The 57,671-nt window shown below is 40.7% G+C and carries 59 protein-coding genes (1 of these 59 running past the window's edge); 24 read left to right on the forward strand and 35 right to left on the reverse strand.

Annotated features, from left to right (window positions below):
• Positions 1-117 precede the first annotated feature (117 nt).
• The 3 genes from J4E06_RS00790 to J4E06_RS00800 form a co-directional block, all read right to left on the reverse strand.
• The gene (locus J4E06_RS00790; RefSeq protein ID WP_349522143.1) at positions 118-453 is read right to left on the reverse strand and encodes a hypothetical protein; all 336 of its coding nucleotides are present in this window, start codon (positions 451-453) and stop codon (positions 118-120) included.
• Positions 454-801: 348 nt separating this feature from the next.
• A complete protein-coding gene (sucC, locus tag J4E06_RS00795; protein WP_349522144.1) occupies positions 802-1,995 on the reverse strand; it encodes an ADP-forming succinate--CoA ligase subunit beta in 1,194 nt (397 codons plus the stop codon).
• 119 nt (positions 1,996-2,114) lie between these two features.
• Complete coding sequence (locus tag J4E06_RS00800) at positions 2,115-2,753, reverse strand: LON peptidase substrate-binding domain-containing protein (protein WP_349522145.1); 639 nt, start codon at positions 2,751-2,753, stop codon at positions 2,115-2,117.
• Between the two features lie 162 nt (positions 2,754-2,915).
• Here J4E06_RS00800 and lysA point away from each other — a divergent pair, with 162 nt between their 5' ends.
• Both lysA and J4E06_RS00810 read left to right on the forward strand, forming a co-directional pair.
• Positions 2,916-4,154: a diaminopimelate decarboxylase gene (gene lysA, locus J4E06_RS00805; RefSeq protein WP_349522146.1), complete on the forward strand. Its 1,239-nt coding sequence runs from the start codon at positions 2,916-2,918 to the stop codon at positions 4,152-4,154.
• Between the two features lie 99 nt (positions 4,155-4,253).
• Positions 4,254-4,769, forward strand: a complete 516-nt coding sequence (locus tag J4E06_RS00810; protein ID WP_349522147.1) for a thioredoxin family protein — start codon at positions 4,254-4,256, stop codon at positions 4,767-4,769.
• Positions 4,770-4,796: 27 nt separating this feature from the next.
• On the opposite strand, the gene guaB is transcribed toward J4E06_RS00810, so the two are convergent.
• Positions 4,797-6,269, reverse strand: a complete 1,473-nt coding sequence (gene guaB / locus J4E06_RS00815; protein WP_349522148.1) for an IMP dehydrogenase — start codon at positions 6,267-6,269, stop codon at positions 4,797-4,799.
• A gap of 151 nt (positions 6,270-6,420) precedes the next feature.
• On the opposite strand from guaB, the gene J4E06_RS00820 reads away from it, so the two are divergent.
• Together J4E06_RS00820 and J4E06_RS00825 are read left to right on the forward strand one after the other, a co-directional pair.
• Positions 6,421-6,771 carry a DUF6686 family protein gene (locus J4E06_RS00820; RefSeq protein ID WP_349522602.1) on the forward strand — a complete coding sequence of 117 codons (351 nt, stop codon included), beginning with the start codon at positions 6,421-6,423 and terminating at the stop codon, positions 6,769-6,771.
• A 287-nt stretch (positions 6,772-7,058) separates the two neighbouring features.
• Positions 7,059-9,281: a TonB-dependent receptor family protein gene (locus tag J4E06_RS00825; RefSeq protein WP_349522149.1), complete on the forward strand. Its 2,223-nt coding sequence runs from the start codon at positions 7,059-7,061 to the stop codon at positions 9,279-9,281.
• A gap of 154 nt (positions 9,282-9,435) precedes the next feature.
• Here J4E06_RS00825 and J4E06_RS00830 read toward each other — a convergent pair whose 3' ends face one another.
• From J4E06_RS00830 to J4E06_RS00845, 4 genes are read right to left on the reverse strand one after another with little or no spacing between them, the layout of a single operon-like run.
• The gene (locus J4E06_RS00830; RefSeq protein WP_349522150.1) at positions 9,436-10,299 is read right to left on the reverse strand and encodes a hydroxymethylglutaryl-CoA lyase; all 864 of its coding nucleotides are present in this window, start codon (positions 10,297-10,299) and stop codon (positions 9,436-9,438) included.
• Between the two features lie 20 nt (positions 10,300-10,319).
• Positions 10,320-10,976: a LysE family translocator gene (locus J4E06_RS00835; protein ID WP_349522151.1), complete on the reverse strand. Its 657-nt coding sequence runs from the start codon at positions 10,974-10,976 to the stop codon at positions 10,320-10,322.
• Between the two features lie 6 nt (positions 10,977-10,982).
• Entirely contained in the window at positions 10,983-12,023 is a 1,041-nt protein-coding gene (locus J4E06_RS00840) for a quinone-dependent dihydroorotate dehydrogenase (protein ID WP_349522152.1), read from the reverse strand.
• A gap of 56 nt (positions 12,024-12,079) precedes the next feature.
• Positions 12,080-12,499 carry a hypothetical protein gene (locus J4E06_RS00845; protein WP_349522153.1) on the reverse strand — a complete coding sequence of 140 codons (420 nt, stop codon included), beginning with the start codon at positions 12,497-12,499 and terminating at the stop codon, positions 12,080-12,082.
• A gap of 103 nt (positions 12,500-12,602) precedes the next feature.
• Between J4E06_RS00845 and pepT the strand changes: the two genes are divergently transcribed.
• The 6 genes from pepT to J4E06_RS00875 all read left to right on the forward strand — a co-directional run bounded on the left by pepT (position 12,603) and on the right by J4E06_RS00875 (position 16,987).
• The gene (pepT, locus tag J4E06_RS00850) at positions 12,603-13,832 is read left to right on the forward strand and encodes a peptidase T (protein WP_349522154.1); all 1,230 of its coding nucleotides are present in this window, start codon (positions 12,603-12,605) and stop codon (positions 13,830-13,832) included.
• A gap of 2 nt (positions 13,833-13,834) precedes the next feature.
• Positions 13,835-14,425, forward strand: coding sequence for a YdeI/OmpD-associated family protein (locus J4E06_RS00855; RefSeq protein WP_349522155.1), 591 nt, complete (start codon positions 13,835-13,837; stop codon positions 14,423-14,425).
• 214 nt (positions 14,426-14,639) lie between these two features.
• Positions 14,640-15,227 carry an SRPBCC domain-containing protein gene (locus tag J4E06_RS00860; RefSeq protein ID WP_349522156.1) on the forward strand — a complete coding sequence of 196 codons (588 nt, stop codon included), beginning with the start codon at positions 14,640-14,642 and terminating at the stop codon, positions 15,225-15,227.
• Between the two features lies 1 nt (position 15,228).
• Positions 15,229-15,771 (forward strand): DUF4287 domain-containing protein, encoded by a 543-nt coding sequence (locus J4E06_RS00865; RefSeq protein WP_349522157.1) that lies wholly within the window; start codon positions 15,229-15,231, stop codon positions 15,769-15,771.
• A gap of 220 nt (positions 15,772-15,991) precedes the next feature.
• Entirely contained in the window at positions 15,992-16,279 is a 288-nt protein-coding gene (locus tag J4E06_RS00870) for a hypothetical protein (RefSeq protein WP_349522158.1), read from the forward strand.
• A gap of 144 nt (positions 16,280-16,423) precedes the next feature.
• The gene (locus J4E06_RS00875; RefSeq protein ID WP_349522159.1) at positions 16,424-16,987 is read left to right on the forward strand and encodes a PepSY domain-containing protein; all 564 of its coding nucleotides are present in this window, start codon (positions 16,424-16,426) and stop codon (positions 16,985-16,987) included.
• Between the two features lie 161 nt (positions 16,988-17,148).
• Here the strand turns inward: J4E06_RS00875 and J4E06_RS00880 are convergent, their stop codons facing one another.
• Both J4E06_RS00880 and J4E06_RS00885 read right to left on the reverse strand, forming a co-directional pair.
• Complete coding sequence (locus tag J4E06_RS00880; RefSeq protein ID WP_349522160.1) at positions 17,149-18,546, reverse strand: M20/M25/M40 family metallo-hydrolase; 1,398 nt, start codon at positions 18,544-18,546, stop codon at positions 17,149-17,151.
• Positions 18,543-19,427 (reverse strand): PPK2 family polyphosphate kinase, encoded by an 885-nt coding sequence (locus J4E06_RS00885; protein ID WP_349522161.1) that lies wholly within the window; start codon positions 19,425-19,427, stop codon positions 18,543-18,545. The genes J4E06_RS00880 and J4E06_RS00885 overlap by 4 nt, the downstream gene beginning before the upstream one ends.
• Positions 19,428-19,609: 182 nt before the next feature.
• On the opposite strand from J4E06_RS00885, the gene J4E06_RS00890 reads away from it, so the two are divergent.
• On the forward strand, positions 19,610-20,320 hold the full coding sequence (locus J4E06_RS00890) for a hypothetical protein (RefSeq protein WP_349522162.1): 711 nt from the start codon (positions 19,610-19,612) through the stop codon (positions 20,318-20,320).
• 1 nt (position 20,321) lies between these two features.
• On the opposite strand, the gene J4E06_RS00895 is transcribed toward J4E06_RS00890, so the two are convergent.
• The 10 genes from J4E06_RS00895 to J4E06_RS00940 all read right to left on the reverse strand — a co-directional run bounded on the left by J4E06_RS00895 (position 20,322) and on the right by J4E06_RS00940 (position 29,796).
• Positions 20,322-21,485, reverse strand: a complete 1,164-nt coding sequence (locus J4E06_RS00895) for a sigma-54-dependent transcriptional regulator (protein ID WP_349522163.1) — start codon at positions 21,483-21,485, stop codon at positions 20,322-20,324.
• A gap of 10 nt (positions 21,486-21,495) precedes the next feature.
• A complete protein-coding gene (locus J4E06_RS00900; protein ID WP_349522164.1) occupies positions 21,496-22,338 on the reverse strand; it encodes a DUF6268 family outer membrane beta-barrel protein in 843 nt (280 codons plus the stop codon).
• 60 nt (positions 22,339-22,398) lie between these two features.
• Positions 22,399-23,286 carry a mechanosensitive ion channel family protein gene (locus tag J4E06_RS00905; protein WP_349522165.1) on the reverse strand — a complete coding sequence of 296 codons (888 nt, stop codon included), beginning with the start codon at positions 23,284-23,286 and terminating at the stop codon, positions 22,399-22,401.
• Between the two features lie 4 nt (positions 23,287-23,290).
• Positions 23,291-24,631: an ABC transporter permease gene (locus J4E06_RS00910; protein WP_349522166.1), complete on the reverse strand. Its 1,341-nt coding sequence runs from the start codon at positions 24,629-24,631 to the stop codon at positions 23,291-23,293.
• Positions 24,621-25,559 (reverse strand): ABC transporter ATP-binding protein, encoded by a 939-nt coding sequence (locus tag J4E06_RS00915; protein WP_349522167.1) that lies wholly within the window; start codon positions 25,557-25,559, stop codon positions 24,621-24,623. Before J4E06_RS00915 ends, J4E06_RS00910 begins: the two co-directional genes overlap by 11 nt.
• Before the next feature lie 180 nt (positions 25,560-25,739).
• Entirely contained in the window at positions 25,740-26,861 is a 1,122-nt protein-coding gene (dnaJ, locus tag J4E06_RS00920; RefSeq protein WP_349522168.1) for a molecular chaperone DnaJ, read from the reverse strand.
• A 6-nt stretch (positions 26,862-26,867) separates the two neighbouring features.
• Positions 26,868-27,443 carry a nucleotide exchange factor GrpE gene (locus tag J4E06_RS00925; protein WP_349522169.1) on the reverse strand — a complete coding sequence of 192 codons (576 nt, stop codon included), beginning with the start codon at positions 27,441-27,443 and terminating at the stop codon, positions 26,868-26,870.
• Positions 27,444-27,581: 138 nt separating this feature from the next.
• Positions 27,582-28,526, reverse strand: coding sequence for a TIGR01777 family oxidoreductase (locus J4E06_RS00930; RefSeq protein ID WP_349522170.1), 945 nt, complete (start codon positions 28,524-28,526; stop codon positions 27,582-27,584).
• A gap of 131 nt (positions 28,527-28,657) precedes the next feature.
• Positions 28,658-29,323 (reverse strand): tRNA (5-methylaminomethyl-2-thiouridine)(34)-methyltransferase MnmC2, encoded by a 666-nt coding sequence (gene mnmC2, locus J4E06_RS00935; RefSeq protein ID WP_349522171.1) that lies wholly within the window; start codon positions 29,321-29,323, stop codon positions 28,658-28,660.
• Positions 29,320-29,796 carry a DUF4920 domain-containing protein gene (locus tag J4E06_RS00940; protein WP_349522172.1) on the reverse strand — a complete coding sequence of 159 codons (477 nt, stop codon included), beginning with the start codon at positions 29,794-29,796 and terminating at the stop codon, positions 29,320-29,322. The genes mnmC2 and J4E06_RS00940 overlap by 4 nt, the downstream gene beginning before the upstream one ends.
• 106 nt (positions 29,797-29,902) lie before the next feature.
• Between J4E06_RS00940 and J4E06_RS00945 the strand changes: the two genes are divergently transcribed.
• A complete protein-coding gene (locus J4E06_RS00945; RefSeq protein WP_349522173.1) occupies positions 29,903-30,973 on the forward strand; it encodes a branched-chain amino acid aminotransferase in 1,071 nt (356 codons plus the stop codon).
• Positions 30,974-31,109: 136 nt separating this feature from the next.
• Here the strand turns inward: J4E06_RS00945 and J4E06_RS00950 are convergent, their stop codons facing one another.
• On the reverse strand, positions 31,110-31,496 hold the full coding sequence (locus J4E06_RS00950) for a pyrophosphohydrolase domain-containing protein (protein WP_349522174.1): 387 nt from the start codon (positions 31,494-31,496) through the stop codon (positions 31,110-31,112).
• 344 nt (positions 31,497-31,840) lie between these two features.
• On the opposite strand from J4E06_RS00950, the gene J4E06_RS00960 reads away from it, so the two are divergent.
• From J4E06_RS00960 to J4E06_RS00980, 5 genes are all read left to right on the forward strand, one after another.
• The gene (locus J4E06_RS00960) at positions 31,841-32,020 is read left to right on the forward strand and encodes a hypothetical protein (protein ID WP_349522176.1); all 180 of its coding nucleotides are present in this window, start codon (positions 31,841-31,843) and stop codon (positions 32,018-32,020) included.
• A 16-nt stretch (positions 32,021-32,036) separates the two neighbouring features.
• Positions 32,037-32,408: a fluoride efflux transporter CrcB gene (gene crcB / locus J4E06_RS00965; RefSeq protein ID WP_349522177.1), complete on the forward strand. Its 372-nt coding sequence runs from the start codon at positions 32,037-32,039 to the stop codon at positions 32,406-32,408.
• A gap of 271 nt (positions 32,409-32,679) precedes the next feature.
• Positions 32,680-33,018, forward strand: a complete 339-nt coding sequence (locus J4E06_RS00970; protein ID WP_349522178.1) for a P-II family nitrogen regulator — start codon at positions 32,680-32,682, stop codon at positions 33,016-33,018.
• Positions 33,019-33,052: 34 nt separating this feature from the next.
• On the forward strand, positions 33,053-34,333 hold the full coding sequence (locus J4E06_RS00975) for an ammonium transporter (RefSeq protein ID WP_349522179.1): 1,281 nt from the start codon (positions 33,053-33,055) through the stop codon (positions 34,331-34,333).
• A gap of 154 nt (positions 34,334-34,487) precedes the next feature.
• Complete coding sequence (locus tag J4E06_RS00980) at positions 34,488-35,525, forward strand: outer membrane beta-barrel protein (protein ID WP_349522180.1); 1,038 nt, start codon at positions 34,488-34,490, stop codon at positions 35,523-35,525.
• Positions 35,526-35,579: 54 nt separating this feature from the next.
• On the opposite strand, the gene J4E06_RS00985 is transcribed toward J4E06_RS00980, so the two are convergent.
• The 3 genes from J4E06_RS00985 to J4E06_RS00995 form a co-directional block, all read right to left on the reverse strand.
• Entirely contained in the window at positions 35,580-36,218 is a 639-nt protein-coding gene (locus tag J4E06_RS00985) for a DUF1684 domain-containing protein (protein WP_349522181.1), read from the reverse strand.
• Positions 36,219-36,275: 57 nt separating this feature from the next.
• Complete coding sequence (locus J4E06_RS00990; RefSeq protein ID WP_349522182.1) at positions 36,276-37,703, reverse strand: alpha/beta hydrolase; 1,428 nt, start codon at positions 37,701-37,703, stop codon at positions 36,276-36,278.
• A 62-nt stretch (positions 37,704-37,765) separates the two neighbouring features.
• Complete coding sequence (locus tag J4E06_RS00995) at positions 37,766-38,218, reverse strand: Lrp/AsnC family transcriptional regulator (protein WP_349522183.1); 453 nt, start codon at positions 38,216-38,218, stop codon at positions 37,766-37,768.
• A 122-nt stretch (positions 38,219-38,340) separates the two neighbouring features.
• Here J4E06_RS00995 and J4E06_RS01000 point away from each other — a divergent pair, with 122 nt between their 5' ends.
• On the forward strand, positions 38,341-38,742 hold the full coding sequence (locus tag J4E06_RS01000; RefSeq protein WP_349522184.1) for a hypothetical protein: 402 nt from the start codon (positions 38,341-38,343) through the stop codon (positions 38,740-38,742).
• A gap of 8 nt (positions 38,743-38,750) precedes the next feature.
• On the opposite strand, the gene J4E06_RS01005 is transcribed toward J4E06_RS01000, so the two are convergent.
• Complete coding sequence (locus tag J4E06_RS01005) at positions 38,751-42,209, reverse strand: methylmalonyl-CoA mutase family protein (protein WP_349522185.1); 3,459 nt, start codon at positions 42,207-42,209, stop codon at positions 38,751-38,753.
• Positions 42,210-42,351: 142 nt separating this feature from the next.
• Here J4E06_RS01005 and purU point away from each other — a divergent pair, with 142 nt between their 5' ends.
• From purU to J4E06_RS01020, 3 genes are read left to right on the forward strand one after another with little or no spacing between them, the layout of a single operon-like run.
• Positions 42,352-43,200 (forward strand): formyltetrahydrofolate deformylase, encoded by an 849-nt coding sequence (gene purU, locus J4E06_RS01010; protein ID WP_349522186.1) that lies wholly within the window; start codon positions 42,352-42,354, stop codon positions 43,198-43,200.
• 58 nt (positions 43,201-43,258) lie between these two features.
• Entirely contained in the window at positions 43,259-45,544 is a 2,286-nt protein-coding gene (gene mdxK / locus J4E06_RS01015; RefSeq protein WP_349522187.1) for a maltose phosphorylase MdxK, read from the forward strand.
• Positions 45,545-45,599: 55 nt separating this feature from the next.
• Positions 45,600-46,310 carry a DUF4197 domain-containing protein gene (locus J4E06_RS01020; protein ID WP_349522188.1) on the forward strand — a complete coding sequence of 237 codons (711 nt, stop codon included), beginning with the start codon at positions 45,600-45,602 and terminating at the stop codon, positions 46,308-46,310.
• A gap of 178 nt (positions 46,311-46,488) precedes the next feature.
• On the opposite strand, the gene J4E06_RS01025 is transcribed toward J4E06_RS01020, so the two are convergent.
• Complete coding sequence (locus J4E06_RS01025) at positions 46,489-47,013, reverse strand: hypothetical protein (RefSeq protein WP_349522189.1); 525 nt, start codon at positions 47,011-47,013, stop codon at positions 46,489-46,491.
• A gap of 201 nt (positions 47,014-47,214) precedes the next feature.
• Here J4E06_RS01025 and J4E06_RS01030 point away from each other — a divergent pair, with 201 nt between their 5' ends.
• The gene (locus J4E06_RS01030) at positions 47,215-47,406 is read left to right on the forward strand and encodes a hypothetical protein (protein ID WP_349522190.1); all 192 of its coding nucleotides are present in this window, start codon (positions 47,215-47,217) and stop codon (positions 47,404-47,406) included.
• 8 nt (positions 47,407-47,414) lie between these two features.
• On the opposite strand, the gene pyrF is transcribed toward J4E06_RS01030, so the two are convergent.
• Together pyrF and prfA are read right to left on the reverse strand one after the other, a co-directional pair.
• Complete coding sequence (pyrF, locus tag J4E06_RS01035) at positions 47,415-48,236, reverse strand: orotidine-5'-phosphate decarboxylase (RefSeq protein ID WP_349522191.1); 822 nt, start codon at positions 48,234-48,236, stop codon at positions 47,415-47,417.
• Between the two features lie 41 nt (positions 48,237-48,277).
• Positions 48,278-49,354, reverse strand: coding sequence for a peptide chain release factor 1 (prfA, locus tag J4E06_RS01040; RefSeq protein ID WP_119608641.1), 1,077 nt, complete (start codon positions 49,352-49,354; stop codon positions 48,278-48,280).
• Positions 49,355-49,710: 356 nt separating this feature from the next.
• On the opposite strand from prfA, the gene J4E06_RS01045 reads away from it, so the two are divergent.
• Positions 49,711-50,370, forward strand: a complete 660-nt coding sequence (locus J4E06_RS01045) for an ATP-binding cassette domain-containing protein (RefSeq protein WP_349522192.1) — start codon at positions 49,711-49,713, stop codon at positions 50,368-50,370.
• Here J4E06_RS01045 and J4E06_RS01050 read toward each other — a convergent pair.
• The 7 genes from J4E06_RS01050 to J4E06_RS01080 all read right to left on the reverse strand — a co-directional run bounded on the left by J4E06_RS01050 (position 50,357) and on the right by J4E06_RS01080 (position 57,414).
• Positions 50,357-51,652, reverse strand: a complete 1,296-nt coding sequence (locus tag J4E06_RS01050) for a DUF3570 domain-containing protein (RefSeq protein ID WP_349522193.1) — start codon at positions 51,650-51,652, stop codon at positions 50,357-50,359. The two genes, J4E06_RS01045 and J4E06_RS01050, sit on opposite strands and share 14 nt — an antisense overlap.
• 163 nt (positions 51,653-51,815) lie before the next feature.
• Positions 51,816-52,025: a DUF4266 domain-containing protein gene (locus tag J4E06_RS01055; RefSeq protein ID WP_349522194.1), complete on the reverse strand. Its 210-nt coding sequence runs from the start codon at positions 52,023-52,025 to the stop codon at positions 51,816-51,818.
• A 12-nt stretch (positions 52,026-52,037) separates the two neighbouring features.
• A complete protein-coding gene (locus tag J4E06_RS01060; protein WP_349522195.1) occupies positions 52,038-53,033 on the reverse strand; it encodes an FAD:protein FMN transferase in 996 nt (331 codons plus the stop codon).
• Positions 53,030-53,464, reverse strand: a complete 435-nt coding sequence (locus tag J4E06_RS01065) for a thioredoxin family protein (protein ID WP_349522196.1) — start codon at positions 53,462-53,464, stop codon at positions 53,030-53,032. The genes J4E06_RS01060 and J4E06_RS01065 overlap by 4 nt, the downstream gene beginning before the upstream one ends.
• Before the next feature lie 19 nt (positions 53,465-53,483).
• Entirely contained in the window at positions 53,484-53,924 is a 441-nt protein-coding gene (locus J4E06_RS01070) for a QcrA and Rieske domain-containing protein (protein WP_349522198.1), read from the reverse strand.
• A gap of 46 nt (positions 53,925-53,970) precedes the next feature.
• The gene (locus J4E06_RS01075; protein ID WP_349522199.1) at positions 53,971-55,149 is read right to left on the reverse strand and encodes an AIR synthase related protein; all 1,179 of its coding nucleotides are present in this window, start codon (positions 55,147-55,149) and stop codon (positions 53,971-53,973) included.
• A gap of 78 nt (positions 55,150-55,227) precedes the next feature.
• Entirely contained in the window at positions 55,228-57,414 is a 2,187-nt protein-coding gene (locus J4E06_RS01080) for a glutamine synthetase III family protein (RefSeq protein WP_349522200.1), read from the reverse strand.
• Between the two features lie 211 nt (positions 57,415-57,625).
• Here J4E06_RS01080 and J4E06_RS01085 point away from each other — a divergent pair, with 211 nt between their 5' ends.
• Positions 57,626-57,671: the start of a glutamine synthetase beta-grasp domain-containing protein gene (locus J4E06_RS01085; RefSeq protein ID WP_349522201.1), read on the forward strand. Its footprint extends 965 nt past the window's final position; the window shows 46 of its 1,011 coding nt (coding positions 1-46); the start codon lies at positions 57,626-57,628; the stop codon falls past the right edge of the window.

A 57,671-nucleotide genomic window follows, 5' to 3' on the forward strand; every position in this document is an offset into this window, starting at 1 on the left:
GACGTCTGGTTCAGGTTCGCAATCCTAACTAGATAACTCCAAAACACCTTGTTTTAGTACATAAAAAAGCCCTGAATTTCAGGGCTTTTTTCCAACTAACTCAAACAATTCCCGTTTTTAAGCGGTAATCCGTACCGGAAGTTTGTAAACTCTACCTGGGGCTACATTGTCCAATTCCACCTTTTGGTAGTTCAAACGAGTTTTTACAAAACCTTCCAAAATTTCATCTTTCGTTTCTACGGAAAGTACTACCAATTCACCTTTTTCACTTACAATGAAACGAACTTCGGCGGTCATTTCCTTGTAATCCGCATTGAATTGATTTTCTTTCAACATTTCATAAATCTGACCGGAAAGATTGTTTTCTTTGGTCCCTTTTTTTCCTTCGATTGCAAAGGCGCTCATAGTAGCAAATAATGCGAACGCCACTGAAACAGTTTTGAATTTTCTCATGATTTTGTTTTTTGATTAAAAATTGATGATTAACGATATGCCAATATTTAGACTTGATTAACGGTCCTTTTTAATGACACTACAAAAATAAGACGATTAAAAAGTTAAATTGTTACACTTTGAGTCGATTTAACAAATGTTTAAAGTCCTTAACCTTGGGCTAATAATACTATTTTCATCAGGATAAAAACTTTACATTAAGGATTTAAAGAAGAAGCATCTCATAATGAAAGAAGTAGGGAAATCCATGAAATAAACATAATAAAATATGCTTTTGAAGCTGGCACAATAAAAAAAGGCAACACTTTTACGTATTGCCCTTTGAATATTTATTATGGTAAATTGAGCTTAGCTCAAAACTTCTTCCACTTTATCCGCAGCTTCTTTAAACTGTACAGCTGAGTGTACCGCCAAACCTGAGTTGTCGATAATTTCTTTAGCCAACTCCGCGTTGGTTCCTTGCAACCTTACGATAATTGGCACCTGTATGGCATCCCCCATATTTTTATAGGCATCCACAACACCTTGAGCGACACGGTCGCAACGTACGATACCCCCAAAAATATTGATAAGTATCGCCTTTACGTTTGAATCTTTGAGGATGATACGAAAAGCCTCTTCCACCCTTTTGGCATCGGCTGTACCACCAACGTCCAAAAAGTTTGCGGGTTCACCGCCCGCCATTTTAATCAAGTCCATGGTGGCCATTGCCAATCCGGCTCCGTTTACCATACAACCCACGTTACCGTCCAAATCAACATAGTTTAATCCAACTTCGCGAGCTTCAACCTCAATTGGGTTCTCTTCGCGCAAATCACGCATTTCCGCATATGCTTTTCGTCTGTAAAGGGCATTGTCATCAATGGACACTTTGGCATCAACTGCCATAATTTTATCATCTGAAGTCTTTAAGACCGGATTGATCTCAAAAAGACTGGAATCGCTTTCAACGTAAGCTTTGTACAAAGACATTACGAACTTTACCATTTCTTTGAACGCAGTACCGGAAAGACCCAAGTTAAAGGCAATCCTTCTTGCCTGAAAAGGCAATAGACCTAATCCAGGGTCTACTTCTTCGGTAAATATCAAATGTGGGGTTTTCTCCGCCACTTCTTCGATATCCATACCGCCTTCGGTAGAATACATGATCATATTTTTAGCCGTTCCCCTGTTCAAAAGAACAGACATATAAAATTCGCTGGTCTCACTGTCACCGGGATAGTAAACATCTTCGGCCACTAAGACTTGGTGTACTCTTTTACCTTCGGCGGATGTTTGCGGGGTAACAAGGTTCATACCTATAATGTTACCTGCTATTTCTTCAACTTCTTTCAAGTTTTTAGCCAATTTTACACCACCGCCCTTACCACGGCCACCTGCATGTACCTGTGCTTTGATGACGTGCCATCCGGTTCCGGTTTCTTCTGTAAGTTGTTTTGCGGCATCTACCGCTTCCTTGGCGTTGTGGGCAACAATTCCCCTTTGGATTCTAACACCAAAACTGGCTAAAATCTCTTTTCCTTGATATTCGTGAAGATTCATCTGTGAATTTTACTTTTGTTTGCAGACAAAAATAGAAAACACCGCTGACAAATTGAAGGTGTTAAATGATTAATTAGCGATAAGTGCGAAGAAAATGGCTCTTTCACTTAAATGAAACGCTACAATTTGAAATCTTGAAAGTCCAAGGGATCAAAATTTTTAAAATGACCGTTCATTTCAATGACTTCCTTAGTACGGTTTACCTCGCTAAGGACATTGGTGGTTGCTTCCAAATGCTTTTTGATAAAATGTAAACGGTCGGTTTCTTTGGTCATCAGTAATAATTCATATTCTTGTTCAAAGGAAAGTCCCATTTTATGTGCCAAGGAATAACTATTGAACTGTTTGGGCGATGTTTTGGTGAAGGGGACATCCATAATATCGTACAGAGTTTCCAACCGTTGAAGCACCTCTTCCCTTAAACTTTCATCAGCATCGTTTTCCATCTCCAAAAATTCAACTTTTCCACCTGCATACAACTTGCCTTCCATTTGGTGCTCAAAATGCAGCACCTTAAAAACTTGACGTGCCACGCATACTACGTCCATCTCCCCAGATTCGTAGGTATTCACCACTTCTACCAATTGCACCTCCGTCCCATGCGAAATTGTATTGTTAATAAATACAGGTATGCCAAAGGTCAACGCCTCCTTTCTACAATCTTTTATGAGCTGTTTATAACGGTCTTCAAAAATATGTAAAGGAACCGTTTCACCTGGGTAAAACACCGACTGCAATGGGAATAATGGTAGCTTCATTATTGCATTTTTTCTAAAAATACATATCAAAACCTAAAGTCACAACCTTTACTTTTAAATCAATGTTGCAAATAAAACAACTTGTTATATTTTGATAAAAAATTTAGATTTCTTGTCTGTATGTCCAACAAAACCTAGTTTTGCTTAAAATATTGGTTTCATATGAATTCTAAGGACTTACTTCAGCTTACAGAACAATTTGACGCACCACTTTATGTATATGATGCAGATAAAATCACTTCGCAATATAAAAAATTGACCAGTGCTTTTAAAGGTGTTCCCAATCTTAAGTTGAACTATGCGGCCAAAGCATTGTCCAATGTAAGCATTCTTAGATTGTTGAACAGTTTGGGCAGTGGGTTGGATACCGTATCCATTCAAGAAGTAAAACTTGGGCTTTTGGCTGGTTTTAAGCCGGAGTCCATCATTTTTACGCCCAACGGTGTTTCTTTGGAAGAAATTGAGGAAGCTGCCGCACTAGGTGTACAGGTAAATATTGACAACCTATCCATTTTGGAGCAGTTTGGGAGCAAGCATCCCGATATTCCCGTTTGTATCCGTATTAATCCGCACGTGATGGCTGGAGGAAACTCCAATATTTCTGTGGGGCATATCGATTCCAAGTTCGGTATCAGTGTTCATCAAATTCCGCATTTGTTACGTATCGTGGACTTGACCAATATGAACATCAACGGAATCCATATGCACACCGGTAGTGATATTTTGGATATTGATGTGTTCCTATACGCTTCGGAAATACTTTTTGAAACAGCAAAAAACTTCAAAGATTTGGAGTTTATAGATTTTGGAAGCGGGTTTAAAGTACCTTATAAAGAAGGGGACATCCAAACCAACGTGGACGAATTGGGTAAAAAACTGACCAAAAGATTTAACGAATTCTGCAAAGAATATGGTAGGGAACTTACATTGGCTTTTGAGCCCGGTAAGTTTTTGGTAAGTGAAGCTGGACACTTTTTGGCCAAAGTAAACGTGGTGAAGCAAACTACTTCCACGGTTTTTGCAAGTATCGATTCCGGTTTCAACCATTTGATAAGACCTATGTTGTATGGTTCCAACCATCAAATCATCAATATATCAAATCCCAAAGGAAAAGAACGCTATTACTCTGTTGTTGGCTATATCTGCGAAACGGATACCTTTGGAAGTAACCGCAGAATCAACGAAATATCCGAAGGTGATGTATTGTGCTTTCAAAATGCAGGAGCCTATTGCTTTACCATGGCCAGCAACTATAATTCCAGATACAGACCGGCCGAGGTGCTTTGGTACCAAGGAAAAGCCCATTTAATAAGAAAAAGGGAAACCTTTGATGACATCCTGCACAACCAAGTAGACGTAAAAGAGCTTTTTGAATCACCAAAAAAACAGACCGTTAAGTAACCACAAAGCCCTATCAGACTGTTAAAGTCAATACTTTTTTGGTGCAATTTTCGTTAGTTTTGTAGAAATAGGACGACAATTGTCCTAAAAATCGGAACTATGCGCTCAATTTATACCCAAATCAGCTTGCTTTTTCTTTTATTGGTTGGTGCTACTGCCCACGCTCAAGACATTCAATGGATCTCTTGGGAAAAAGCCGTTGAACTCTCCCAAACCGATGCACAGCCCAAAAAAATATTTGTGGACGTCTATACCGATTGGTGCGGATGGTGCAAAAAAATGGATAAAAACACCTTTCAAAATCCAGAAGTATCCAAATACATGCAGGATAATTTCTACATGGTAAAAATGGATGCTGAAGGTAAAGACCCGATTGAATACCAAGGTAAAACATTCAAGTTTGTTCCCTCGGGACGAAGAGGTTACCACGAATTGGCAGCCGCTTTACTACAGGGCAAAATGAGCTATCCTACGGTAGTTTTCTTGGATGAACAGTTGAATATGCTATCTCCTGTTCCCGGATACCAGCAAGTAGAGCCTTTTATGCAAATCGCCAAATATTTTGGTGATAACATCTACAAGGACAAAGATTGGCAGACGTATGCTGGGAAGTAAATTAATTTCCCAGAGCCTTACCTTATTTTATCTACTATAATTCGGACTTTCTTTGGTAATGGTCACATTGTGCGGGTGACTTTCGTGGATTCCGCTGGATGTAATTTTTACAAACCGTGCATTGTTTTTTAAAGTTTCAATATCGCCGGCGCCACAATAGCCCATACCTGCACGTAGTCCACCAATAAATTGGTGCATGCTTTCCACCAATTCTCCTTTGTAGGGTACACGACCCACAATGCCTTCGGGAACCAATTTTTTGATATCATCCTCAACATCTTGGAAGTAACGGTCCTTGCTACCTTTTTTCATGGCCTCAACTGAGCCCATTCCACGGTACGATTTAAACTTACGCCCTTCGTAAATAATGGTCTCTCCCGGAGATTCTTTGGTACCGGCCAACAAAGAGCCCAACATCACTGTATCGGCACCTGCGGCCAATGCTTTGGGGATATCGCCGGTATAACGGATACCACCATCAGCAATTACGGGAATACCTGTTCCCTTTAATGCGGCAGAAACCTCCAATACTGCGGAAAACTGGGGGAAACCAACACCTGCTACAACACGAGTGGTACAAATGGAACCAGGTCCGATTCCAACCTTAACGGCATCGGCACCCGCATCTACCAAATATTTTGCAGCTTCGGCGGTCGCAATGTTACCTACAACCACCTCCAATTCCGGAAATGACTTTTTAACTTCTTTTAAAATACTGACCACACCTTTGGTGTGCCCGTGGGCCGTATCGATAATAATGGCATCCACACCAGCTTTTACCAATGCTTCGGCCCTATCCACGGCATCGCCGGTAACCCCAATGGCAGCAGCTACGCGCAAACGCCCGTACTGATCTTTATTGGCGATGGGTTTTTGGGTGAGTTTGGTAATGTCTCTAAAAGTGATCAAACCAATAAGCTCATTCTTATCATTGACCACGGGTAATTTTTCAATTTTGTTCTCCTGTAGGATCACTTCAGCCTGTTGCAGCGAGGTACCTTCCGCTACCGTTACCAAATTTTCGGAAGTCATTACATCTGCTATGGGCCTATCTTCATTTTTTTCAAAACGTAGGTCGCGGTTGGTAACAATCCCTATTAATTTATTATTCGCATCCACAATTGGGATTCCGCCAATACTATGTTCTTTCATATTGGCCTTGGCGTCACGCACCACAGATTCCAAAGGAAGCGTAACAGGGTCCATGATCATTCCACTTTCTGCACGCTTTACCTTTCTAACCTTGATTGCCTGCTCCTCAATCGTCATATTTTTGTGAAGAACACCGATTCCACCCTCCCGAGCCATGGCAATGGCCATGCGGGATTCTGTAACCGTATCCATGGCCGCAGAAACGATGGGCACATTAATGGTAATGTTCTTTGTAAATTTTGACTGGATATTGACTTCTCTGGGAAGTACTTCGGAGTATGCCGGCACAAGAAGAACGTCATCGTAGGTTAGTCCTTCTCCAACAATTTTGTTTTGGTGAGCTTCCATTGCAATTACGGATTAATTGCGTGCAAATATACCATTAATTTATTTGAATACCTCGTTATGCCGATAGTACATTTTTTTAGTAATCGGAATTCCATTTATTTATTTAGAATCATTCTATATAATTGTTATCTTTATGACTCAATTCTTATGTATGTGCAATTATTTCAATATAATGAATCGGTCCAAAAATGGAGTGCTGACATTTTGTAACCGCTCCAAACTGTTTCAATTGACCTACAACAATCTCTGTTTTGAACTCTACGAATGGGAACTGGAAGCTTTGAAGGAATATATAGAACAATTGGATATATCGTACTGGGAAAAACAGCTGAAAAACTGGAATCAACAGCGCAAAATCCCAATTTCGGTCGGAAAAAAGCATTTTATCATTTTGGTGAATAAAGAAGAGGTTGATGAATTATTGAGCTTACTGCGTTTAGAAAAACAAAAGATGAAATTACTATCCTATCAGGAAATTGAATATCAATTTATTGAAAACTAAAACTTATTGTACTTTCTGCAACTTCTTAGGAAAAATACATTGACATAGTACAAAATAGGCCTGGCCTCGATAGTAAAAACAAAGGTTTTCAATATCAAATATGGAATAGTCTTCGCATTTAGCTTGCATCCCATCACAGTTTTCCACAAAGATTTCTTTTTAATTGTATCGGACAGAAAACCCATCTTTATATTTATTTATTCTAAATAACCTTTGTTTTATTCCCAGAAGCACATATTTTTGCCTCGCAAAAATCATCTTATTTAAAATAAGTCTTAATTAACCTTATGTATAGATTATTCTCAGCTATTGCTCTTTTCAGTTGTTTGGTTCTTTCAGCACAACAAAACCCTATGACTACCGACTCCTCTACCATTAAGTTGAATGAGATTGTTTTGTCCGCCAAAGTAATTTTTGGAAGCAAGTTTGCCGCCAAGAACAGGACAGGTTCCTCTTACTACCTTTCTCCTGAGGAAATTAAGAAGTTCAATTATACCGATATCAACCGCACACTGCGTTCCGTTCCCGGGGTCAATATCTACGAAGAAGATGGTTTTGGCCTCAGACCGAACATCAGTTTAAGAGGCACATCCCCAGAAAGAAGTTCCAAGATTACTTTAATGGAGGACGGTGTCCTTATAGCCCCTGCGCCATACAGCGCACCGTCTGCATATTATTTCCCCACCATAGCCCGTATGCAGGCCGTTGAAATATTGAAGGGCAGCAGCCAAGTACAATATGGGCCATACACTACGGGCGGTGCCATCAACATGGTTTCTACAGAAGTCCCGGATAACTTCGGCATTTTCTTAAACAGTAGCTATGGTAGTTTTCAAAGCGGCCGTATTCACACCCAACTTGGAGATAGTCGTAAAAACTTCGGGTATTCCGTAGAATACCTCAACTATAATTCCAATGGCTTCAAAAATCTTGAAAATGGGGACAACACAGGTTTTGACAAGAATGACCTCGTTGCCAAATTTAAAGTCAACACCAACCCCGAGGCCGCTTTGGGGCAGGAATTCGAGGTGAAATTCCAGTATTCTGATGAAACCTCCAACGAAACCTATCTAGGGCTTACCCAAGAGGATTTCGATGCAGACCCCTTTCGTAGATATGCAGGATCTCAAAACGACCAAATGAACACCGAGCATTTTCAGATAATGGGAACACACGCCTTAAAGTTCAGTGACCAATTTAGGATTACAACTGTTGGCTACTACAATGATTTTAGCAGAAACTGGTACAAAGTCGATTACGTTACCATTAACGGTGAACGCCAAGGTATCGGGAACATATTTGGAGATCCTACCACGTATGGATCCTACATTGATTTGGTTACCGGTGCCGCCAATAGTGGGGATGATGATTCCCTAAATGCCAGAAATAACAATCGAGCCTATTTATCCTCAGGAGTACAAACAAAATTGGACTATCATTGGAGCGGTGAGAACACCTATCACGACCTAGAAATAGGACTGCGTTACCATTATGATGAAGAAGACCGTTTTCAATGGATAGATGATTATGCCATGGTGAACGGAAACATGCAATTGATCAACGAAGGCATTCCCGGAACAAATGCCAACCGCATTAGCAGTGCAAAGGCCTTTGCCTCGTATGCCATGTACAAGTTAAAAATCAACGAATTGACCTTGACCCCTGGCTTACGCTATGAAAACATGACCTTGGAGCGATTGGACTATGGCACCAATGACGTGGATAGAACAGGCACCGATATTTCGGGGCGACAGAACAAAGTGGATGTTTTTATTCCTGGAATTGGATTCAATTACAATTTCAATACCCTTTCTATTTTCGGAGGGGTCCACAAAGGGTTTTCACCCCCTAGCAACCAACCTGGGGAAAATCCAGAAGAGAGTGTCAACTACGAACTGGGAAGCCGCTTCTCGTTCGCTGGGATTTCCGGGGAGTTTGTTGGTTTTTACAACGATTATAGCAACCTATTGGGCAGCGATCTTGCTGCAACTGGTGGCACAGGCACTTTAGATCAGTTCAATGCAGGAGAAGTGCGGGTGCAGGGCATTGAGTTGTTGCTCAATTATAACTTTTTGGAAAACAACGAAAACCTTCAATTGCCCTTTACTTTTGGTTACACCCTTACCGATACGGAGTTTTTGAACAGTTTTGGCAGTGAGAACGATATTTGGGGAGAAGTTAATTCAGGCGATGAGATGCCCTATATTGCCAAGCACCAGTTCAATGCCGCCCTTTCCCTTGAGCATCAAAATTTTGAAGTAAACCTTAGCGGAAGATACAATGGCGCATTTAGGACCATGGCCGGTAGCGGCACCATACCCACTAACGAAAGAGTTGACTCTAATTTTATCGTAGATCTTGGTGGCCGATACAGATTCAACCAGCATGTAGCGCTAACAACCAATATAATCAACCTGTTGGACCAAAAATATGCTGTTGCCAGGGTACCTGCCGGATTACGACCTGGACATCCATTTGGTATTTATGCTGGAGTTGAGCTTCGCTATTGATTTTTGATTTTGAAGAAATTCCAAAAGAGGTCTAAAAGGTATTGAAACACGTCATTCTGAATTTATTTCAGAATCTCATTATACTGATAAACAAATTATTATGAGAACCTGAATCAAGTTCAGGTTGACGAAAATTGCCTTTTTAGACCTCTTTTTAATGGTACACCGAAAATAGCTCCGTAGCCTTGTTAAATGCTGCTTCAAAAACCATCCAATTAACACCGGTATCGGCTTTTTCTGCAGTAAAATAGGACAGCATTTTTTCCGTAGGCATATTGCCCGTAAGCTCATCTTTGGCCATAGGGCAACCCCCAAAACCTTGTACGGCACCATCAAAACGGCGACACCCGGCCTTGTAAGCCGCATCCACTTTTTCGTGCCATTTAGTAGGCGTGGTATGTAAATGGGCACCGAACTCAATCTCTGGGTATTTTGGAATCAAGTTGGAGAACAGATACTGGATTACCTCTGGTGTAGAAGTACCGATAGTGTCCGATAACGAAAGAATACTGGTACCCATATCGGCCAGTTTCTCTGTCCACTCCCCCACTATTTCAACATTCCAAGGGTCTCCATACGGATTCCCAAACCCCATGGAAATGTATGTCACCACTTTCTTGTCATTGGCATTGGCCAACTCCAAGATTCCTTTTAGGGTTTCCACAGATTGGTCAATGGTCTTGTGCGTATTCCGCATCTGAAAGTTCTCGGAAATAGAGAAAGGAAAGCCTAAATAATCAATCGAGTCGTAATTGCAGGCGTCTCGAGCACCTCTAACGTTTGCCACAATGGCCAAAAGCTTACTTTGGGTGCGCGATAAATCCAATTCCCCCAAAACTTCTGCCGTGTCCTGCATCTGCGGAATGGCCTTGGGCGACACAAAACTTCCAAAGTCGATGGTGTCAAAACCGCAGCCCAACAAGGATTGGATATATTTAACCTTCTCTTGTGTAGGGATAAAAGTTTTGATACCCTGCATCGCATCCCGTGGACATTCTATAAGTTTTACTTTTGACATAGCTTCCGTAAAAATAGCACTTATTTATCCGATAAAAATAGATAAACCGCAATCCCTACAAAAACAATAATTTGTACCCATTTGAGGTAAACGCCCGCGTTTTGATGACGGGTCAGGTACTTGGAAATTTTACCTGCCAAGACTGCAATTGTACCGAAAACCAAAAGTGCGGATACCATAAAAAGCAATCCCAAAACATAAAATTGAATTACAGCATTGATCTCATCACTGAACAAAAATCCTGGAAAAAAGGCCAAAAAGAAGATAGTTACCTTTGGGTTGAGCACATTCATGGTAAAGCCTTTCCAAAAAAGCTTCGAGGATGTTTTGGCAGGTTTATTTTCTTTATCCAGTAGAATCGCAGCATCACTTCGATAAACTTGATACGCCAAATACAACAAATAGATTGCCCCAAACAATTTAATGGCAAAAAACAAGGTGTCACTTCGTTTAATGATTTCCGAAACCCCAAAAGCCAGCAAAGTGGTATGCACCAAACAGCCCGAAACCAAACCAAAAACCGTCGCCAAACCTGATTTTGTTCCGTTACTGATGCTTTGGGTAAGTACAAAAATATTGTCCGGCCCCGGTGAAATGGCCAAGGCCAAGGAGGACACCAAAAACCCTATCAAAATGGGATAATTGATGGTTTCCAGGGATAAAATTAAACTGTGCATATCCTCTTAGTCCATTTTTTCCAAAATGGCTTTGTTGATTTTTTTTATAAGTGCAGGGCCTTCATAAATAAAACCCGTGTAGAGTTGCACCAAATCGGCGCCCGCCTCCAATTTTTCCAAAGCATCTTCCGCTGAGTGGATACCCCCCACCCCAATAATCGGAAATGCCTTTCTGCTATTATCGGATAAGAAACGAATTACCTCAGTGCTCCTTTTACTCAACGGTTTTCCACTTAGACCACCCTTTTCCTCGGATAAAATTAAATGCGACTTCAAACCCTTTCTTTCAATGGTGGTATTGGTAGCGATTACTCCATCAATTTTGGTTTCAGCAACAATTTCAATAATGTCCAACAATTGATCATCTGTTAAATCCGGGGCAATTTTCAATAAAATCGGCTTTTCTCGATTCGCTGTACTCTTGGCCAGCTTTTTATTCTGACTTTTCAGCTTTTTCAGCAATTTGGTCAAAGGTTCTTTATCCTGTAACTCTCTTAGTCCGGGCGTATTGGGCGAACTCACGTTGACCACAAAATAATCCACATGTTCGAACAAAGCTTCAAAACAAATCAAGTAATCCTTAATGGCAGCCTCGTTTGGCGTTACTTTGTTTTTGCCAATGTTTCCCCCAATAATCACACGGTGCTTCTTCTTCAACTGTTCCACAGCTTCAAAAACTCCCTTATTGTTAAAACCCATACGGTTGATAATGGCTTTATCTTCACGCAGGCGAAACAATCGTTTTTTAGGGTTGCCCGGTTGTGGCTTGGGAGTTACCGTACCAATTTCGACAAAACCGAAACCAAAGTCCGAGAACTCATTGTAAAGCTTCGCATTTTTATCAAATCCAGCGGCAAGTCCTACGGGGTTCTTAAATTTTACACCGAAAACCTCGCGTTCCAATTTTGGGTCTTTTACCTCAAAAATCTTCCTGAAAAGACCGCTAAAACCCAATTTTGAAAATAGCTTAATGGCCCAAAACGAAAAATGATGCACGGCCTCTGGATCAAACAAAAAAAGTACCGGGCGAATAAGGAATTTATACATTCAAAATGGATTTTGGACAAAAATAAAAACTCTTAAAACAGTTCTTCTCAATTCGGTCAATTTTCGTCAACAGACCTATTAATGTGGATAGGGCGCAGGCTTAACTGACTACATAATTTTAAATACCTTTCATATTGTGTTTCATTAAAACCGGTAAGCAAACGCTTATCGATCATTCGCACATTTTTAGCCATACTATCAATGTACGATTGATACTTTTTAGACACCTCCATCAACACTTCAGGCGAGCTTTCCTGATGCTGTTTCATCAAGTAGGCAGCCTTATCCTTAAAAATATCGTTTCGGATTTTTAGCTCGGCACTCCAGTTTTTCAGGTTTTCTTGTTGCTCTTCTGTCAACTCAAAAACTTTGGCAATTGTTTCGTTGTCCCGTCCGCCGACTCCTAAAATACAGTCCAATTGGGCAAACCCGGAATATCCAAAAATCAAAAAAAGAAAAAATACTACCGCTTTCAATTGAGGTTACTATTAATGGTTGCCGAAAGATACTTATTAATGCCTTTGATTTTTAAAATTGCGCTTGAATAAGCATTATTTTTGATGAAACTCAACACCGACCATGGAAAAATTACTTCCTCGATTTTTGGAATACGTGACCACGGATACGCAAAGCGACCCTTATTCCAAAACCACACCGAGCACCGAAAAGCAATGGGATCTGGCCAAGAAATTGGTGATGGAACTGCATCAGATTGGCATGCAAGAGGTCTCCATAGATGAGAACGCCTACATTATGGCCACTTTGCCCGGTAACTTGGACAAAAAGGTGCCCACAATCGGTTTTATTTCCCATTTTGATACCTCCCCTGATTTTTCGGGCAAGAATGTAAAGCCCCAGATTGTTGAGAATTATGATGGGAAAGACATTGTGCTGAACAAGTTGAAAAACATTGTGCTGTCTCCCGATTATTTTGAAGATTTAAAAGCGTATGAAGGCCAAACTTTGATCACTACGGATGGCACTACCTTGTTGGGCGCGGATGACAAGGCTGGGATTGCGGAAATCATCACGGCCATGGAACACCTGATCAATCACCCCGAGATCAAACACGGTAAAATACGTATTGCCTTTACCCCGGACGAAGAAATTGGTCGCGGCGCACACAAATTTGATGTAGAAAAATTCGGTGCGGAATGGGCCTACACTATGGATGGTAGCCAAGTTGGCGAACTGGAATTTGAAAACTTTAATGCAGCAAAGGCAAAAATCACTGTAACGGGTAAAAGTGTTCACCCGGGCTATGCCAAAAACAAAATGGTCAACGCCATCGGCATTGCCAACGATTTTTTAACCCACCTGCCCCCTAGCGAAGTTCCCGAGCACACCACGGGAAGAGAAGGTTTTTTTCATGTACATAAAATAAAGGGAGAAATTGAAAAAGCGGAGATAGAACTCATTATCCGCGATCACGATGCAGTACATTTTCAAGCGAGGAAAGACTTATTGAACGACATCAAGGAAAAGCTCAATAAAAAATATGGGGAATACATCAACTTGGCCATTGAGGACCAATACAAAAATATGCGGGAGAAGGTAGAGCCGATGTATCATATTGTGGAGATAGCCGAAGAGGCGATGAAATCCTTGCAAATAGAGCCCATTATCAAACCTATTCGAGGTGGAACGGATGGTTCGCAACTGAGTTTTATGGGTTTGCCCTGCCCCAATATTTTTGCTGGCGGACATAATTTTCATGGTAAATATGAGTATGTTCCTTTGGAAAGCATGGAGAAAGCGGTGATGGTTATCGTTAAAATTTGCGAACTTACCGCTAGTCAAATCAGGTAGTTATGGTTAAATCCAAAAAACTGGAGGCGTATTATGCAAAAGAGCATCCGTTTAAGGACGGCATTGGATTTCTACGCGACATTGCATTAAAAACGGAGGCGACGGAGGATTTTAAATGGAGTATTCCCGTATACACTTGGAACAACAAGAATGTTTTTGGCGTTTGTAAGTTCAAAAGCCATTTTGGGATTTGGTTTTTTAACGGCGTGTTTTTAAAAGACTCCAAAAACGTGCTGGAAAATGCACAGGAAGGCAAAACCAAGGGCATGCGGCATTGGAAATTCCAAAGTTTGGACGAAGTGGACGAAAAAGCAGTGCTTGGCTATATGAAAGAAGCATTGGACAACCAGAAAAAAGGGTTGGAAACAAAAGCGGAGAAAACCAAGAAAGTTGAAATTCCAGAGTTACTAAAATTAAAACTGGCGAAGGATGCTGCTTTAAAAACCGCTTTTGAAAAATTTACGCCTTACAAACAAAATGAGTTCTGTGAATATATTGCGGAGGCCAAACAGGAAAAAACCAAACTGCGAAGATTGGACAAAATATTGCCCATGATTAAAGAAGGTATTGGGTTGCATGATAGGTATCGGTAGGTTGGTGAAATCCATCAATTCATCAACCCCGTTCATCAATTGGCGGTGGAATTTTAACTGGGTAAATACTAACTTCACTTGCTTGTGCCGAACTGGTTTCGGTATCGTATGCTAAAAATCACTTTGTGCTGAGCGTAGCCGAAGTATTGAAACGATGTTTAGCTAATCGTTATGCCACAAATAAACCAACACTAACCTAAATTGTTAAATGGACATGAGAAAATTAACTATCATACTGATTCTAATTTCTTCGGCATCAAACTCTTTTGGTCAAATAGATGAGAATTCAGATGAAAAAAGAGTTTTGTCTACAATTGACTCAACCAAAACACCAGAATTAGTATTAATCCAAGAATTTATAGTTAATTCCCCAATTGATTCTGTTTGGAATGCTTACACAACAAAAAAAGGTTGGGAAAGTTGGGCGGTTCCTCTCGCAGAAGTTGATTTAAAAGTTGGTGGATATATAAAAACAAATTATAACAAAGCTGGAAAAATTGGCGACAGCACAACTATCGTAACACATATTATTAACTATGCTCCCAAAACACTGATTACGCTTCAAGCAGAGATAACTGACAACTTCCCAGAATTTATGAAAAAAGAAGCGAAGGACTTTTACAACATCATTTACTTTAACGAAATCGAAAAAGGGAAAACAAGCGTGAAATCATACGGAATTGGATATAAAAACAATCCGAAATATCTTTCGCTGTTGAAATATTTCATTCCTGCAAACGAAAAGTTGTTAATGAACTTAATTTTGTATTTGGAAGCAGATACAAAGACAAAAAAAGAATAATATGGACAAAGCACTTCAAACAATGATAGACAATATGCCCGAAAAAACGGGTAAATCTTTAAGTGAATGGAAAAAGGTGCTTAAAACAAAGTCTTTTTCTAAACATTCTGAAGCGGTAAACTTTCTTAAAAAAGAACACAACGTAACTCACGGTTTTGCTAATACAATAGTAGTATTATCAAAAGAGGAAAATGAATCGCCAACGGACCTTGTTAAAAACCAATACGAAGGAAAGGAAAATTTACTTCCGATTTACGAAAGTTTATTAGCTGTGGTCAAAGAATTTGGTAAAGATGTTACAATCACACCAAAGAAGTCAAGTGTAAGCATAATCAGAAAAAAACAGTTCGCGCTAATAAAACCTGCAACTAAAACCAGAATTGATTTAGGATTAAAATTTAAGGACAAACCCACAACAGATAGACTTGAAAATTCAGGTCCTTTTGGAACAATGTGCACTCATAGAGTCAAATTATCAGAAGCCAACCAAGTTGATAGTGAATTGAAAAAATGGCTGAAAGAAGCCTATGAAAATGCGGATTAAAAACTGTGGGCAACACTGTACAAAAAAAATGCTCAAATCTGTCTCAACTCCCGCTATTTTTTATACGGGACGATAAGTGCAACCCATAAAATTTCATACTTGTTTTGCTCCAATCATAACGGCATTTCTTGCAATAGCTATGGGTTTCCATTAATTTTCTCCTAAATATTTACCAATAAGTCATTTAAAGTATAATTTAGCCGTATAAATGTATGTACCCATGACCATCAGTAAAAGACCTCTCGTAATTCTGACATCCGTTTTGGTATTGCTTTTGATACCATTTGTTGCCATGCAGTTCTCGTACGAAGTAAACTGGTCTCCTTTTGATTTTTTGGTAGCTGGTGGCTTGCTGTTGGCCCTGGGACTCTCTATTGATTTTGCAGCTCATAAAGCCAAATCTTTCAATAAGAAATTAATTGCGATTGCCGCTGTTGTAATTTTGTTTCTACTCATTTGGGCAGAATTGGCCGTTGGTATTTTCGGTTCTCCCATAGCAGGCAATTGATCATATTTTTCGTTAGTTGTAACAGCCAATTTTCTTTCACATTCTAAAATTTATGTTAAATACTAACTTGACGATAAATTCAAGGGTAAAGGCTTCATATTCTTCCATAAAATTTGATGATATTTAGGGTTTTTAACAGGACGAATGGGCAAAAGGAAGAAGCAAGCCAAAGTATTACGCATATTTAGAAAAATACACAGAACCACAGGAGCATTATTATTTATATTTTTCTTTTTCATTTCCATATCCGGTCTCATCTTGGGCTGGAAAAAGAACTCCAATGGATATATTCTACCAAAAACAGAACAAGGGACCACGGCAGACCTAAAAAAATGGTTGCCGGTTGACAGCTTGCACACAATTGCCTGTAATACGCTTCATCATAAAGTCTCTCCAGATATGTCCCTGGAAATTGACCGTATAGATATTAGAAAAGAAAAAGGGTCCGTTAAATTTATCTTTGTGGATTCCTTTTATGAGGTGCAGTTGGATGGTGCAACGGGCCGTGTACTTTCCATTGGCAAACGAAGGTCCGATTTTATGGAAAATATTCACGATGGTTCCATAGTGGATGATTACCTTGGAACAAACGGCTACATCAAACTGGTGTACACCAACGTAATGGGTATTTCCCTTTTAATTTTCACCATCACCGGATTTTGGCTCTGGTACGGGCCCAAAAGAATGCGAAAAGCAAACAAAACTTAAAACTTCAAAAAGAAAGCCGTCAATTCGAGTGAAATTTCTTGTGGAAATTTTATATCGAGAATACGCTTTTCAAATGAAAAACTGTTCTCGATACTCATTTTCTACACTTCGTTGCGAAAATGAACTCGAACTGACTCATTTTCGTTCAAAATCTACACTGTTTATCCTTTGATTTTTTTGGTAGGGATGGTTCCGTATTTATCTATGAGGTACACCAAACTAGCCATAGTGGCGGCTCCCAACTCCAGCTCACGCTTGTTTACATGCTCAAAGGTATCGGTTTCGGCATGGTGATGATCAAAATAACGCTGGGTATCGGGTCGTAATCCTGCCAATACCATGCCCTCTTCTTTTAACGGACCAATGTCTGCACCACTTCCCCCTTCATAAAACATATGGATCAAGTACGGTTCAAATAAATCCCTCCAACCCTGAATCTGTTTTACATTCTCTGGGGAAGCATCTATAGAGAAGCCTCTAGGGGTAAATCCTCCGGAATCACTTTCCAGGGCAAATACGTGTTGCTCATTTTTATTACGTGCGACTTCCGCATATTTATTTCCGCCGCGCATTCCGTTTTCCTCGTTCATAAAAAGGACAACGCGCAATGTTCGTTTTGGTTGATACCCCGTTTCTTTTAGCAGACGTAGCACATCCATACTCTGCACGCAACCTGCGCCATCATCGTGGGAGCCATCGCCTAAATCCCAAGAGTCCAAGTGACCGCCAACGACCATAATTTCGTTAGGGTACTCAGCACCTGTAATTTCGCCGATTACATTGTAGGATTGCACATCTTCCAACTGCTTGCAGTTTTGTTTAAAGTAGAATTTTACATCAGGATTTAATTTAAGTGTAGTGCTCAGTAATTCAGCTCCTTTTGTACTGATAGCTGCGGCGGGTATACGCTCATTCACGGGAGTATCGCCATACCCCATGGAACCTGTATGCGGATAATCGTCCAAACGAAGGTTCATGGAACGTACAATAACTCCCAAGGCTCCGTATTTTCCAGCTTCGGCGGCTCCGGAATAGCGTTGGTCCACACAGCCCGAATAGGCTGAAAAGGTATTGATCAAAGTCGGGTCCATGGGACGATTAAAGAAAACTATCTTGCCTTCAATTTTATCGCGACCAAGTTTTTCCAAGTCTTCAATGCCTTGAACTTCGACCACATTGGCTTTTAATCCTCCCGTAGGTGTCGCTACAGAACCGCCCAGTGCACAAATGGGTACGTTGGTGGTCAATCCCGGCTTGTTTTCAAAATAGGCAAATTCAGGCACTCCCCTCACCCATTTGGGCACCATAACGGGTTGTAACCAAACTTTGTCCAATCCAAGTGAGTCCAGTTGAGCCTTGGTATACTCTACGGCTTGCTGCGCTTGCACCGAACCTGATAGGCGTCCTCCAATTTGGTTTGAGAGGTAATTGAGCCAATCATATGCCTTACCATTTGTCAAGGCCTCATCATAAATTGCTTTGATTTGTTTTTCGTCCTCGGTCTGAGAAAAAAATGGGGTACTGACCAACAAAAAGGCCAAAAGTAGGACTGTTCTCATGAAGTTTCTTTTTCCAGTTCTTTTTTAAAGATTTCTAAATTAGCCTTTATTTCGTCGTCCAGTTCGGGTTCCTCTATATCTTTGTATTTTTTTAACGCTTCCATCATAATAGAGGCCACTATAACCCTTGCCGCTTTTTTATTGTCGGCAGGAATTACAAACCATGGTGCATGTTCTTTGGAGGTTTTGCCCAAAGCCTCCTCGTAACATGTTACATATTTACCCCAAAGCTTTCGTTCCTCAAGGTCATCAGGCGAAAATTTCCAGTTCTTCCGTTTTAATCGAATCCTTCGCAACAGTCGTTGTCGCTGTTCTTCTTTAGACAAATGGAGGAAAAATTTGAAGATTATGGTACCGTTTTCAGCAATATGTTTTTCAAAATCATTGATTTGTCGGTAACGCTTTTCCCAAAACTCTTCATCAATATCTTCCACGGAATCCACTTTGGGAATATTTTCTCCCAAAATATATTCGGGATGCACCTTAGTGACCAAAACGTTTTCGTAATGTGTTCGGTTGAAAACAGAAAACTTTCCTCTTTCTGGCAATGCGATGTAATGTCTCCAAAGATAATCGTGCTTTTTCTCTTTAGTGGACGGCACTTTAAAACTATGGACCACCACTCCCCTTGCGTTAAAATCCTTGAATACTTCCCTGATCAAACTATCTTTCCCTGCGGTGTCGATTCCTTGCAGGCAGACCAGAACGCCGTATTTTCCGTGGGCATAGAGTGTGTCTTGAAAATCCCCAAGATTTTTTCGGATATTTTTGAGTTCTTTTTTGAGTTTCTTGTTCGATTCACCAAAATCTTCGTGCGTAGCTATTTCGGACAACTTTACTTTGCCTGTTACTCGGTAATCTTCCGTATTGATGTCTTTCATAGGTTTGAATATAATTCTTTTTGATTACTCCTTCAACCCAGCTGTGTTTTAAAATTGTCGTTCATCGATGTTTTGACCGCTTATACCCAAAGTTGGTAAGTTAATCGATTTATTTGCCCATCCAAAGGTTGAAACTATAACTTTATGTAAATCAAAGCGCAACGTCCCAAATCCTTAGCGTTATGAAGTATAGAAAGATTATCCTGCTCATAGTCTTTGTTATTGGCCTACTTGGTCTTTGGCTTATGGCTTCCTTTACTACCCCCGCAAATGCTTGCCAGTATGCAAGTTCCAACTTGGAGTACATCAAAAGTAAAATTAAAGAGGCTGTAATGACGGACGACTTGAACATGGCCAAATACCATGCCTACAAGGCCTTGAACGGTATTGAAAAAACCAAGAACAACTTTTTGGATTGTGGGTGCGAGGGTGCCATAGTAAGTCTGGAAAACACATCAAATCATCTAAAAACGGCCACTAAAGCCGATGTTCTACCAAAATCCAAAACAGCATTGCACAAAGCCTTGGAAAGCGCTATAATCGGCATTAATGTGTTAAGGGAATTCGAGCAGCAGACCGCCAGTGATTATGGAAGCAATGTTTTGGTTCTGAACACCAAGGATGTTCTCGATTTTAAGAACGGCATGGTTCTCACCCAAGGTTCAGCGATTAAAAAACAGGTACATCAATGTTTATTGGGTTTTGAATCCTCTTTGGACAAAGTGGTTTCTGACGTGGATTGTGAAGATGCACAGCGGTTTGTGAGCAATATTTATGAAGAAGCGCGTTTGACCTTGCTGAACACCAACTTGTCGGAGCACAAAAAAGAATACCACCAACGTGTAAAAACACTGGCAGAAGAAGCTCTAGAGGAGCTTGGGGATTGTAATTAGATTATTTACTGGCGAATAATTTAACGTCCTCCTCCGATATTTCCTTGCCTCCCAGAATAATCAAGCGTTCCACTACATTGCGAAGTTCACGTACATTGCCTGTCCAATCGTAGCTTTTGAGCAAATCGATGGCTTTTTTGGAGAAACTCTTTTGTACCACTCCTTGTTCCGATGAAATTTTTTTGGAAAAATGTTCCACTAACAAAGGAATATCGTCTCGCCTATCGTTTAAGGCCGGCACTTTTATTAAAATAACCGCCAAACGATGGTAAAGGTCTTCTCGGAATTTACCGTCCTCTATCTCCTTTTTTAAATCCTTATTGGTAGCGGCCAGTACCCTAACATCCACTTTAATATCCTTATCCGAACCTACACGGCTAATTTTGTTCTCTTGCAGTGCGCGAAGTACCTTGGCTTGCGCGGAGAGGCTCATATCCCCGATCTCATCCAAAAATATGGTTCCTTTGTTGGCCGCTTCAAACTTACCTGCCCTATCCTTTACGGCGGAGGTAAATGCACCTTTAACGTGCCCGAACAATTCACTCTCTATTAATTCTGATGGAATTGCGGCACAGTTCACCTCAACAAAAGGTGAGGAAGAACGTGGACTCTTTTGATGCACCCAATGTGCCACCAATTCTTTACCAGTTCCGTTGGACCCTGTAATGAGCACACGAGCATCGGTAGGGGCCACTTTTTCGATCATTTCCTTAATGGCATCTATTTCCTTGCTTTCCCCGATCATTTCGTAGTTCTTGGAAACCTTTTTCTTGAGCACTTTGTTCTCTACTGCCAATTCCTTTCTTTCCAAGGCATTTCTCACGGTTGTTAGCAATCGGTTTAGATCCGGTGGTTTGGAAATATAGTCGTATGCTCCAAGCCTCATAGTATTCACTGCCGTATCCAGGTCCCCGTGACCAGAAATCATGATAAAAGGAATCTCTGGCTTAGTTTTTTTTGCGGCTTCGAGCACTTCGACACCATCCATTTTTGGCATTTTGATATCGCACAGCACCAAGTCAAAATCTTCTTTTTTAATAGCATCCATTCCAGCTAGGCCATCTTCTGCCTCCAATACATTATAGCTATCATTTTCCTCGGCCAATATTTTAACCAATACTCTTCTAATTGCCGATTCGTCCTCTATTACCAAAATTTTTGCCATATACTGCTATTTAAAATATTCCTATTTTTAAACCTGTTCTAATATATAAACTAGGTTTATCATTCAATATAAAAACCTTGCCTTGATCATCATTTCTTAAAATCCCTTCTTGATAAACTGATTGACCAAACATAGCAAAAGCAGACATTCTATCCGAGATATTATATTGGTACACCAAAGTTCCCAACAAGGATGTCAACGACATCTTTGAAGCTACTTGCCCATCTTCCAAAAGGATATCGTTTTGGAGGTTTATAAAATAACCATCTAACAATAATGCCACTTCTAAAGAGTGCTTTTTGGTAATATGATGGGTAAAACTTGATTTTGGTATGCCAAGCGTAAAAGACCAATTGGGGTGAAATCTACGATAATAATTTACCAAAGGCAACGGAACCGGTAACCCGGTCGTGCTGTTATAGGTCAACCCCAGCACAATGCGATAAGGTTTATCCGCTTTTGGTCTTTCCTTCCACAAAGTGACGGTAGCATTCATAAAAAAATCACCAGTAACCGTACCGGTCACGAAATTTGAAGCCATTCTGGGTGTTAAAATGGTGACCAAATTCCAGTTTTCGTTCCATTTGGTAATGTATCCTACATTAAGGTCTATTATGTGAAACCTGATCAATTCACTTTTATCAAAAGGCAAATTTGCAGAGTAGTCCCTATCAAATCGGTTATATTCAATTCCAGTAATAAGGTAATCCTTCTTTTCGTTAAGTTTTATGGGCAGGTTAAAAAGACCCTTGTATCGTTGTGTTTTTATCCCCGCGTCGTTCTCTGGAATGTTGAGATACTCCAACCTAAAAATATCCGTACTCTGAGCGCTTAAGTTATAGCAACAAAGCATTACAATGAAAGTGAACCACTTCCAATTTGCAATATGATGTATCGAGTTTTTTATGTCCGTCTATTGTTTAGGCTGAAAAATATGTACATCGCGTTGTGGGAACGGTATAGTAACGTTGTTTTCCTTGAACTTGTTATTTATTTTATACCGCATTTCACTTTTTATCCTTGGATCTCGGAAAGTATCGTTGGTAAAAAAGTATATGGAGAATATTAAAGCGGAGTCTCCAAAATCCTCAAACAGCACAAATGGCTTGGGGTTTTTAAGTACTTGGTTTTGGGTATGGGCCACTTCTTCCAAAATTTTGGTGACCAAATCCACATCGCTGCCGTAGGCAACACCTACACTAACTTTTTCCCGCGTGGTTCTGTGGTTCTGGGTATAGTTGTAAACGATATCGCTTATAAATTTATGATTGGGCAATATCAATACCTTATCATCCCGGGTTATGGCTCTGGTGGTACGGAGTTTTATTTCAAAGACCTTCCCTACCTTGCCATCAACCTCAACAACATCCCCTACCTGTAGCGACTTGTCCACTATAATAAAGATACCTCCAAGAACATCCTTGAACAGCTCCTGCAATGCAAGACCCAAACCAACAAAAAGAGCGGCCGATGCCGTAATCACCAAAGTGATATCCACTCCCGCAGCACTTAAGGTTACCAGCACAGCTATGAGGTAGATAACGTAATTGATAAACTTGAATACGCTGGTAAATTTCTGTTTGTCTTCTTTTTGCATTTTACGGGTGAAGAGGTACCTCATCCATTTCAACAAAAACTTGGTCACTACAATCGTAACCGTCAACAACAGTAAAAGCCCAATCGTAAGGTCAATGGCTTTTTCGCCTTCACCAATATGGAATCCCAAATCCAAAAAGTCCTTGATCGACCCCCAAATATCCACTTTAATGATTTCCTTTATATCTTCTGCTTCCTCTTGCATACTATTAATATCTCAACCATTTAATCAATTCTTTGTACGTTGGCTTTTTTCCGTACATCAAGATACCCGTTCTATAAATTTTGGCCGCCAACGATACAATACCCAAAAAGGTGACGATCAAAAGGAAAACGGACAATAAAAATTGCCACAAAGGTACTCCACCTTCTCCAATTCCACCGGGCAAACGCATCAACATTACAATGGGCGATGTTAACGGAAAAAGTGAAAACCCAACAGCAATGGGTCCGTTTGGATTACTGAAAACAGAAAAGAACCCAACATAGATAGCCAACATTAAAGGTAAGATAATGGGGAAAATAAATTGTTGTGTATCCGTCTCATTATCCACGGCAGCACCTATGGCCGCATAAATGGAGCTATAGATCAAGTATCCAAGGATAAAATAAATAAAGAAGGATCCAATGAGCAAGCCCCACGGGATATTGTAAATTTCCTTTGCATACAGCATCATTTTATCGTCCATTGTCCCTAATTGGGACATTCCGCCCATAGGGCCCGCAGCCATACCGCTATCGCTGGATAGCGCGGACAAATCTATCCCAAAAATCAACACTGCCACAAACATTAGCGCAGAGGCTGATATGATCCAAATGGAAAACTGAGTGATTCCCGCCAAGGAATTTCCTATAATTTTTCCGAGCATTAGTTGAAACGGCTTTACCGAGGATATGATTACTTCGATGATCCTACTGGTTTTTTCCTCAATAACACTTCGCATCACAAAACCTCCGTATATTATTATGAACATCATAATGGCATAACCAAAACCTCCTCCGATAATAGCTTTGATCTCGTTGATGCCCCTCATACTTTTTTCTCCTTCAAATGTGGACAGGTTGATTTGAAAGGGCTTTTCTACGCTTGAAAATTGCTTTGAGGTTACCCCAAGCTTTTGCAAGCGATCTTGACGTAACTGGTTTTGAAAAATACCTTCCAGCTCATTGGTAATCGATGTATTGGGATTGTCCTTGGTAAAAAGGTAAGCGGCATTGGATATCTCCTCGACTGTTGAACCTTCGGGAATATAGAGCAGCCCGTAATATTCCAACGAATTGGTTGAATCCTTGGCCTGCTCCAGCGTCAAATTATCCATATGTACGTAAGAAATATTCTTGGATGGGTTGAACTCACTCTGAAAAAAGGGACTTTCGTTCAAAACCGACACCACTCTGGTCTCATCATCATTCACTTTTGCCAAATAAGCGATCAAAACTATCATTCCCACCATTAGGAGGGGGCTCAGAATGGTCATAACAATGAACGAACGGTTTCGCACCTTGGCCAAATATTCACGTCTTATGATCAATCCTAGTTTACTGGCCATTGTCCTTGTTGTTTACGGTTTGAATAAAAATATCGTTTGCCGATGGAATGGTTTCCTCAAATTTGTTGATGTTCGACACCTTAGAGAGTTCAGCCAAAATATGACCAGTACTGGATGACGGCAACTGTACCTTGAAGTTCAGTTGGTTTTCCAAAATATCAATATCCGACGAAAGAATGTTGAACTGTTGTTTCAGAGATTGCATTAACGCCTCAACTTCTCCATTTACTTGAATCCCAACATTAAAAATATTGTTTTTGTATGCTTTTTTGATGTCCGACAATTTTCCGTCCAGAATTTTTTCGGATTTATGGATGAGGGCGATATACTCACAAAGTTCCTCAACGGATTCCATACGGTGGGTAGAAAAAATAATGGAGGTCCCGTTTTCCTTCAACCGAAGAATTTCGTCCTTGATGATATTTGCATTAATGGGATCAAAACCGCTAAAGGGTTCATCAAAAATCAACAGTTTAGGTTGGTGCAAAACGGTAACAACAAACTGAATCTTCTGCGCCATTCCTTTGGAAAGCTCCTGTATTTTTTTGTCCCACCAGTCCCCAATATTCAATCTGTCGAACCAATATTTGAGCCGTGTTTTAGCTTCATTTTTTGACAATCCTTTGAGTTGAGCCAAATACAGTGCCTGCTCCCCCACCTTCATACTTTTGTACAACCCCCTTTCCTCGGGCAAATAACCGATGGTGGCAATATGCTTTGGAGCCAAAGGTTCCCCATTGAGCCAGATATCACCAGAATCCTGTTGGGTAATCTGGTTGATAATCCTGATAAAAGATGTTTTACCCGCCCCATTCGGACCCAACAGTCCATAAATACAATTCGCAGGAATTTGAAGTGAAATGTTGCTCAGCGCCGTGTAGTCCCCGTAAGTTTTGGTCACATTTTTGGCAACAAGGATATGATCCATGTAATCTATTTTTTCAAAGATATGTATTTGCTAGCTACCCTTTTTCCCATAAAAACAAAAACCCACCCTTAAAAAAATCAAGGATGGGAAAAAAATTGCTATGAAAAAGAAAATTAGATATCGGTCACCCAACATCAGTTCCAAATATACGTTTTTTATTTAAACAGAAGGTTTTTTCTATTAAGAGAACATATCTTTTACCTTTTCAAAAAAGGATTTATCCGATTTTTCTGGCCTTGGGACAAAATTTTCATCGTTCTGCATACGCTCAAAAAACTCCCTCTGCTCCTTATTTATGTCCTTTGGTGTCCAAACGTTCACATGCACCAATAAATCTCCGGCCCCATAACCGTTAAGGCTATTGATTCCCTTGCCACGAAGTCTTAAAATCTTCCCAGATTGCAAACCTGATTCCAGTTTTATACGGACTTTTCCACCAATGGCATCAATTTCTTTGGAACTGCCCAAAACAGCTTCCGGCATACTGATGTACAAATCGTAGTGCAAATTGTCACCTTCACGTTTTAGCGTTTCGTGCTCAAGTGTTTCAATGGCCACCAACAAATCACCGGCAATGCCGTTTCCAGGGGCATCATTGCCCTTGCCTGTCACCTTTAACTGCATACCGTCTTCAACACCTGGTGGTATTTTAATGGACACGGTCTCCTCTTCTACCTTAAGCCCTTGGGCATCGGCTCCAGCGGGTCTTTTATCTATGGCCTGGCCTGCACCTCCACAAGTGGTACAGGTGGTGGCCGTTTGCATTCTACCCAATATGGTATTGGTAACCTTCGTGATTTGCCCCGTACCATTACAAGTGGGACAAGTTTTGTAGGTAACGCCGTCCGCTTGAAGCTTGCGTCTTACCTTTACTTTTTTCTCCACTCCATTGGCAACTTCTTCCAGCGTAAGTTTTACACGGATACGGAGATTGCTCCCCTTGGCCCTGCGCTGTCCGCCGCCAAAGCCACCAAATCCGCTAAATCCGCCGCCGCCGCCAAAGGCTCCGCCAAAAATATCACCAAACTGACTGAAGATGTCGTCCATGTTCATACCTCCGCCGCCGAATCCTCCGCTTCCGTCGAAGGCAGCATGGCCAAATTGGTCATACTTTGCCTTTTTGTCAGGATTTCCCAATACCTCGTAGGCTTCGGCAGATTTTTTGAACATTTCCTCTGCCTTGGCATCTCCAGGGTTTTTATCTGGGTGGAATTCGATGGCCTTTTTTCTGTAGGCCCTTTTTATTTCTGCGGCTGAAGCTCCTTTGGAGACTCCCAATATTTCGTAATAATCCTCCTTCATACAGTTTTAGTTTCCAACAACAACTTTTGGATGTCTTATAATGCGGTCTCCAAGCTTGAACCCTTTCTCCACGACATCTATGATTTTCCCTTTCATTTTTTTGTCTGGTGCGGGTATTTGGGTGATGGCATCGTGCACTTCGGCATCAAATGTATCCCCCGCTTTTACCTCAACTTGCTCCAGACCTTTGTTCTTCAAGGTTTCTTTGAACTTATTACTAATAAGCTCCACTCCTTGGAACATTTCTTTATCATCGGATTTGGAAAGTTCTTTTAGTGCACGATCAAAATCATCCATAACAGGAAGCAACGATACGATGACTTCTTGTCCTGCCGTTTTGAACAAATCCATCCGTTCCTTGGAAGTTCTTCTTTTGTAGTTTTCAAACTCGGCAAAGAGCCTAAGAAATTTTTCCTTTTCTTTTGCCAAATCTTCGCGTAGTTTTTCTTCCTCGGAAATCTCTTCTTGGCTTTCCCCTGCGCTATTGGTTTCTATATTTTCATCGTTCAGCTCAGTACTCTCTTCGGTTCGCCCTTTTCCAGGCTCATCTTCCATTTCCTCAACCTTACTTTTATTGCTCATGTTCCATTGTTTTATTCCGCTTTGAAGTGGCAAAAGTACTGCCAATTGTATAAAAATGTCAAAATGTCACCGCAAAACATAAAAAAAACCGCCAGCGGCGGTCTTCGGTCATTTAAATAGTGCTAAAAACACTCCATTTTATGCTTTAACAGATGCAGGAACGCTTTCTTTCCCTGGTCCGTATATATTTTGTAATGCTTGGCAGACATTCACATACTGAAAAGAAAATCCTTCTTCTTCTATTTTTTTACTACTCACTCTTTGGCTTGCCAACAGCAATGTTGACATCTCGCCCAAAATTGCTTTTAAAAGGAAAGCCGGCACATTAGGCAACCATAGGGGCTTCTCCAAAGTGTTGGCCAATTCCTTTGTCAATTTATTATTGGTGACCGGATTGGGAGCCACACCGTTGTATATTCCTCTGAGGTTGTTTTCCACCGCAAAGGCAAACATTTGTGCTAAATCTTCAATATGTATCCAAGACTGCCACTGCTCTCCACTCCCTATGGGTGCGCCAACAAAGTTTTTTACGGGCATGGCCATTTTGGGCAGTGCGCCACCGTCTTTCGCCAGTACCAAGCCAATCCTGATTTTGGCCACATCTACCCCTATTTCTTCAAAAGTTTCTGCCTCAGCTTCCCATTTGCTGACCACTTCACCCAAAAAACCATCATCAACCTTGGAGGTGCTTTCTTCAAAATAATCTGAAATGGAATCTGGATAAATACCGATAGCGGAAGCCGAAACCATACATTCCACTTCTTTATTGCTAGACTGTTCCAATCCTTTTCTCAAGGTTTGCAAACTGTTTGTCCTACTGTTAAGTACTTTCTTTTTGTGTTGGGGAGTCCAACGCTTGGCTATACTTGCACCGGCCAAATTGATGATAGCCTGTACATTTTCAAAACACTTCAGGTCTATCTCACCTTTGGCGGGGTCCCAATAAAAACCTTGGAAATCCTCTGTAGATTCAATCTTATCTTTACTTGTTGTCAAATAATTTACAGGAATGCCTTTTTGGTGCAACACCTTTACTATGGCCCGTCCAATCATTCCTGTAGCTCCTGTTATCAACACCTTCATACTGTCATTTTATACAAAGTTATAGGTTTAATCGACTGTTGATCAGACCTTAATTTAGGTTTAACATATTTGTTCACATTTTAAACCCATTTATGACACCAAAGACCATTTCCTTAACAGAACATTGGCAACTATACTGGTTTTGTGGCCCTTAGCATTTCTCTTTTACCCGGAGGACCCGGCAATCTTTCAACATTAAATCCAACCGCTTGCATAGCACGGCGTACACTACCTTTTGCTGCATACGTAACCAAAATTCCATTTGGTTTTAATGCGCGAAACATTTTTAAAAATATTTCCTCGGTCCAAAGCTCAGGTTGCACCCTTGCCCCAAAGGCATCAAAATAGATAAGGTTGAACAAGTTTTCTTCATCAACCTCCCTAAAGTCCCTTTTTTGTTTCAAAAGTGAAAAATCCGGGGTAATTGCTATCGTTTTTTCCCAAGAGGAATTATGCATTTTTTGAAAAGCTCCCTTTTTATCATCAAAGCCCAATTGCACACAATATTGCAATGCTGCAACTTCTTCCATGGAAACAGGATAAGCCTCTACCCCCACATAGTTTACATTTAAATGATGTTTGGGTGCTTCTGCAAGGGTAATCAGGGCATTGAGTCCCGTTCCAAAACCTACCTCCAACAGGTCTATTTCTTCATTTTGAAACAGCCGCAAACCATGTTCGATAAAAACATGGTAAGCTTCTTGTACGGCACCGTGTTTGGAATGGTATTGTTCGTCCCAATCCTCTATTTGAATGGTCTTGGAACCATCCCCTGTCGTAATTATTTTTCTTTTCAAGGTTGATCGGCAATCAAAACGCCGTCCGCTTCAAACCTTAGCGTTTTCTTGGGAGCGGTTATTTGGGCCAACTCATCTTCCGAAGCTCCTTCGTCTTCAGCGTAATGTTTTTGGTCTTCCACCGACATTTCTTCATAAAAGGCGGCTCCGTTCATCACCACCTTTTTTCCAGCGGCGTCTTTGGGAACAAAAAAACCATAGTCCTTAAAACGAACAAAAACCTCTTCGTCGGACTCCAATTGCACCTTCATCCAGCAACCTTTGGCTTGACAAACTTCCTTGATCTCACCAACGATTTGGGTCTGCAAGGAATCCTTGCCCGTAATCCCATCAAAAGGGGCCGAGGTTTTGGAAGCTTTTCTTGATATTTTAAATTCTTCTCCAAAATAATCGCCCTGAATAGTTTCTTGTTTACAGGAAACCATCAAAATACCAACTAAAAAAACAGTAGTGAAAGTGTTAAAAATCTTCATTATTGATAACATTTAAGAAATTGTAGGTTAAGTATTGCTTTTTGATTTACGAAATGTCCAAAACTAACAATAAATAGCTAATTTTATCACGGTAAATGTAAGTGATATGGAAACAATGGTTAACAAAATTGCCATAGAAAAGACTAAATCCTCCAAAATCCATGATGTGGATTTTGACAATCTTTCCTTTGGAAGTGTCTATTCCGACCATATGTTGGTCTGTGATTACAAGAATGGTGAATGGTCCGAACCTAAAGTGGTTCCCTACCAACCGATTACGCTAGATCCTTCTGCAAAAATTTTCCATTACGGCCAATCCATTTTTGAAGGCATGAAAGCGTATAAGGACGAAAATGGGAAAGCATGGTTGTTTAGACCTGAAGAAAATTGGAAACGATTGAACAAATCGGCAGAAAGATTGGCCATTCCACAAATACCCAAAGCGTATTTTATGGAGGGACTCAACACACTGATTCAAGTGGAGAATGACTGGATTCCGCAAAACCCAGGGAGTTCCTTATATATTAGACCTTTTGTTTTTGCCTCCGGAAAAGGATTTCACGCTTCACCGGCAGATGAATACAAATTTATAATCGCCTGTGCCCCTTCTGGAGCCTATTTTTCTGGAAAGGTAAAAGTCCTGATTGAAGAAACCTACTCCAGAGCTGCAAATGGTGGGGTTGGATACGCCAAGGCCGGTGGTAATTACGCGGGTCAGTTCTATCCAACAAAATTGGCTGCGGACAAAGGGTATCAACAAGTAATCTGGACGGATGACAACACCCACGAGTTTATTGAGGAAGCTGGTGCAATGAACGTTTTTGTTCGCATCAACGACACTTTGATTACAGCTCCAACCAGCGACCGTATCTTGGATGGGATTACACGTAAAAGTATTTTGGACATCGCCAAGGATGAGGATATTAAAACCGAGGTGCGTAAAATATCCGTTCATGAATTGGTGAAAGCCGCTGAAAATGGTTCGCTAAAAGAAATGTTTGGGGCAGGTACCGCTGCGGTGGTCTCCCCAATCTCAGGCTTTGGCTACCAAGGCAAGGATTATGACCTTCCGGAATTGGAGGAAAGCTATGCTTCTTTTTTAAAGAAAAGAATCACAGACATTCAATACAATCGGGCTGAAGATAAATTTGGATGGCGCCGCGAGGTGGTCATTTAGTAATAAAAGCTGTCTAAAAAGTTGATTTTCGTCAACCTGAACTTGTTTCAGGTTCTCATAAAGATTCATTTATAAGTATGATGAGATTCTGAAATAAATTCAGAATGACTTGTTTTAACACTTTCTAGACAGTTTTTTATTTATCTATAATGGTCTGTATATTCGGTTTAAAATAATTTGGGCCTTTTAGTACCTTTCCATCCTCTCGGTAAATGGGTTTGCCATTCGCTCCCAATTTGCTCATATTGCTCCGCTGAATCTCTTCAAAGACTTCTTCTATTTTGTATTGCATTCCATGCTCCAAGATGGTACCGCATAAAATGTAGAGCATATCGCCCAGTGCATCGGCCACTTCGACCAAATCGTTATTGTTGGCGGCCTCCAAATATTCACGGTTCTCCTCGTCCATCAAATTAAAACGAAGTTTGTTCTTTTCCTTCCCCAAATCAGCCTTTGGCTTTTGTTCAACTCCGAGGCCAAAAGAATTGTGGAAGAGCTCCACAGCTTTAATTTTACTTTCCATTACACTTATTTGATTTAGCTTTGCATAAAAATATAAAATATGTTCAGTACCGGACAGTTGATTTTTGCAGCCCTATTCTTTGTCGCCTTCGTAACCATTGTCATTTTAACCTATAAGAAAGACAAAAAACTGCACCAAAAAAATTATAAAGGTGTTATTTGGATTCTGGTTTCCTTCATAACTTTTATAATTATCCTGTTTATTATTAAATACTTCCTTAAAAATTAACTTCGAAATTACAGTAACCACAAAAATCTTTCTTTTCACAACAATAGCACGGTCCAGATTTCGTTCTTATAGGAAAAACCGTACTTTTGTTTAACATTAATTTAGCCCTAACCTGAATGACTGTATTTTTTAGTATTCTTTTTGTTCTGCTTGCTGTAAATGCCGTTTTGTTGATTTTCAGCGTCAATGGAGCCAAGGAAAGATTCACAAAACCGATACAACGGATTTCCGAAACCTCAACCACTAAATTTTTCCCCCGTGAGGCTATTGAAACCGAGTACAAAGAAGCGGTTTAGTTTGTATCTTTAAGGCATGAAACAGGCCTTTCTTGTTTTTTTGGGTGGGGGATTTGGAAGCGTTATACGCTATTGGATTTCCAAACCACTCAACCCACTTTTTCACAATTTCTTTTTAGGGACGTTTCTCGTCAATGTTATAGGTTGCCTACTGATCGGTCTTTTTTTGGGGCTGACCGCAAGAGGCAATGTTATCTCCTCCAATAATACGTTATTTCTTGCTACCGGATTTTGCGGTGGCTTCACCACTTTTTCTGCATTTGCTTTTGAAAAGCATTCCTTACTAAAGAACGGCGACTTTCTTAATTTGGCCATTTATCTAATTTCCAGCATAGGCATCGGTGTTTTGGCCGTTGTTTTGGGATTATGGATCGCCAAACATATTTAGTAGTTATAAATTTCATTTTTTTAGTTAAAATTTGTTAAAAATCGAACATTTATCGGTTTTTAAGCGCATAATCTTGCGAAAAATTAACCTTCAGAAGCTGAATGTTAAATTAAAATCACCAAATACACAACAAACATTAATTCTAAATTAAATACCCCTAATATTTAGGGGGTGTTTTTCTTATACCCGTAAAAATAGCCACACACCCCTTTCATTTTAATGGTATCCCTTTTTATCCTATATATTTGAACCATCAATTAACTACTTAATTATGAAAAAAGTCGAGGCAATTATTAGAAAATCCAAATTTGATGAGGTAAAAAAAGCCCTGCATCAAATTGAGGTCAACTTTTTTAGTTACTGGGATGTAACCGGAGTTGGAAATGAGAAACAAGGGCATGTCTATCGTGGCATATCGTACAGCACTAGCGATATACAGCGAAGGTATTTGGTAATCGTGGTTAGCGATGACTTCCTGGAAAAAACCGTAAACGTTCTTTTGGACACTGCAAGTACCGGTAACGTTGGTGATGGGAAAATTTTCGTCTCCGATGTTATGGAAGCGTACAGAATCAGAACCAAGGAAAGCGGAAGCGCCGGAATCAACTAACATTAATAGCCAAAAAACTTAAAAACTTTAGATTATGATTATTCAAGAACAAGAAGCGATAGATAAAGCCGTGGAAGCCATAACTGGCGACATGGGTGCATTGTGGATTACCCTTGCGGCCATTTTGGTATTTTTTATGCAGGCAGGGTTCACATTGCTGGAAATAGGTTTTACCCGTAGCAAGAACACTGGTAATATTATTATGAAAAACGTAATGGACTTGGCCGCTGGTTCGGTTTTGTTCTGGGCAGTTGGGTATGCCATTATGTACGGAAGCGACTTAGTAGGTGGAGGATTTTTCAGGTCCAGCCCATCCGATCAAGGATATTTCTTTTTTAGCGCTGATGATTGGCACAACCTGTTTTTCCAAACAGTATTCTGTGCCACAGCAGCCACTATTGTGTCAGGAGCCATTGCAGGAAGGACCAAATTTTCAACCTATTTGATTTTCTCTGCTGTCCTTACCACATTAATCTACCCAATTTCAGGTAGTTGGTATTGGCCATTTGATGACGATGCATGGTTAAACACCGCAGGATTTGTCGATTTTGCCGGTTCTTCCGTTGTACACGCCGTTGGTGGTGCCGCTGCATTGGTAGCTGCCATTTTGGTAGGCCCAAGAATTGGTAAATACGTAGATGGTAAAGCGCAAGCAATACCAGGTCACAATATGGCCTTTGGTGCCTTGGGTGTATTTATCCTTTGGTTGGGATGGTTCGGGTTTAACGGTGGTTCCCAATTGGCTTGGGGAGGCGACGACACCATCGGTGCCACAGGTGTTATCATCAACACAAACCTAGCTGCCGCCATTGGTGCCATTGCGGCCCTATTCTTTACTTGGGCCAGATATGGTAGAGCAGATATTTCCATGACATTGAACGGTGCTTTGGCCGGTTTGGTAGGTATTACTGCTGGATGTGGTTCCGTAAACGCTTGGGGAGCTCTTGCCATTGGTTTGCTATGTGGTATCGTTGTGGTAATATCCATAGAATTTATCGATAAAAAACTTAAGATTGACGACCCAGTAGGTGCCATTTCTGTTCACGGAGTTTGTGGTTTCCTCGGAACCGTACTCATCGGTCTATTTGCACTAGATGGCGGATTGTTTTACGGTGGTAGCGGAAAACTGCTTTGGGTACAGACCTATGGATCATTGGCTTACATAGTTTGGGCAGCCGTTGCATCCTTTATAGTACTTTTCATATTGAAGAAAACTATTGGATTGAGAGTATCCGAGAAAGAGGAAGTCGAAGGTTTGGATATCCACGAACATGGTGTGGAATCTTATCCAGAACACATTTCTCAAGACAAATAAAACAAGTCTTTCAAACTCACAACAAGATTGTAAAAAAGGAACGGAGCGTTCTGCCAAACGCTCCGTATAATAACCTTTTCAATCAAACTCACATTTATTACAACTAACTGTCCTTCGCAAAAGCGCTAAAAGGACAACTTTAAACGATTATGATATGAAAACGATTATAAATACAAATTTCGTAAAATTTTTGGCTATCGCCATCATTTCAATGGTAACTTTCTCTGTCACTGCACAGGAGGAGGAAGAATCAAAGTTTAGTCTTAGCGGATCTGTTGATGCTTATTACAGAACAACCACAAAAGATGGAGGAGAAGCTGACACAGCAACCTTTACATCATTTGCAAACCAAACAGGTTTTGCATTGGGTATGGCCAATTTAATAGGTACCTACGATATGGGAGATACCGGTGTTGTGGTTGACTTGGTTTTTGGACCAAGAGGTACCGAAGCTACTTTTAACAACGACGTACTTAACGGTATCATCAACCAAGCCTACGTATATTGGAATGTTTCCGAAAGCACTACATTGACCATGGGGCGTTTCAACACCTTTTTGGGGTATGAAGTAATCGCTCCGCAAGCAAACTTCAACTATAGTGTTTCATATTTGTTTTCGAACGGACCGTTTTCCCACTTGGGTTTAAAAGCTGATTTTACGTTATCCGATGACGTAAGTTTAATGCTTGCTGTGATGAACCCTTGGGATACCAACGACATCAGTGATACTGGCGAGTACTCTTTAGGTGGTCAGTTGGGCTTTTACGGTCAATTCTTGAACCTATACTACGATAGCGGAAAAAGCGGTGGTCTTGGTTTTGAAATCGATTATACCGGTGGATTTGATCTTACTGAGGATTTTTTCTTTGGAATCAATGCGGCTTACAACGACAACTCGGAGACAGGAACTGGCTTCTACGGCGCTGCCATTTACCCACAGTATACCATGTCTGATAGCTTTGCACTTGGACTTCGTGGAGAATATATGACGTTTACCGACGATACTGTTGATGACGATTCTCCTGTTCTTGGACTTACCTTGACCGGCAGCTTTACCAAGGATAACCTTATCATCAAACCTGAGATTCGTTTGGATAGCTGGGGGAATGATATAGAACCTTATAACGACGGCGATGGAGCCTTTACCAGCAATCAATCTTCCTTCTTGATTGCTGCAATCTACTCCTTCTAAAAAAGGGTATATATGATCTAAAAAAGCCTTATTCCAATAGGATTAAGGCTTTTTTTAATCCTTGTTAAAATTTTTCACTCCTGCTCTCACTTTAGTTCTCAAATAATTTTGCCTTGGCACTAGAGGGCAGGAGTACTTTTTGTTATAAACACAGTAAGGATTGTATGCCTTGTTAAAATCAATCACCAAAGTATCGCCTTCGGGAATGGTCAGATCAATGTACCTTCCGCCTCCATAAGTTTCTTCACCATTGGTATTGTCCAGAAAAGGCAAAAACAGATAATCCTCATATCCTTCATCATCCATCAAGCCCAAACTTTGGTATACTTCCAATTGATGTTCTTCTCCATTCAAGCTAAAATGGGCAATTCCATAAACCACTTCCTGTGTCTGCCTATCGGTTGTTGTGGGCATCAAGAAAGGTTCCGCATCCGGTGTGCGCTCAAAACGAGCTTTTACGATATAGTTGGTGTCGGGTGCAAAAAAATCGAGTCCTTCAAAATCCTTACGATATTTATCAGGTAAGGGAGATGAGTCGGGGTCTTTAAAGCTTTCATTTTGTTCCTCTTGGTACTCTAAAATATCTGCTGCCAAGTCGGATTCAGTCCCAGCTTTCTTTTCTTCGTCGTGGTATTTTTTACCCTGTCCGCAGGCCATCAAAAAAACTACCAAAAATAGGATTGCATATTTCATTGCAAAGGATATTTATGCAAAAATACAGCTTATACCCGTTAGAAGTGAATTATGAGATTAAGGACGGTTTTCATCCACTTTGATATCGTAACGGGCATCTTCCAAATATTTTGAAACAAGCTCGTTAAATTCAGGGGTAATGCGCAATAGTGCCGTATCCTCCAGACTGTAAAGTTTTTCCCTATCCTTGAAACCTTTTTTCAAAAGTTCCTCCATATAGAACAATGAAGTGCCGAAATCATCATTTTTTGCGCTAAGCGATATGGTTTTGAAATAATACTCAAAATTATCGGGCTCCAAAATGGTTTTCAGCATATACAAAAATGCCAATGCATCCTCATCAACCACCTCTTCTGATGCTATAATATTGATGTTGTCCTCCGCCAAAGCATTTACAAATCCTTTTAACCGATGCCCCATCTGCCTTTCATAAGGTTTTGAACCCGAGATAAATTTATCTATCTCCCCCATTTGATGGTTCCACCAACCCAAATTGTTAAAGTTATAGGTGTATACATCCTCCTCCATATAATATTGATAATCTTCCTTCAGCATAGATTCTTTTAAAAAGGCCGCATTCTCCGCTCTTTTCATTGTTTTATAATCCCTATCCCTACGAAGATCTCGCTGTACCGTTCTCAAGGAGTCCATATTTTTAAATATTCCATATATCGACATCATTTCGGTCATATGCTGTTCCACCCATAATAAATCACCAATACCTTTCAACTGATTTATCTTTTCCAAATCCTCTTGATACGCTTTTTCAATATAGGATGAATCTTGTGGAATCCATTTTCGACCCATGGCATCCAAGGTAAAAAGCTGCATTGCCTTTGCCAAATAGGAAACACCTGGCCATTCACCATTTCCATCGTACAACAACACCTGATTTGGAAACTTATAGCGATCTAAAAGTTTGGTATCCGTGAGCATAAAAGGGTAATTAAAGTTCTCCTTATTTACAACACCTACAAAATGGAATGGTTTTTTAACGTTGATCAATTCACTGTTGGCCAAAGAAGCACCAATTGACATGGTACCCCGAACTCCATTGATCAGCACGGGTACCAAGCTTGCAAACTGGCCACCTGCATCTTCGCCGGCAGCATAAATTCTATCTACATGAATAGGCAACAAACTAGTCACTTTTTGAATTGCCTGACCAGTTATGACCATGTTTTTGGTTAAAGAAATACTATCGATAAGCTTGGGTGCGGCCAAAACATACCCTTCTTCCTCAGCAGCTATGGTAAACATGGAAAGCGCCTTTTTTTCGTTCCCTTCCGTATCGGTCACAACGAGTAGCGGCCATTTTTTATCCATTGAGAATGCTTTGGGAACATAGATGGAATACGTGTTTTCAATAGAATCATTGATTGGAAGATTTTCAATGATCTCCCCTTTTTTTAAAACCAATTGTTGTGAGAAGATGGAAATTGCACAAAAAAAGGTCAGAAAGGTCAGTAAGTATATCTTTTTCATAATTCTAATTTCGCAAAAATCTAGCCAAAGTCTGTATATAAAGTATCAATTTAACGATAAAATCATTTACCTGTCCTACTTTTTTTGATAGGTGAGTTGGCCACAACATTGGACAGCACAATATGGGTCCTGCATTCCCCGTACACGATAAGTTCATCAATAAATTTTTCCAAATGGGACTGATCTCGAAGCACCACTTCCATGATGATATTTTCGTTACCGGTAATCCGATAGCAATTCACCACTTCTTGAAAAGTCTTGACCTTGTCCAAAAAAGGCTTGAGCTTACCCATAAAAGCGCGCAACATAATTATGGCTTTCAACTGATATCCGGCCTCAACATAAGAGATAGAGGCACTGTAACGCTCAATAATACCAAGGTCTTCCATCTTTTTCACACGCTCTGCAACTGCAGGTGGTGTGAGCCCTATTTTCCTTCCAATATTGGCAAAAGATTCCCTCGCATTCTTTTGTAAATGATTTAGGATTTGCCAATTCAAGTCATCTATCTTCATTTATAAAGAAATTTACCACTATTTTTTTGTTTTCAAAAGTAAAATCTAATAATAGCTTTACTAACAAAAGTAAATAAATTTAATTCGTGCGTAATTTTATGAAACAAAATTGCTATGAAAAAATGGAGAAAAATGCTCTCAACTCCTTAGGTGTATACCGTAAATCTTTGGCGCTTCGCGATATGAGCGAAGCTGTGGCTGCATATTTTACGCAGAACAGGGAAATACTGTCTCTACGTAAAATCGATTCCTTCAGAGATGACATTTCCAAATCCCTTTTAACAGATGCCGATTTGATCACCAAAGAGGTGGAACAAGCTGCACTCAGCAATTGCTATTCCTCAAGAATGAGGAGCCTTTCCTATGTAAATATTATGACCCGTAATATCTTGGCCTATTGCAATGGTCTGGAACGGGACGGCGTTAAGGAAAAAGAATACCTAAACCTTCTTAGAAAAGAGATTCGCATATTCCGGGTCTCCTTTAAAAAATGGAGAAAGTCCTTGATCAGTAAGAACGATTGATTCTCTTCCTACATATTTCTTCGGTACTGCCCCCCTACTTGGAACAAGGCTCCGGTTATCTGGCCCAGTGAACAATATTTAGCGGCCTCCATCAACTTTTCAAAAATATTTTCATTGTTGGTCGCCACTTCTTGTAGTTCGGCCAGTTGTTTTTCTGCTTCTTTTTCTTCCCTTTTGTGCAGGTTCTGCAAGGTTTTTATTTGATTTTCCTTTTCGGTCTCCGTAGCTCTAATTACCTCCGCGGGCAAAATCGTGGGAGACCCTTTTGAACTCAAAAATGTGTTCACACCAATTATCGGATATTCACCTGAATGCTTCAAGGTTTCATAATGGAGGCTCTCTTCTTGTATTTTGGAACGCTGATACATGGTTTCCATAGCGCCCAGTACACCGCCACGTTCTGTAATTCTATCAAACTCCATTAAAACAGCCTCTTCCACCAAGTCCGTCAACTCTTCGATAATAAATGACCCTTGTATCGGGTTTTCGTTTTTGGCCAATCCCAATTCTTTATTAATGATCAATTGAATGGCCATGGCCCTACGCACCGATTCTTCGGTCGGCGTGGTAATGGCCTCATCATAGGCATTGGTATGCAACGAGTTACAGTTGTCATAAATCGCATACAAAGCTTGAAGCGTTGTACGGATATCATTAAAGTCAATTTCTTGCGCGTGCAAACTTCTTCCCGAGGTCTGGATGTGGTATTTCAACATCTGCGCCCTTGGGTTGGCGCCATACTTCTCTTTCAAAGCTTTGGACCAAATCCGTCGAGCTACACGACCAATAACGGCATACTCTGGATCTACACCGTTGGAAAAGAAGAACGAAAGATTGGGACCAAATTTGTTGATGTCCATTCCACGGCTCAAATAGTACTCCACGTAGGTAAACCCATTGGAAAGCGTGAATGCCAATTGGGTAATCGGGTTAGCACCCGCCTCTGCAATATGGTAACCGGAAATGGAAACGGAATAGAAATTACGAACCTGTTGTTCAATAAAATATTCCTGCACATCTCCCATCAGTCTGAGGGCAAACTCCGTTGAAAAAATACAGGTATTCTGTGCTTGGTCCTCTTTTAAAATATCGGCCTGAACGGTCCCACGAACTTGGCTCAGGGTCTTTACCTTTATTTTCTGATACACTTCTTTTGGAAGAACTTGATCTCCTGTAACACCCAAAAGCATCAATCCGAGACCATTGTTCCCTTCGGGAAGCTCTCCGTAATATTTGGGCTGTGCCACCCCTTTCTCTTTAAAGATGGTTTTTATTTTGTCCTCGACCCTTTTCTGTAGACCATTTTCTTTAATGTATTTCTCGCAGTTCTGATCAATGGCAGCATTCATAAAAAAGGCCAAAAGCATCGGTGCGGGACCATTTATGGTCATACTCACCGAAGTCATCGGGCTGCTCAAGTCAAATCCTGAGTATAATTTTTTGGCATCATCCAAACAGCAAATGGAAACCCCTGCATTACCAATCTTTCCATAAATATCTGGTCGATGGTCTGGGTCGTTTCCGTACAGCGTCACCGAATCAAAAGCTGTGGACAACCGCTTGGCGGGCATATCCATACTCACATAATGGAAGCGGCGATTGGTACGTTCTGGACCACCTTCGCCCGCAAACATTCTTGTTGGGTCCTCCCCTTCTCTTTTAAAAGGATACAAACCGGCCGTATATGGAAATTCGCCAGGTACATTTTCCTGTAAAATCCATTGTAGAACATCGCCCCAAGCTTGATATTTGGGCAAGGATACTTTTGGAATCTGACTATGCGAAAGTGATTCGGTATGCGTTTGTATTTTGACTTCTTTGTCCCGTACCTTAAAGGAATATATTTCGGCCTTGTAGCGACTTACTTTTTCTTTCCATTTTAAGATAGCTTTCCAGTTATGTGGATTCAAGTGCATCTTTATCCTGTCAAACTCCTTGATGAGCAGCTTCACCAATGCCTTGGATTCCTCATTTTTGATGTTGGATTCAATTGCTTCTTCATCCAAGCCTGACTTATCCAAAAACAATTCTTCCGCTTGTTCTTGGTCCATTTCCAAAGTAGAAGCTAATGTCAAAAAGATACCATAAAGCTTTTGGGCTATTTTGGATTCCTCTTTGGCTCTGGCATCATAACCTCTATTGTTTTCGGCAATTTCTGATAAATATCGGGTGCGTGCTGGCGGAATCACGTAGATTTTCTCCGCCATTTCCTGGGTAATCTCAATGGTAGAATTCAATGTGGAACCCGCTTTTTCAACCAAAGTATCCATCACCATTTTATAGAGGTTGTTCATTCCTGGATCGTTGAACTGCGAAGCAATGGTTCCAAAAATGGGCAGTTCATCTTCATTGGTGTGCCACAACCCATGGTTACGGGCATATTGTTTTTTTACATCACGAAGCGCATCAAGTGCTCCTCTTTTATCAAACTTATTGATGGCAACGATATCCGCAAAATCCAGCATATCAATCTTCTCCAATTGGGTAGCTGCACCAAATTCGGGGGTCATTACGTAGAGCGAAACATCGCTATGTTCCAAAATTTCGGTATCGGACTGACCAATTCCTGAAGTTTCTAGGATAATTAGGTCATATTTTGCAGATTTCAGCACTTGAACTGCCTCCGAAACGTGTTTGGATAAGGCCAAATTGGATTGGCGCGTGGCCAAAGAGCGCATATAGACTCTTTCGTTATTGATGGCGTTCATTCGGATTCTATCCCCTAAAAGCGCCCCTCCCGTTTTTCGTTTGGATGGGTCCACAGAAATAATTCCAATATTTTTATCTGGAAAATCCATCAAAAACCGTCGGACCAATTCATCCACCAAACTGGATTTACCTGCTCCCCCAGTACCCGTAATTCCCAAAACGGGTACATTGGTCTGTCTTTTAGCTATGATTGACTCAAATCTCTCATATTCTTCGTGACGGTTCTCCGCCAAAGAAATCAAACGAGCCAAAGTATTGGGATGCTTCTTTTCCAATTCGCTTTCCAAGGATTTTTCTTTAGAAAGGTCCAAATCAGGTACAGCAGTATCACAACGCTCCACCAAATCATTGATCATCCCCTGAAGCCCCATTTCCCGGCCGTCATCTGGAGAATAAATTCGCTCAATACCGTAATCCATCAGTTCCTTTATCTCTTCCGGAAGGATGACACCACCACCTCCACCAAATATTTTGATGTGACCTGCTCCTCGTTCCTCCAACAAATCGAACATATACCTAAAATACTCATTATGCCCACCTTGATAAGAAGTCATTGCAATGGCATTGGCATCTTCTTGAATGGCGCAATCAACAACTTCGACCACACTCCTATCGTGCCCCAAGTGAATCACCTCAACCCCTGTGGCTTGGATAATCCTTCGCATAATATTGATGGCAGCATCGTGCCCATCAAACAGGGAAGCTGCAGTTACAATTCTGATTTTATGTTTTGGCTTGTAGGGTTTAATTTGTTCCATTTGCAATAAAAGGTCTGATTTTGCTCTGCAATTTACAGAAAATGCAATTGAAAAATGATTTTGATTAAGATTGCATAAAAAATAGTAAAACTTTGGGCATCCTTTTTTGAATACCATAATTTTATCGGCTCAATTATGTTCAATGAAACTGACCATTCTTATCAACTGCCCCGACCAATCGGGAATCATTCGTTCCGTCACCACCTTTATCCATCAGCAAAAAGGCAATGTGGTGTACCTTGACCAGCATGTGGACAAACAGGCAGGCGTGTTTTTTATGCGATTGAAGAGTGAGTTTGAACATAATCTGGATTTACCCAAATTCAAAAAAGAATTTGGACGTGAATTGGCGGAAGGTTTTCATATGGAATGGGATGCTTATACGGATATGTACAGACCAAAAATGGCCATTTTTGTCTCTAAGTACAATCATTGTCTGTACGATTTGCTGAGCAGGTATAATTCTGGGGAACTTTCTGTTGAAATTCCTTTTATTTTAAGCAATCATAGGGATTTGGAATATGTGGCGGAGCAGTTCAATATTCCTTATTTTCATATTCCAGTGACCAAAGAAACCAAGGCAGAGGCCGAAGACAAACAATTGGAGCTTTTGGAACAGTACGGAGTTGATTTTATTGTTTTGGCGAGGTATATGCAAATAGTATCACCCAAGGTGATTGATGTTTTCCCTCAGAAAATCATTAACATTCACCATTCCTTCTTGCCTGCCTTTGCTGGAGCAAAACCCTATCACGCCGCATTTAACAGAGGTGTTAAAATTATTGGGGCCACAAGTCATTATGTTACCGAAGATTTGGATGCAGGCCCCATTATAGAGCAAGATGTAACCACGGTATCACATACGCATTCCGTGAAGGATTTTATTGCAAAAGGACGGGATTTGGAACGTATTGTCCTTTCTCGGGCCGTGCAGCTTCATGTAGCTCGGAAAACGATGGTCTACAATAATAAAACAGTGATTTTTTCTTAATAAAAGATTACGTATCTTCTAAAAAACGAGTACAAACACAACATCAATCATCCCTAAAATGAATCAAGACTATATACAACCCAATCCATGGAGCATTATCGAAGAGGGTTTTGACCAAGATCGCGTTAAATCTTCCGAAAGTCTCTTTAGTATAGGCAATGGAGCTATGGGACAACGTGCCAATTTTGAAGAATCCTATTCAGGCCCCAGTTTTCAAGGAAGTTATATCGGAGGGGTATACTATCCTGACAAAACCCGTGTGGGATGGTGGAAAAACGGTTATCCAGAATATTTCGCCAAGGTTATAAATGCCCCAAATTGGATAGGTATTGATGTAGAAATCGATGGAACGCCTTTGGATTTGAACACTTGTACACATATCAAAAACTTTAAGCGGGAACTTAATATGAAAGAAGGGTGGTACCAAAGAAATTTCGTCGCCACCACACCCAATAATATTGAAATAGCGGTTGTTGCCACCCGATTTTTGAGTCTGTCGCATGATGAAGTTGGAGCCATCAAATTTGAAATTACCCCGCTTAATTCTGATGCCAAAATTGTATTTAAACCCTATGTTGATGCAGGTATCACCAATGAGGACAGTAACTGGGATGATAAATTCTGGAATACCACCAATATCGAATCCGATAAAAACAGGGCCTTTATTGAATCGCATACCATGAAAACCCATTTTAATGTGTGCACCTTTATGCAAGCGCATTTGGTTTATGGTGATACATTGAAAGATACTCCCGATTCTTTAAACGAAAAGAAGCTTTCCATCGGTTTTGAATTCCATCAAAACGTAAAAAAGGGAGAAAAAGTAAGTTTTGTAAAGTTCGGAGGGTATACGGTAGACCGAAACCACGATGCCGACAAGTTAACACAAGCTGCCCATGATGCATTGGACCAAGTCTCTTCCCTAGGGTATGATGGACTTTTGGAGGAGCAGAAAAAAGCCTGGGCCCAGATTTGGGAAATGAGCGACATTACAATAGAAGGTGATGTTAAAGCACAGCAAGGGATACGCTTCAATATATTTCAACTGAATCAGACCTACACCGGAACAGATTCCCGATTAAATATTGGCCCGAAAGGGTTCACGGGCGAGAAATATGGCGGTAGCACGTATTGGGACACCGAAGCCTATTGTCTTCCATTTTATATGGCTACTAAAAATCAGGAAGTGGCTCGGAAACTGCTCAAATACCGCTACAATCATCTGGAAAAGGCCATTGAAAATGCCGAAAAGTTAGGTTTCAAAAATGGGGCTGCGCTCTACCCAATGGTTACTATGAATGGTGAAGAATGCCATAACGAATGGGAAATCACTTTTGAGGAAATCCACCGTAATGGAGCCATAGCCTACGCCATTTACAACTATACAAAATACACCCAAGACTATAGCTACATTCCAGAAATGGGATTGGAAGTGCTGATTGGAATTGCTCGTTTTTGGCAGCAACGGGTCAATTGGTCCGAACATCGCAAGAAATATGTAATGTTGGGCGTAACCGGTCCCAACGAGTACGAGAACAACGTCAACAACAACTGGTACACCAATTACCTTGCAAAATGGTGCCTGGAGTACGCACTGGAACAATTGGAAGACGTTCGGCAAAATTATCCGAAGGATTACAAAAGAGTTTTGGAAAAGACTAAATTGGGCAACGATGAAACCGGCTTATGGAAAAAAGTCGCCGCCCATATGTATTTTCCATATTCCGAAGAACATGGGGTTTACCTTCAACAAGATGGATTCTTGGACAAAGACTTGGTCCGTGTGGCCGACCTCGATAAAAGAGAACGCCCCATCAACCAACATTGGAGCTGGGACCGTATTCTTAGGTCACCCTATATCAAACAAGCGGACACCTTGCAGGGGTTTTATTTCTTTGAAGACCATTTTACGGAGCAGGAACTGGAAAAGCACTTTGATTTCTACGAGCCTTTCACCGTTCATGAATCTTCGCTTTCACCCTGCGTTCACTCCGTACAGGCTGCCAAATTAGGCCGAATGGAGCAAGCCTACACATTTTACCTGCGAACTTCTCGATTGGATTTGGACGACTACAACAAAGAGGTCGAAGAAGGACTGCATATTACATCAATGGCAGGGACTTGGATGAGTATTGTAGAAGGATTTGGTGGTATGCGTGTTAGAGACGGTAAGCTTTGCTTTTCTCCAAAAATTCCTGAACAATGGGATAGGTACTCCTTCAAAATTAATTTCAGGGACAGGGTTTTAAAGGTTACTGTTGCCCAAAACGGTGCAACCTTTACTATTGATGAAGGTGAAAGCTTAGAAATTCTTGTCAATGGTGAATCCATTATTTTGAATTAACCATTATTTATGTAGTTTCCCCATATATCATCACTCCAAATTAAAAAATTTAACCATGAAAAGATTAGTGCTATGTATTTTAGTGTTACAACTTGTAGGGTGCGCAGAACTCCAGCAGGTTGTGGACCAATTGCCCCAAGGAACAACAGGAATAGGAAATGATCAAATAGCCCAGGGATTACGGGAGGCGCTGAACATGGGCATTGAAAAGCAAGTAAACCAACTTACCAGCGAAAATGGGTTCTACAAGAATGAGTTGGTAAAGATCATGCTTCCAGAGGAGCTGCAAAAAGTGGACAAAACCTTGCGCGATGTTGGTTTGGCCGGTTTGGCCGATGAAGGTTTGCGAATTATCAACCGTGCTGCCGAAGATGCCGTTGGCGAGGCCACTCCCATTTTTGTGGATGCCGTAAAAGGAATCACATTCAATGATGCCAAACAGATACTTTTAGGGAACGATAATGCAGCAACCCAATATTTGCAGCAGGCCACAAAAACCCAGTTGTACAATAAATTTAACCCTATTATCAAAAATTCGTTCCAAAAAGTGGGGGCTGACCAAATCTGGAGCAATATCATTACCAAGTACAATAGCTTGCCATTGACCAATGATGTAAACCCCGATTTAACGGATTACACTACCAACGAAGCATTGGAAGGTGTCTATACCATGATTGCTTTGGAAGAAAAGGAAATTAGGACAAAAGTTTCGTCAAGAACAACAGATTTATTAAAAAAGGTGTTTGCTCTTCAGGATAAATCATAATTTTTTGATAAAAACGCAATAACTCAAACAATAAGTCGTTATTAACTCAATAATAAAGTATAATTATAACAAAATCCTAAAGTTAAATTAACCTTGATCCAGAGGTTAAACTTGATTTTTGTACAAGTTATCTGAGTTAGCATTTTTTTGAGTTAGTTAGTTTAAAAACCGGTGTTCTTCACCGGTTTTTTGCATTCAAAACTTTTCGGTAGAGCCCATCAAATGCAATGGATACATTGCCCTCTTCATCTAGTACCTCCCACAACTGCCTAACGGTTCCATCATCATTCTTGGTCCATGTAATTCGGTTTTTATATGGCTTGCCATCAGCCTTTGTAAATTCTTCGGAGGTCAGAATCATTTGATTCTCGACCCTATTCCCTTTCAATTTTAATGAAGCTCCTGCATTGTCCACCCACAATTGCTCCCATTGATTGGTTTGGGCATTAAAAAAATTAAGGCTGGTTCCTGTATACCCTGCATTTGCGCTTGTCCAATTTTCTCGAATCACACAACCACCTTCTCCCTTACTTATTGCACTTGAACCAGCAGGAGAACCATCTTTTGAATTGATTACTTCCCACTCTCCTATCCAAAAATCAAAAGCACGGTGATTTTCAGAGCAACAGTTACAATTTTGAGAATCTTGCGCAAACAAGACAAGCTGAAAAAAACAACTTAGAATGATTGTTATCTTATGCATTTGAATCATTTGAATGTAAAAAGAGACTCATTTTAAAGGTACGTTAATTTTATCCTACCCCAATGTAAGTAGTTTTCTTCAACAGGGCGGGATACGTTAAATTTTAGATAAATTACCTGATTTATAGACGTATACCCTCTACCTACGTAGTCCACGAGCACGTTTTGAACGTATCTTTGTTATTAACAAATCTTGAGAGCTATGAATAATCAGTATTGTAAAGTTGGTTCTGTTACACCCATCACAAGTGTTAGCCAAGCAGCATCAGTTTTGGAAGTAATGCACAACAATTTTATGGAGAAAGCTGCCAGCGTTGCTGGAAAAGACAATCAGTTGGGAGAATTCTTCAAAAGAAAAGCGCAGAGTCTAAAAAAGGTTTTGGAGAGCTTGTAGGTCTGGACTTAATTCAGTTTAGCGAGTTCAACAGACATTTCCTTCTGGATTTCCTGTGCCTTTTTCGCAGCAGTTTCAGCAAAATCCAACCCTGTAGAAGCATATAAAATACCACGTGAGGAGTTCACCAACAAACCTATATCCTTGGTAATTCCGTACTTGCAGACCTCTTGCAAACTACCTCCTTGTGCCCCCACACCAGGTACCAATAAAAAGCTCTCCGGTACAATCCTTCGAATATCTTCCAAATAAGTAGCCTTTGTAGCTCCTACCACATACATCAATCGTTCTGAACCTTTATACGTTTTGGAAACGGATATAACCTCTTTGTACAATTCCTGTCCAGCCACAATTTTAGTCTGAAAATCAAATGCGCCTTGGTTGGATGTAAGCGCCAATAAAATGGTATGCTTATCCTTAAACTCCAAAAAGGGCTCCACAGAATCCTTGCCCATATAGGGTGCAATGGTAATGGAATCAAAATCCATCGTTTCAAAAAACGCTTTCGCGTAGCGGGTAGACGTATTCCCAATATCACCGCGCTTGGCATCGGCAATGGTGAACATCTCTGGGTAGTTGGCATTCAAATATGCCATGGTACGCTCCAAGGATTTCCATCCTTCCAGACCGTAAGCCTCATAAAAGGCGATATTCGGCTTATAGGCCACACAATAGGAATGCGTAGCATCAATAATCGCTTTGTTGAAAGCGAAGATGGGGTCTTCTTCTTTTAGAAGATGTTCTGGAATTTTATCTAGATCCGTGTCGAGACCAACACAGAGGAATGATTTTTTTTGATGTATCTGGGCAATTAAATCTTCTATCTTCATTATGAAAGGTTCTCGACCGTGCTCAATTGAAAATTAACAGCTTAAAATATCTCCGAAGCTTCTTTGAGTTTCTCGGTGTTTTCCACCAACATCAACTCATCGATAATTTTTTGGATATCTCCGTTGATGATATTCTGCAAGTCGTAAAGCGTTAGACCAATTCGGTGATCGGTCACCCTACCTTGCGGATAATTGTACGTTCGGATTTTCGCCGAACGGTCGCCACTACTTACTTGAGAATTACGCTTGGCAGCATCCTCGGCCTGTTTTTTGGCCAATTCCATATCGTACAAACGGGAACGAAGCACCTTAAAGGCTTTATCCTTGTTCTTGTGCTGCGATTTTTCATCCTGACATTGGGCCACAATCCCTGTGGGCTCGTGCGTTAAACGCACCGCAGAATAAGTGGTGTTCACCGACTGTCCACCAGGTCCAGAGGAACAGAAATAATCTATCCGTACATCCTTGGGGTCAATCTGCACATCAAATTCTTCTGCTTCGGGAATCACCATCACGGTAGCGGCACTGGTATGCACTCTACCTTGGGTTTCGGTCTGTGGTACGCGTTGTACACGATGCACCCCAGCCTCAAACTTCAAAGTTCCATACACATCTTCGCCATTCACCTCAAAATGGATTTCTTTATATCCACCGCTAGTGCCCTCACTCAAATCGATTACATTGGTCTTCCACCCTTTGGATTCGCAATATTTGGTATACATACGGAATAAATCGCCCGCAAAAATACTGGCTTCATCCCCACCAGTTCCCGCTCTGATTTCCATTACCACGTTCTTTTCGTCCTCGGGGTCTTTGGGAATCAAAAGGTATTTAATTTCTTCTTCCAACTTGGGCAACGCACTTTTGGCCTCATCCAATTGCATCTTGGCCATTTCCAACATTTCCGCATCACTGCCATCTGCAATAATTTCTTCCGCTTCTTGAATATTGTTGGTAAGGGTAATGTATTCGTCGCGCTTGTCGCTGAGCAACTTTAAGTCTTTGTACTCCTTGTTCAGTTTTACGTAACGCTTTTGGTCCGAAATAATATCGGGCTGTATGATCAGGTCGGAAACCTCATCAAAACGCTGTTTTACGATGTTGAGTTTGTCTAGCATAAATCAATCCTCCTAATAGGAATGCGAATTTACGATTAATTTGTACATTTAGTAAATACAATGATTTCATTATTCCGTCTTAAAACGTACCTGATGGTTTTCCTCTTCTACAAAACCATTCTCTTGGCATCCACGTCGATAGCAATTGTGTTAATGTTTTTCAAAGCTCCCTTTTCAACAATAATTAGCTTAAAACTAGTTTTTATAGGTTTGCTAACGGTAAGGTTTTCAGATTCAAGATATTCGAAAGATTTGATATTATATCAAAACTTCGGTATTTCAAAAATATGTTTATTGTCTCTCTCCTTTGCTTTTGATTTGATTATATCATCAATTATATATCTCATCTTTTTCTCTTGATTCTTGAAATTGACAACATAGAGCTCTCTTTTGATAACAAAAGCATTTTGAGGGGAGTGTATTTGAAAGCCGAAAGCGGAAAAATTACTGGAATATTGGGTAGAAATGGCTCTGGCAAAACATCCTTGCTTAATATTCTGTTTGGAAGCTTAAAACCTAAATATAAATCCATCCGGATTGATGGAAAGTTCATAAAAGAGCCTTTGTTTCTAAGCACTAAGGTTGCCTACCTGCCGCAGCATAAACTACTTTCCAAAAATATTAAAGTAGGCACTTGCTTTAAATTGTTCAATATTGACTGGAAAACATTCATTCAAACTTTTCAACATTTCAAAACATTCAAAAACCATTATACTTCAGAACTTTCGGGTGGTGAATTAAGATTATTGGAAACCTATTTAATTTTAAATAGTGATAAAAGCATAATTCTGCTTGACGAACCTTTCTCCAACTTAGCCCCTCTTTATATCTCCAAAATCAAGGAAATCATACAGAAAAGAAAGGCCCATAAAGTCATATTGCTTACAGACCATTTCTACGAAGAAATCCTAGAGCTAAGTGATGAACTGTATTTTTTGAAAAATGGATGTTCTAAATTAATCTGCAATACCAAAGACCTTCAAAATGAAGGATATTTACCAGCTAATTCCCAATAAAAGTAGTCCCAAGCGTAACGATGAAGGCATTGAGGCCATCACTACGATCATATTGGCTAAAGCGTAGGTTGATGGTTTTCAACCCAAAATTGAGGACTCTGGCACTCGTAAAAATATCCTTGTACTGCACTCCTATTCCATATTGATGGGCATCGTAATTGGACAAATCGTAGTCCGAAGTATAAAAATCATAGGTGGACAAAGCCTGTTCCTTTGGGTAAAAATAATCCGCTGCAGTTTGGGTGTAGTATCGGTAAGTCGGGTACAAAGTGAATTTATTGGTCAACTTGACTGGAGCTTCCAAACTTGCGGTGTGGGAGCTAATGCCCCAATCATCCCAATAAAAACGGTAATAGGAACGCAGCACGACTAAATCGTTCAAATAATAATTCAACCGACCGCCCACAGGTATCTTAAATCGGCTATCAGGCAATTGTTCTACGTTGTCCGCCAATTGGAAATCATCAATATAAAAATCTTCAAAATCCGAGAAATATACACGTTGGAACGGTGTACTTAACAAACCGTTTTGGGAAACCACATCCATAAATAGGGCGCCCTGCAATTTTTGACTTAAAATTTGTGAAAAGCTCAATGACAAGGAATAGGAGTTCCTGTTCTCGCTATCAAATTCAGAGAAAATAGGGCTGTATGTTCCATTACCTGTGATTCGGTCATCAAAAAAACCTTCTCGCAGTTCAATGGGGTAAATTGCGTTCCACTTATCTAAAAATACGTTCCCGCTGAGCGTGATCTCCGTATTCTTTTCATTAAAAAGTTTCGTGTAACTACCTCCAAAACCAATAGAGAAATAGTCGTATTCAGAAGAAAAATAAGCATTGGCACTCCAAATGGAGTTACGATCATCGGAACTGTGTTGATAACTGGGGTTGATATAGGCCAATACATCCTTTCGTGATTCGCCCGAAGAGGCATCAAACGGGCTAACATTGAGTCCACCATCCAAAGGGTTCACATTACTCGAAGATGCCGAAGTATAGGCTGATAGCCCAACATCTACCGTTAAAATATCATCCTCGTTCATAGGCATTCGCAGTACAATACTGGATGTGGCATCGGTCAATTCTTCGGTGCCCTCCCCTCCTGTTACTGCTGCATTTTGCCCATCTTGACTGTAATAACTAAAAAGTAAATCCACCTCGCTTGCCTCCAACACCCTCCTTTTATAAGAAGTAGCATTTTGTTGCGCCCAACTCACAGACACCATCAGAAAAAATAAAACTACGGAAAGGTTTTTTGTTGAAATGGACAATTGAGTCATAGGTTTTTAAAAGTTGAAACTTGTAATCTGTAGTATTTTCCTTGTGTACGTCATTCCGAATTTATTTCGGAATCTCATTATATGGGTAATCAAGAGCCAAATGAGATCCTGAAACAAGTTCAGGTTGACAAAACCTGGCCCCATATTTTTTTTATTGACCATTTCAATTACATCCACATCCACCGCCTGTTTTGCCACCGTTGGCACCAGAAGAAGCCTCCCTATAAATATGGAAATTTGTTTCGAAGCGCTCGCATGGTCTAGCGCTCAACTGCATTTCCTCATCGTTCACATACACCTTGTCGTACTCGCGCACGGCAACACAAGAGCTCGAAAAAATCAATAGCAATAGTAAAAAATATAGCCTTCCCATAATTTAAATGTACTAATTCGTATCGAACATAATACCTGAACTCTTATGCACTTTATTTTCGGAGTCCACCACAACGGCTTCCACCCCATCAATCTGATTGATCATATGCAGGCCAACATCCCTGCCCATCGTAAAAACAGCTGTTGCCAAAGCATCGCACAACTCGGCTTGTTTGGCAAAAATGGAAACACTGTTGATGCCTCGCGTCGGGTATCCCGTTCTTGGGTCCATAATGTGCGAATACTTTTTCCCGTCGAGCTCTATATATTTTTCATAATTGCCAGAAGTAGCTACGGAAGACTCGATGATGGGCAGCCAACTAAAAACTTTGTCCTTGCTCAGCGGGTTGGCAATACCTACCAGCCATTTTTCACCTGTTACTTTGGTTCCCCAAGTGGTAAGGTCCCCGGACGCATTGATGATTCCTCCCTTAACATCTTTGGAAACCAACAATTCCTTGGCCCTATCCGCAGCATAGCCTTTACCAATGGCACCAAATCCTATTTTCATTCCCTTTTCAGGGAGGTAGACGGTTTGGTTTTCCGCATCAAGCTGAATCTTTTTGAACCCCACTTTTGAAACCGAATTTTTTATTTCTGCTTCGGTCGGAACTTTGTCCATGGTCCCATCAAACTTCCAGATATTGTCCATTGATGCGTAGGTGATATCAAAAGCACCATCTGTTATTTCGGATATTTTAATGGAACGCTCAATCAAATTCAAAAGCTCCCGGTTTACCTTGACGGGTTTGATTCCTGCATTTTTGTTGATCAATGTGGTTTCGGAATCCTTATCCCATGACGAAATCAGTTTTTCTACGCGTTCAATTTCAGATACGGCTTCGTCTATGTTGATGTAGCCAATTTCCTCATTCGGTGCCACCACAGTTATCTCGAAACGGGTCCCCATTAATTTCAAGGTCCTTTTTACGGTGACATCGGTTTGTCTCGACTGCCCAAACGACAACAGGCAACAAAGACTGCAAGCTAAGGCAACGAGGGCTTTCATTTCAAAAATTTATTTAGGGTCTTGATGTATTTCTCTGGACTGGTCCGGGCCACAAAACCTGTGGTACCCAAAACGTTTTGATCCTTGTCCATTACCACCACTAAGGGAAAATAACCCTTTGGGTTATATTTTTCGGCCAAGGATTTGTTCTGGTTCATTTTTTCCTCAGGCAACTTATTCTGTTTCTTCCTTGGAAAATCGGCATCATACATTACATAATGTTCCGAGGCATAGGCTTGGAACTCATCGCTATCAAAAATGTGTCGCTTTAATCGGATGCAGGGGGCACACCAATCCGAACCCGAAAAAACCAAAACAATGGGTTTGTCTTCAGTAGAGGCCTTGGTGAGGGCTTCATCGAAATTTTCTTGCCATTGTGCGTGAAGCATACCCGCACAGGAAAAAATTAGTATGTAGACTATTTTTTTCATTCGACTTGGAACTTAACAACTATTCGTAAACCCGTAACATGGAACCGTTGAGTTCTGTATTGTAGACCTTCAGGGCCTTGGCCGGACTCCCATCCACTTGATTGAGCGGGGTTCCATCCTGATCAAAACGCGATCCGTGCACATCACAGTAGAAAATACCGCCATTCTGGTCCACAAAACGCACTTGATCATAAGATTGATGACTACAAACCTGACTTGCCGCCACATATTCTCCTTGCAAGTTTCTGGCTATAACCACTAGATTTTTCAATATAAATCCACCATTTTCAGAAAGGCTGGAGGCCTCCGAAGAAGTAAGGTCTATAGCAAAATCGACCCCCGTAGGTTCTTCGACCAAATTACCATCTATCTGGTCTTTGGAACAGCCTTGTAAACAAGGAAATGTGAGGGCAAACGCCGCACCTGCTCCCAAACTTCGGAGAAACTCTTTTCTTTCCATAGCGTAAGGTTTATTACAAGAACGCTATTTCGGGGCAAAAAGTATGCTAATATTCAAACTTGCCGTAGGGGCTTTGGATAGTCAATTTTTTAGTGTCGGAGGATGCTACTCGACCAATGATCTGTGCGTCCACATTAAAACTTTGGGATATCGCAATAATTTCCTCTGCAACTTGCTCATCCACATACAATTCCATTCGATGGCCACAGTTGAAAACTTGGTACATCTCTTTCCAATCGGTCCCAGATTGTTCTTGAATCAGTTTGAACAGGGGTGGAATCGCAAACATATTGTCCTTGATGATGTGAAGGTTTTCCACAAAATGAAGAATCTTCGTCTGCGCGCCTCCACTGCAATGCACCATCCCGTGAATTTCTTCTGAAGTATAGTGTTCCAGCACTTGTTTGATAATGGGCGCGTAAGTTCGGGTCGGAGACAATACCAATTTCCCAGCATCAAGGGGCGAATCGGGTACTTCATCCGTCAATTTTGTACTTCCGGAGTATACCAATTCTTCGGGAACGGAAGCATCAAAACTTTCCGGGTATTTCTCGGCGAGATATTTGGAAAATACGTCGTGTCTGGCTGAAGTCAACCCATTACTGCCCATACCACCGTTGTATTCGGTCTCGTAACTCGCCTTTCCGAAAGACGCTAAACCTACAATTACATCTCCAGCTTTGATATTGGCATTGTCGATCACGTTTTTTCGTTCCATACGCGCCGTAACAGTGGAATCCACGATTATGGTTCGCACCAAATCGCCAACATCTGCAGTTTCACCCCCTGTGGAGCGAATGGTGATGCCGTGCTTTTCCAAATCGGAAATCAATTCCTCGGTACCATTGATGATGGCCGAAATTACTTCACCTGGAATTAGATTCTTGTTGCGCCCAATGGTGGACGACAATATAATATTGTCCGTTGCGCCTACGCAGATAAGGTCATCCACGTTCATAATAAGTGCATCTTGGGCTATACCTTTCCAAACTGAAACATCCCCCGTTTCCTTCCAATACATATAAGCCAAAGAGGATTTGGTTCCTGCACCATCGGCGTGCATTACCAAACAGTGGTCTTCGCTACCTGTTAAATAATCGGGTACTATTTTGCAGAACGCTTTGGGAAAAAGTCCTTTATCAATGTTTTTGATGGCGTTGTGCACATCTTCCTTGGAGGCTGAAACACCTCGTTGAGCGTATCTTTTACTGGTATCCGATGACATATGAAAGGTTTGGGCAAAAATAACGGAAAGCCATCAAATTATTGATATGCTTTCCGTCTTTTCCTTTTGGGTTGTGCTCTATTTGGAAAACAACATTTCCCTGTATTTGGTAAATGGCCAGAATTCATCCGCGATAAGCTTTTCCAATGCATCGGAATGTTCACGGATTTTATCAAAATACGGACGCACATTATTACAATACGCTTGGGCCTTCTTATCCACCACGGACATACCATTGGCACGCTTTCGAGCATCGGCCATTTCATCCGTAAGCTTTTTAATTTCAGAGATGTGCTCCCCTATTTGTTCTAAAATATTCAATTGGACTTCTGCCGTTTTTTTATGAGCGGCCCCATAAACGTCCTTAAGCCCTTGAATGTTCTCCAATAGCATATTCTGATACTTGACAGCAGCAGGAATAATATGATTGTATACCATTTCCCCCAGTATACGGCCTTCGATCTGAATATGGAAAATGTAAGCGCCCAATTCCACTTCTTTGTGAGCTTTGAGTTCCACTTCGTTCATCACATCCATTTGTTTGAAGAGTGCGTAGCTTTCTTTTGATGTGATGACCTGCAGCGCTTCCGGTGTATTTTTGTTGAAGCTCAGTTTTCGTCTGCGTGCTTCTTCCTGCCATTCAATACCATACCCATCCCCTTCAAAACGGATACGTTTGGATGTTTTGATGTATTCTCGCAATACATTGAAAACTGCTTCGTCCTTTTTTAGGCTTTTCTTGTCGATCAAGACATCGACCTCTTTTTTAAAGTCGGTCAATTGTTTGGCCACAATCGTATTGAGCATGGTCATGGGCTTGGCACAGTTCATCTTGGCCCCTACCCCTCTCATCTCAAATTTATTTCCGGTGAACGCAAAAGGTGATGTTCGGTTCCTGTCCGTATTGTCGAGCAATATTTCCGGAATCTTGCCCACTACGTTGAGTTTGAGCTCGGTTTTTTCCTTCGGGGACAATTTCCCTTTGGAAACCCCTTCCAACTCATCAAGCACATCGCTCAATTGTTTACCTATAAATATGGAAATAATGGGTGGTGGTGCTTCATTGGCTCCCAATCTGTGGTCGTTACTGGCCGAAGCAATTGAAGCTCTCAACAATTCTTCATAAGTATCCACTGCTTTGATGGTATTTATGAAGAATGTCAGAAACTGTAGGTTTTTCATCGGGGTTGTACCCGGGCTCAATAAATTAACGCCCGTATCGGTACCTAGCGACCAGTTGTTGTGTTTACCTGAGCCGTTGATTCCCGAAAAGGGCTTTTCGTGGAAGAGCACGGAGAAATTGTATTTATCGGCAATCTCTTCCATCACATCCATCAACAATAAATTATGATCTACGGAGAGGTTGGCCTCTTCAAATACGGAGGCAAGTTCAAATTGGTTTGGCGCCACCTCATTATGGCGTGTTTTTACCGGGATTCCGAGTTTGGTACATTCTTTTTCCAACTCACTCATAAACCCTAGAACCCTTGCCGGAATCACTCCAAAATAGTGATCGTCCAATTGCTGGCCTTTGGCCGAGAAACTGCCGACTAGGGTCCGTCCAGTTACGGAAAGATCCAGACGGGAATTTACCAATGACTTATCAATTAAAAAATATTCCTGTTCCCAACCCAGTGTCGCATGTACTTTTCTAACATTTTTATCAAAGTATTGCGCTACCGAAGTAGCTGCTTGGTCTACAGCATGCAAGGCCCGCAGTAATGGAGCTTTATTATCCAAAGCTTCTCCCGTATAAGCCACAAAAATGGTGGGGATGCACAAGGTTGTTTTATAAATAAAAGCTGGAGATGTGGGGTCCCAGGCGGTGTACCCACGTGCTTCAAAAGTGTTTCGGATTCCACCACTAGGAAAACTGGAAGCATCGGGTTCTTGCTGCACCAATTGTGCGCCTCCAAACTTCTCCATCGCCCTTCCGTTGGGAAGAATATCGAAGAAAGCGTCATGTTTTTCTGCTGTGGCACCTGTTAATGGCTGAAACCAGTGTGTATAATGCGTAGCTCCCATTGATAGTGCCCAGGCTTTCATACCTTCGGCAACTTGGTCGGCTACTTTTCGGTCTATTTTAGTTCCTTGAAAAATAGCGGACTTTACCTTATCCAAAGCTTCTTCCGTGAGGAATTGGAGCATCTTATCCTCATTGAAAACATTTTTCCCGAATAGATCGGATCTTTTTCCTGTTTCATTAATACTAATTTGCCCCCTATTTCGACTTTCCGCCAAGGCCTGAAATCTTGTTTTTGACATTTTCAACAATCTTTAATTTTCAAATCTACAATTAAGAATTTAATAATTTAAACTTCAAAAATTACTTTTTTTTCATTCATCCCTTTTAAAAACAGGGGTAATATAAATAATAAACACAACTTTGTGATTTTAACCCCTTAAAACATTGATATTTAAATGAAAAAACTATTTTTGCTAATCATAGAATTGAGAACGATTAACTACCAAAATTATGAGCAAATCTAAATTAGAGTATCTATGGTTGGATGGTTATGAAC

The organism is Allomuricauda sp. NFXS6 (assembly GCF_040148835.1).
GTDB lineage: Bacteria > Bacteroidota > Bacteroidia > Flavobacteriales > Flavobacteriaceae > Flagellimonas.

Coding starts and splice junctions, on each gene's coding strand:
- J4E06_RS00855 (WP_349522155.1), top strand. CDS start 13,835: ATGGTTAAATCCAAAAAACTGGAGGCGTATTATGCAAAAGAGCATCCG.
- J4E06_RS00930 (WP_349522170.1), bottom strand. CDS start 28,526: ATGAAGGTGTTGATAACAGGAGCTACAGGAATGATTGGACGGGCCATA.
- J4E06_RS01070 (WP_349522198.1), bottom strand. CDS start 53,924: ATGGAAAGAAAAGAGTTTCTCCGAAGTTTGGGAGCAGGTGCGGCGTTT.
- J4E06_RS01065 (WP_349522196.1), bottom strand. CDS start 53,464: ATGAAAAAAATAGTCTACATACTAATTTTTTCCTGTGCGGGTATGCTT.
- dnaJ (WP_349522168.1), bottom strand. CDS start 26,861: ATGAAGGAGGATTATTACGAAATATTGGGAGTCTCCAAAGGAGCTTCA.
- J4E06_RS00970 (WP_349522178.1), top strand. CDS start 32,680: ATGAAAAAAGTCGAGGCAATTATTAGAAAATCCAAATTTGATGAGGTA.
- J4E06_RS00890 (WP_349522162.1), top strand. CDS start 19,610: ATGAAGTATAGAAAGATTATCCTGCTCATAGTCTTTGTTATTGGCCTA.
- J4E06_RS00980 (WP_349522180.1), top strand. CDS start 34,488: ATGAAAACGATTATAAATACAAATTTCGTAAAATTTTTGGCTATCGCC.
- J4E06_RS01025 (WP_349522189.1), bottom strand. CDS start 47,013: ATGCATAAGATAACAATCATTCTAAGTTGTTTTTTTCAGCTTGTCTTG.
- J4E06_RS01000 (WP_349522184.1), top strand. CDS start 38,341: ATGGAGAAAAATGCTCTCAACTCCTTAGGTGTATACCGTAAATCTTTG.
- J4E06_RS00790 (WP_349522143.1), bottom strand. CDS start 453: ATGAGAAAATTCAAAACTGTTTCAGTGGCGTTCGCATTATTTGCTACT.
- crcB (WP_349522177.1), top strand. CDS start 32,037: ATGAAACAGGCCTTTCTTGTTTTTTTGGGTGGGGGATTTGGAAGCGTT.
- J4E06_RS00985 (WP_349522181.1), bottom strand. CDS start 36,218: ATGAAATATGCAATCCTATTTTTGGTAGTTTTTTTGATGGCCTGCGGA.
- J4E06_RS00910 (WP_349522166.1), bottom strand. CDS start 24,631: ATGGCCAGTAAACTAGGATTGATCATAAGACGTGAATATTTGGCCAAG.
- J4E06_RS00925 (WP_349522169.1), bottom strand. CDS start 27,443: ATGAGCAATAAAAGTAAGGTTGAGGAAATGGAAGATGAGCCTGGAAAA.
- mdxK (WP_349522187.1), top strand. CDS start 43,259: ATGAATCAAGACTATATACAACCCAATCCATGGAGCATTATCGAAGAG.
- guaB (WP_349522148.1), bottom strand. CDS start 6,269: ATGGAAGCTCACCAAAACAAAATTGTTGGAGAAGGACTAACCTACGAT.
- J4E06_RS00865 (WP_349522157.1), top strand. CDS start 15,229: ATGGACAAAGCACTTCAAACAATGATAGACAATATGCCCGAAAAAACG.
- J4E06_RS01050 (WP_349522193.1), bottom strand. CDS start 51,652: ATGACTCAATTGTCCATTTCAACAAAAAACCTTTCCGTAGTTTTATTT.
- J4E06_RS00835 (WP_349522151.1), bottom strand. CDS start 10,976: ATGCACAGTTTAATTTTATCCCTGGAAACCATCAATTATCCCATTTTG.
- sucC (WP_349522144.1), bottom strand. CDS start 1,995: ATGAATCTTCACGAATATCAAGGAAAAGAGATTTTAGCCAGTTTTGGT.
- J4E06_RS00810 (WP_349522147.1), top strand. CDS start 4,254: ATGCGCTCAATTTATACCCAAATCAGCTTGCTTTTTCTTTTATTGGTT.
- J4E06_RS01080 (WP_349522200.1), bottom strand. CDS start 57,414: ATGTCAAAAACAAGATTTCAGGCCTTGGCGGAAAGTCGAAATAGGGGG.
- J4E06_RS00860 (WP_349522156.1), top strand. CDS start 14,640: ATGAGAAAATTAACTATCATACTGATTCTAATTTCTTCGGCATCAAAC.
- J4E06_RS00840 (WP_349522152.1), bottom strand. CDS start 12,023: ATGTATAAATTCCTTATTCGCCCGGTACTTTTTTTGTTTGATCCAGAG.
- J4E06_RS00975 (WP_349522179.1), top strand. CDS start 33,053: ATGATTATTCAAGAACAAGAAGCGATAGATAAAGCCGTGGAAGCCATA.
- J4E06_RS00870 (WP_349522158.1), top strand. CDS start 15,992: ATGACCATCAGTAAAAGACCTCTCGTAATTCTGACATCCGTTTTGGTA.
- J4E06_RS00880 (WP_349522160.1), bottom strand. CDS start 18,546: ATGAGAACAGTCCTACTTTTGGCCTTTTTGTTGGTCAGTACCCCATTT.
- J4E06_RS00875 (WP_349522159.1), top strand. CDS start 16,424: ATGGGCAAAAGGAAGAAGCAAGCCAAAGTATTACGCATATTTAGAAAA.
- J4E06_RS01030 (WP_349522190.1), top strand. CDS start 47,215: ATGAATAATCAGTATTGTAAAGTTGGTTCTGTTACACCCATCACAAGT.
- J4E06_RS01055 (WP_349522194.1), bottom strand. CDS start 52,025: ATGGGAAGGCTATATTTTTTACTATTGCTATTGATTTTTTCGAGCTCT.
- J4E06_RS00990 (WP_349522182.1), bottom strand. CDS start 37,703: ATGAAAAAGATATACTTACTGACCTTTCTGACCTTTTTTTGTGCAATT.
- pyrF (WP_349522191.1), bottom strand. CDS start 48,236: ATGAAGATAGAAGATTTAATTGCCCAGATACATCAAAAAAAATCATTC.
- J4E06_RS01075 (WP_349522199.1), bottom strand. CDS start 55,149: ATGTCATCGGATACCAGTAAAAGATACGCTCAACGAGGTGTTTCAGCC.
- purU (WP_349522186.1), top strand. CDS start 42,352: ATGAAACTGACCATTCTTATCAACTGCCCCGACCAATCGGGAATCATT.
- J4E06_RS00885 (WP_349522161.1), bottom strand. CDS start 19,427: ATGAAAGACATCAATACGGAAGATTACCGAGTAACAGGCAAAGTAAAG.
- J4E06_RS00800 (WP_349522145.1), bottom strand. CDS start 2,753: ATGAAGCTACCATTATTCCCATTGCAGTCGGTGTTTTACCCAGGTGAA.
- J4E06_RS00900 (WP_349522164.1), bottom strand. CDS start 22,338: ATGCTTTGTTGCTATAACTTAAGCGCTCAGAGTACGGATATTTTTAGG.
- J4E06_RS00950 (WP_349522174.1), bottom strand. CDS start 31,496: ATGGAAAGTAAAATTAAAGCTGTGGAGCTCTTCCACAATTCTTTTGGC.
- J4E06_RS00915 (WP_349522167.1), bottom strand. CDS start 25,559: ATGGATCATATCCTTGTTGCCAAAAATGTGACCAAAACTTACGGGGAC.
- J4E06_RS00960 (WP_349522176.1), top strand. CDS start 31,841: ATGACTGTATTTTTTAGTATTCTTTTTGTTCTGCTTGCTGTAAATGCC.
- J4E06_RS00995 (WP_349522183.1), bottom strand. CDS start 38,218: ATGAAGATAGATGACTTGAATTGGCAAATCCTAAATCATTTACAAAAG.
- J4E06_RS01020 (WP_349522188.1), top strand. CDS start 45,600: ATGAAAAGATTAGTGCTATGTATTTTAGTGTTACAACTTGTAGGGTGC.
- J4E06_RS01005 (WP_349522185.1), bottom strand. CDS start 42,209: ATGGAACAAATTAAACCCTACAAGCCAAAACATAAAATCAGAATTGTA.
- J4E06_RS01060 (WP_349522195.1), bottom strand. CDS start 53,033: ATGAAAGCCCTCGTTGCCTTAGCTTGCAGTCTTTGTTGCCTGTTGTCG.
- J4E06_RS00825 (WP_349522149.1), top strand. CDS start 7,059: ATGTATAGATTATTCTCAGCTATTGCTCTTTTCAGTTGTTTGGTTCTT.
- J4E06_RS00820 (WP_349522602.1), top strand. CDS start 6,421: ATGTGCAATTATTTCAATATAATGAATCGGTCCAAAAATGGAGTGCTG.
- J4E06_RS00940 (WP_349522172.1), bottom strand. CDS start 29,796: ATGAAGATTTTTAACACTTTCACTACTGTTTTTTTAGTTGGTATTTTG.
- J4E06_RS00945 (WP_349522173.1), top strand. CDS start 29,903: ATGGAAACAATGGTTAACAAAATTGCCATAGAAAAGACTAAATCCTCC.
- prfA (WP_119608641.1), bottom strand. CDS start 49,354: ATGCTAGACAAACTCAACATCGTAAAACAGCGTTTTGATGAGGTTTCC.
- lysA (WP_349522146.1), top strand. CDS start 2,916: ATGAATTCTAAGGACTTACTTCAGCTTACAGAACAATTTGACGCACCA.
- J4E06_RS00895 (WP_349522163.1), bottom strand. CDS start 21,485: ATGGCAAAAATTTTGGTAATAGAGGACGAATCGGCAATTAGAAGAGTA.
- J4E06_RS00830 (WP_349522150.1), bottom strand. CDS start 10,299: ATGTCAAAAGTAAAACTTATAGAATGTCCACGGGATGCGATGCAGGGT.
- J4E06_RS00905 (WP_349522165.1), bottom strand. CDS start 23,286: ATGCAAGAGGAAGCAGAAGATATAAAGGAAATCATTAAAGTGGATATT.
- pepT (WP_349522154.1), top strand. CDS start 12,603: ATGGAAAAATTACTTCCTCGATTTTTGGAATACGTGACCACGGATACG.